Raw genomic sequence first — 57,671 nt, 5'->3', positions numbered from 1 at the left:
CAGTAAACGACCAACCACTTGCCCAAAACGGCCAAACCCAACCACTATCACCTGAGGCTCATCATCTTCGACATCAGATGCCTGCGTGGGTTCATCTGCGGGGTTATAGCGGCGAGCTAATATCTTATCAACCAACTGCATTAATATCGGCGTGGTCATCATAGAAATAGTCACAACTACCAATAGCATAGCTATCTGTTCTGAATCAAAAATATTCTGAGATTTTGCCGCAGCAAACAGCACAAAGGCAAATTCGCCCCCCTGACTGAGCACCGCAGAAAACTGTAATCGCTCTGAACGGTTAATTCGGAAAAAGCGAGCTAACCCGTATAACAGCACACTCTTAACCAGCAACAGAACGCATACGCCAACTAATACTTGCAAAATATGAGAGTAGAAAACCCCTAAATTAAGCACCATACCGACTGAAATGAAAAACAGCCCCAGCAATAAGCCCTTAAACGGTTCAATGGCGACTTCAAGTTCATGCTGATACTCACTTTCTGCCAGTAGTACGCCAGCCAGAAAAGTGCCTAACGCCATGGAAAAACCAATTTGCTGCATAAGTACCGCCGCGCCTAATACCACCAGCAGCGCTGTCGCCGTGAATACCTCCCGAACGCCGGAAGCAGCAACATAGCGAAAAATGGGGCGCAACAGATAACGACAACCTAACACCAGGATCGCCAATCCAACCACTTTACTGAGAACGGTAAACCAGTCTGCACCACTTCCACCGGTTCCCGCTAAAATCGGCACCAGCGCCAGCGCGGGAACAACCGCCATATCCTGGAATAGCAGCACCGCAAAGCCAGACTGACCGCCATCGCCGCGCATTCCCTTCTCTTTCATTAACTGCAATGCCATCGCGGTGGATGACATGGATAATCCAATAGCACCAATAATTGCCGCTGACAAGCCAAAACCGGCCCAATACAGCAGCCCGCAAAGAACGGCGCTGGTAATCAGTACCTGAGCGGTACCCAGCCCAAAAATGGGCTTTCTCATTTTCCACAGTTTGGCCGGATTCAATTCCAGACCAATCACAAACAGCAGCAAAACGACGCCCATTTCAGAAAAATGGAGAATCTCATCAACGTCATTAATCAACCGAAACCCCCAGGGGCCGATAGCAATACCCGCCACCAGATACCCCAGAACGGCACCAATACGCTTTGCCAGAGGCACAGCCAGGACGGCTACAGAAAGAAAAACTAAAACAGCGATAAGTTGGGGTGAAGTATCCATTATTCGCTATCCTCTTCTGCGGACACACTAAGCCATTCAGCATATTTCAGCGCATGTTGCTGTAATTCATCATCCTCCAGACGGCGAGCACGATAAATAATCATGGGATCAACCCACTGCATACCACAAGCCTTAGCCATTATCCGGAACGGCAACAGAATATCGTCAAAGGTATAACCCACGGATCCGCCGGGCTGATAGTTGCTCTCGGTCGCTCCCGCAGTAACCACCAGCCGAAAACGCTTACCAGAAAGCTCATTGGCGCCAATACTGCCCGCGAATTGCAGGTTTAATACCCGGTCAATCCACTCTTTCATCAGCGCAGGGCAGCTATAGGTATGGATGGGAAACTGAAAAACTATAACGTCGTGATCTCTTAATAGTTGATGTTCACGATGGGCATTAATAAAAAAATCGGGATAGTAAGCATACAAATCACGGACTGTGACGTTATCCAAATTGCGGATAACCTTTAATAACGCCTTATTGGCAACCGAGCGCTTGGGCTCCGGATGAGCAAACAAGACAAGGGCTTTTGGCAAGTGCGACATTTTCGCTTCCCCTAAACATCGTCATCAATGACATTTTCCGCTACCATGCATGGCTTATAAATTACTGGTGTGAATCAATGGTGGTTTTATACAACCGTCGCACTCTGTAAGTTTAGCCAGTAAATTGAAATATTGAACAATAATAATATTAATAAAGAGGCGGTTACGAATAACCCGACTCTCGCTTGTCAATATGGCTAAGTGCTTTACTTTTAAATAATAATATTAAAAATAGTGTGGCGGCTGCTGTTGTACTCCTCTCACTGTTTTCTATCAATAGTTTCATGCCGTACTTATTTTCAAAGTCAGCCATTCACTGTTGATGCCCCAGCGACTAATAACTTGATATGTGACCCTATGATTGTTTTTTCTTCATTACAGATTCGACGTGGCGTTAACGTTTTGCTTGATAACGCAACAGCAACCATCAACCCCGGACAAAAAGTGGGGCTGGTAGGTAAAAACGGCTGTGGAAAATCGACGCTGCTATCGCTATTAAAAGGTGAGCTATCGGCAGACGGCGGTAATGCCACTTTCCCTGCCAGTTGGGCTTTATCATGGGTCAATCAGGAAACACCGGCATTAGATATTCCCGCCGTTGAATATGTTATTGATGGCGACCGGGAGTACCGTCGGCTTGAACGTGCTTTAGCTGAAGCCAATGAGAAAAATGATGGTAACGAAATTGCTTCACTGCACGGGCAGTTGGATGCCATACAGGCATGGACCATCTATCCCCGCGCCTCAAGCCTGCTGCACGGTTTAGGCTTTTCTCAGGAGCAGCTACAACAGCCGGTCAGCGCGTTTTCCGGCGGCTGGCGTATGCGGCTGAATCTGGCCCAGGCTCTGCTTTGTCGTTCGGATTTATTGCTGCTTGATGAACCAACCAACCACCTCGATTTAGATGCGGTAATCTGGCTGGAAAAATGGCTGAAAAGCTACGAAGGTACGCTGATCCTGATTTCCCATGACCGGGACTTTCTTGATCCTATTGTGGATAAAATTTTGCATATCGAGCAGCAACAGCTGTTTGAATATACCGGTAACTACTCATCCTTTGAACGCCAGCGTGCCACTAAGCTGTCACAGCAACAGGCGCTGTATCAAAGCCAACAGGAGAAAGTTGCCCACCTACAAAGCTATATCGACCGATTTAAAGCTCAGGCAACCAAAGCCAAACAGGCACAAAGCCGAATTAAAATGTTAGAACGCATGGAGCTGATTGCCCCGGCTCACGTTGATAATCCTTTCAGCTTTAGTTTCCGCCAGCCGGAAAGCCTGCCTAATCCTCTGCTGAGAATGGAAAAAGTCAGCGCAGGCTATGGCGATAAGACCATTTTGCAATCCATTAAGCTAAATCTGGTACCCGGTTCCCGAATCGGTTTGCTTGGGCGTAACGGCGCGGGTAAATCGACACTAATCAAACTGTTAGCCGGGGAACTGGCACCTCAACAGGGAGAGATTGGTTTAGCTAAAGGGATTAAACTGGGTTACTTTGCCCAACATCAATTGGAAACCCTTCGCCCGGACGAATCGCCATTACAGCACCTCAGTCGTCTGGCACCGCAGGAATATGAGCAGCCGTTACGGGACTATCTGGGAGGCTTTGGCTTTCGCGGTGATAAGGTCAGCGAAAATACCGAACGCTTCTCCGGCGGAGAAAAAGCTCGTCTGGTACTGGCATTAATTGTCTGGCTACGCCCGAATCTGTTACTGCTTGATGAACCAACTAACCACCTCGATCTCGATATGCGTCAGGCGCTAACCGAAGCACTCATCGATTTTGACGGTGCACTGGTTGTCGTTTCCCACGATCGCCATTTACTGCGTTCCACTACTGATGAACTCTATTTAGTTCATGATAAAAAAGTAGAGCCGTTCGACGGTGATTTAGAAGATTACCAACAGTGGTTAGCCGAGTTGCAAAAGCAAGAGATGCAGCCGGAAGCGAATGATAAAGAACCAACCGCCAACAGCGCTCAGGCACGTAAAGATCAAAAACGCCGGGAAGCTGATTTTCGCACCCAAACTCAGCCAATTCGTAAAAAGCTCGATAAGCTGGATATTGAGCTCAATAAACTGGCAAAACAACTGAGTGATATTGAACTAGCCCTGTCGGATACCGCTATTTATGAGGCAGAGAAGAAGGCCGAACTCACTAAACTGCTGCAACAACAGGTTAGCGTAAAATCACTTCAGGAAGAGACAGAGATGAACTGGCTGGAATTACAGGAGCAGTTAGAAGAGATGACCGCCAGTTTTAATCAGGGGAATGATTGATACATAATAACAGAGGCGGTGTTTATCGCCGCCTCTACTGCTAATGTTCTGGTTTCACTACAACCAGATAAGCACCACACAGCCCGCCGTCAGAATACCCATGGTGATATTAAAAATTGCCCAGGATTTGCGGCTTTGCAGCAAACGACCAATGGCAGAACCGAAGCCCATCCAGATAAATCCAGCTACCAGATTGACCATAAACATAGCAATACTAATGGCGATTACCGATGCGCTGTACATATCCCCTGCCAGACTGTAACTGGCTATAGAACCAATCCCCATCAGCCAGGCTTTAGGATTCAAAGCCTGTAACAGTAATCCCTGATATAACCGCACCGGCTGCGCCGTTCCTTTTTCGGTCTCCAACTTTTCATAGCGGGAAGTGGCAATTTTCCACGCCAGCCAAATCAAATAGAGACTACCCGCAATTTTCAGCGCCAGGTGCAACGAAGGATAGGCGGTTACCAGTGTACCAACACCCATAGCCACTAACAGCAGTAGTAACTGCATGCCAATCATAATGCCAAACATCAATGGTAAAGAGCGGGTAAAACCAAAATTGGCCGTTGAAGAGGTAAGCAACATATTATTCGGACCCGGTGTAACGGCCGCTATCCATAAAAACATCGACATAGAAAGAAACCAACCTAACTCCATTCTGTATAACCCTTTACCAGTGAGATATGTTTAATCATTCCATTCAAGCTAGCAGTGTGATATTGATCGCACAAGTCCCCAAGAGTGAATTTAATTTTGTTATGGATGCACAATTTCGCCCCATTCCGGGCACTGCGAACCCGCATATACAAACACTGCTACCCAGGATTGTCCGCAGAAAGATTAGCCTGAAGCCGGTGTGGCAGCGTCTGGAGCTTCCGGACGGTGATTTTATTGATGTGGCCTGGAGCGAAGATCCTCATCAGGCCAAACATAAGCCTCGTTTGGTGTTATTTCACGGTTTAGAAGGCAATTTTTACAGCCCTTATGCCCATGGTTTACTGGCGGTTTGCCGTCAAAACGGCTGGCTGGGTGTTGTTATGCATTTTCGCGGCTGTAGCGGTGAACCTAACCGCAGCCCTCGCGCTTATCATTCTGGCGAAACCAGCGATACGCGCTTTTTTCTGAACTGGTTGCAGGATACGCAGGGAGAAGCCCCCACCGCGGCAGTAGGTTACTCGCTGGGTGGCAATATGCTAGGTTGCTATCTGGCCGAAGAAGGTGACAAAGTCCCTCTTAAAGCAGCAGTCATTGTCTCCGCTCCGCTGATGCTCGATCCCTGTTCTCGTCGTCTGGAACAAGGCCTGTCGAGAGTTTATCACCGCTATCTGCTTAGCTTGCTGAAGCAGAGTACCAAACGTAAACTTATCCGCTACCCCGGCATTATGCCGCTGCCCGGTTTATCGCTGAAAAACATTCGTTCTATCCGTGAGTTTGACGATGCCCTTACGGCTCCACTGCATGGATTTAAAGATTCCACCGATTATTATCAAAAGTGCAGCGCTCTACCGGTATTGCATCAGGTACAAATTCCTTTGCTGATTATTCACGCCAAAGACGATCCCTTTATGTCGCCGGATGTGATACCAAAGCAAAACAGCCTGCCGGAGAATATTGAATATCAGTTAACGGAACATGGTGGTCATGTTGGTTTTGTCAGTGGCACATGGAAAAAACCGCAGATGTGGCTGGAACATCGTATCCCTGAATGGTTAACCCGCTATCTGGAGAAAAACAAATGATGATCCCGTGGCAGCAAGTCGCCTCCGAGACATTGGACAGTATTATCGAATCCTTTGTTCTGCGTGAAGGTACCGACTATGGAGAGCATGAGAAATCATTGCAGCAGAAGGTAGACGACGTTAAACGTCAGCTAAAAAGCGGTCAGGTTATATTGGTATGGTCAGAGCTACATGAGACCATCAATATTATGCCCAAAGACAAATTCAGTGATGATATGGAAGAGCAGCCTTATCCTGAGTATTAATTCACCTGAATAAAATTTTGTGACAGCCCTGCACCAATCCGACTATGCTCTGGTAATAACAACGAAAACTAAGGAATCAGGTTAATGTCAGCAAAACATCCCATCATTGCAGTGACCGGTTCCAGTGGCGCCGGTACCACCACAACCAGTCTGGCCTTCAGGAAAATCTTTCAGCAGTTGAATTTAAGCGCCGCTCGCATTGATGGAGATGCTTACCATCGTTATACCCGCCCGGAAATGGATGCAGAAATCCGTAAAGCCAGAGAACAGGGACGTCATATTAGTTACTTTGGCCCCGAAGCTAACGACTTTGCACTGCTGGAAAACAGCTTTATTGAATATGGTAAAACCGGCAACGGACGTACACGTAAGTACTTGCATACTTATGATGAAGCCGTTCCTTATAACCAAACACCCGGTACTTTTACCCCCTGGCAACCGTTGCCTGAGACAACAGACCTGCTGTTTTATGAAGGGCTACACGGTGGCATCGTCACCGCTAAACACAATGTTGCCCAACATGTCGACCTGCTGGTTGGCGTTGTTCCTATCGTTAACCTGGAGTGGATACAAAAGCTAATCCGCGATACGGTGGAACGCGAACACTCCCGGGAAGCCGTGCTGGATTCCGTTGTTCGCTCCATGGATGACTATATCAATTACATCACGCCACAGTTCTCCCGAACCCATATCAACTTTCAACGGGTACCCACCGTTGATACCTCTGACCCATTTTCTGCGAAGAGTATTCCAACGATGGACGAAAGTCTGGTGGTTATTCACTTCAGGGGGCTGACAGGCATCGATTTTCCCTATTTACTGGTCATGTTACAGGGTTCGTTTATCTCCCAAACAAACACCTTAGTCATTCCGGGAGGCAAACTGGGGCTGGCAATGGAGTTGATTATCACACCATTAATACAACAATTATTAGAAGGCAGAATATTAGAATAGCAAAGTGAGGGTAAAACAGGCGAATAACCCGACCCAACGCGGCTTAACCCTCAATTTAGTAAGACAACACGAGACTCTTGGCTCAACCTGTGTTAAAACCATAGTGTGGGTATAATAGATAAATTAGAGTTCGCTCAGGCTGATGCAACACCAGCCCACAAACACCTCTATATTCTTTTTTACATCAGCTATAATAGCGCTCACCTGGCAAGTTATATGCTTCGGGGCGGGTAAGATTTTCGGCAAGCTTCTCGCTTTGCTGTGTTAGGCAGTGACTACAAAGAGGATAACAACAAATGGTTCTCGGCAAACCGCAGACAGACCCTACTCTCGAATGGTTTTTATCTCATTGTCATATTCATAAATATCCATCCAAGAGCACACTTATTCACCAAGGTGAAAAAGCAGAAACTCTTTACTATATTGTAAAGGGTGCCGTAGCCGTTCTGATTAAGGATGAAGAAGGTAAAGAGATGATTCTCTCCTATCTCAATCAGGGGGATTTCATCGGAGAACTTGGCCTGTTTGAAGAAGGTCAGGAACGCAGTGCCTGGGTCAGGGCAAAAACCGCATGTGAAGTTGCTGAAATTTCGTATAAAAAATTTCGCCAGCTTATCCAGGTTAACCCGGATATTTTAATGCGTTTATCCGCTCAGATGGCCAGTCGCTTACAGGTTACCTCTGAGAAAGTAGGAAGCCTTGCCTTCCTTGATGTTACGGGCCGTATCGCACAGACATTACTCAATCTGGCTAAACAGCCGGATGCAATGACCCATCCGGACGGTATGCAAATCAAGATCACCCGTCAGGAAATTGGTCAAATTGTTGGATGTTCCCGTGAAACGGTAGGGCGTATTTTAAAAATGCTGGAAGATCAAAACCTGATCTCCGCTCATGGAAAGACTATCGTTGTCTACGGGACTCGTTAAATAACAAAGTGAAACGGACATGTTTACGGCCTCCTGATGCCATGTCCGTTTCCCTTTCCCTGGGAGGCCTATGTGGCGGCGAGTCGTTTATCATCCGGAAGTCAATTATGCTCTTCGGCAAACTCTGGTTCTTTGTTTGCCGGTATTTCTGTTCTGGCTACTAGGGGATTTACCAACCGGTTTTTTACTTTCTCTTGTTCCTGCCTGCTGCAGCATTGGTGGTCTGGACACACCCCATAAGCACTTTTTCAAACGACTGGCTATCGGTGGCGCACTGTTTGTTACCAGTAGCGTGCTGTTGCAATTTCTTCTGTTGTGGTCTGTCCCGCTGCCGCTCTGCATGCTGATTCTGACGTTGCTATTTGGAGTAACGGCAGAAATCAGTCCGCTTTATGGTCGGTTAATGCCTGCCGCATTAGTCACCGCCATTTTTACACTCAGCATGGCGGGCAATTTACCCGTTTGGCGCGTAGCCATGCTATTTGTCATTGGCACGGTCTGGTATGGTTTGTTTATCCACCTGTGGTTTCGGCTTTGGCAAGAACAACCTATGCGGGAATCGCTTAGTTTGCTTTACCGGCAGTTGGCCTATTATTTTGACGAGAAGTACAGTTTACTCACTCAACATACCGACCCGGAGAAAGCGCTTCCCCCCCTGCTGTTACGCCAGCAAAAAGTGATGGATATCATCACTCAGCTCTATCAGCAAATCTATATGATTCCCAATCTGAAGCACCCTCGTCATCGTCGATTTATTCAGGCGTTTCAGGTAGCCCTTGATTTACAGGAGCATGTTACCGTCAGCTTGCATCTGCCAGATGAGGTACAAAAGCTGGTTGAGCAAAGCCAGGCTGAAGCTGTTATTCGCCATAATGCAAAAATGATAAGTCACCGCTTACAGGTTCTGGCTGATGATATTCTCTACCATCGTCGCCCCCAGCCTTTTAATATGGATAATGAGCTGTCAGCGCTGGAGAAAATCGCCCGGCAACATCCTGATAATCCGGTAGGCACTTTTTGCTATTACCATTTTTGTCGTATTTCCCGCCTGCTTCGCCGCCAAAAGCCGTTATATAACCGCACATTAATGCCGATACAAAGCCACCTTTCTTTTTTACAGGCGATAAAAAATTATTGCTCACTTAAGTCCGCCGCATTCAGGAATGCGGCTCGTCTTGGTATCACATTAGCCGCAGGCGCAGGAATTGGTCTGACGCTCAATTTGCCTAAGCCTTACTGGATACTGATGACCATCATGGTGGTCAGCCAGAACGGCTATAATGCCACCCGAATACGGATCCAGCATCGTTCGCTGGGGACTATGATTGGCATTCTCGCCGGAGCAGCAATCTTACATCTCTATTACTCTCAAAATCTGATGCTTACGATGATGTTGGTACTGACGTTTTGCTCCTATCTGATCGTGCGTAAAAATTACGGTATCGCGGTTATTGGGTTCACAATTACCGCCCTCTATACCTTACAGATTATCGCCAACAGCGGTATGAACTACCTGCTGCCGCGCCTGATCGATACGGTTATTGGCTGTATGCTGGCATTTGCCAGTAGCCTGTGGCTATGGCCTCAATGGCAAAGCGCACTGTTACGTAAGAATGCTCACAATGCACTGGAAACCTATCAACAGCATCTGCGGCAAATATTTAATATGACCAATGATGTAGCTGAACTTGCCTATACCCGAATGGAGGTTAATCAGGCACACAATACGCTGTTTACCGCATTGAATCAGGCCATGCAGGAGCCGGGTTTTAATACGCGATATCTAGCCGATATGCGTTTATGGGTGACCCATAGTCAGTTTTTAGTTGAACACCTGAATGCAATGACAACCATCGCCCGGGACCAGTATGTACTGGTGCCAGCACTGGCGCAGGAATATTTAAACGCCTGTGAGATTTTGATTCAAACCTGCCAGCAACGTCTTGAATATGATGGTCCCAGCGGCGATCCCGGCATTTTGCCCATTATGGAGTCAGAAGATCAGGATGAGCGGGAAGAGACCTCAATGGAAAAGCATATCGAGCGAATAATGGCGCATCTTACGACGATGCACACCATTTCTTCACTGGCATGGCCACAGCGACCACATCATGGGATGTGGTTAAAGCGGAGATTGAGAGAAGAGGGGTAATTACTGTTTCTTCTAAATTAGCTTAGGTGAATATTCCGACCGTAAATACAATATAGTACATATCACCTTTGTACTCGGTCGGAAGACCATCGTACTTAACTTTGGCGTGCTTCGGGCCTAGTCCGCTTAGAGGCAGTTATGAAATACCTTTCGGTATTTCACCCTGCGGGCCAGCGCAAGCGCTGTTCAAACAGGCTTTGCCTGTTTGTCCGGCAGCTAAAGCTGCTACGACCCCAACAGCGGCCTCTCCCTCAGTTTAACTTCGCTTATTCATATCCTTTGTCAATTTAAAAGCAATCAAATTACTTCACTTTCGCCTCAACTAGTTGTTTCACCGCTTGTTCAAAGCGCTCCATCCCCTGTTGCAAGTCTTTCTCGGGGATCACCAGCGAAGGTGCAAAACGGATTACATTAGGGCCGGCATTGAGCAGCATCAGGCCATTTTCTACTGCCGCAGCAAGAAACTCTCGAGCCATCCCCTGATAGCCGGGTTGTAGTTCGGCACCGATTAGCAGACCTAAGCCGCGAACATCAGTGAATACATGATAAAGCTGGTTAATTTCTTCCAGACGGGTGACGATATACTCATAACGTACCTGTACGCCTGACAGCACTTCTGGCGTATTAATCACATCAAACGCCGCTTCTGCTACCGCACAGGCCAGAGGATTTCCGCCATAGGTGGTGCCATGAACACCGGGCTCCATCACTTGCGCCACCTCATTAGTAGTTAGCATGGCACTAATCGGGAAACCGCCGCCCAGCGCTTTAGCCGAGGTTAAAATATCCGGAACAATACCGTATTGCATATAAGTAAACAGAGAACCGGTTCTGCCCATACCGGATTGTACTTCATCAAATACCAATAGCGCTTTGTATTGGTCGCACAGCTCTCTGACCCCGCGCAAGAATTCTGCATCAACCGGGGTGATTCCCCCCTCCCCCTGAACCGGTTCCAGCACAACTGCGCAGGTGTGGTCGTCAATAACAGCTTTAACCGCATCCAGATCGTTAAAAGGAATATGCACAATATCCGCCGGTTTTGGGCCAAAGCCGTCGGAGTATTTTGGTTGTCCGCCAACGGAAACGGTAAACAGCGTGCGGCCATGAAAGGCATTATTAAACGCAATGATTTTGGTCTTATAAGGGCTATGACGAGTAATGGCATAACGACGCGCCAGCTTAAAGGCGGCCTCATTAGCTTCAGCGCCGGAATTGGCAAAAAATACCCGCTCAGCAAAGGTTGAATCAATCAATTTTTGGGCCAATCGTAAGGCAGGTTCGTTGGTGAACAGATTACTGGTATGCCAAATCATCTCCCCTTGGGTATTCAATGCTTTAACCAAAGCGGGATGGCAATGTCCCAGCGCGGTAACGGCAATACCGCTGGAAAAGTCGATATACTCATTCCCCTGCCGATCCCAAACCCGACTACCCTTACCTTTTACCGGTACAAAGGTTGCTGGCGCGTACACGGGTAACATAACGTGATCAAAAGTATTGCGATTAACTGATGTATTACTGTCCATAAAACTGCCCTATTGATTTCACCGCGAATTACTCCACACTACCAAAACTGAATATAAAATCAATTTGTATAAATAAGAATACACATAAAAATCCTGCACACCTCAATAATTAAATACTTATTAAAAAACACCGCATAAATAAAAATTCATAATTATTCAATAATTACTCATGACACTCTGTGAATCTTACGGTGATTCTGGTCACAGTTTTAAATTTTCCTTTTATAAACATTCTAGACATACTTGTATGGTAGTTAATCCAAAAGTATCTTGTGTTCACTTTCTATACCAAATTAGTTCTATTTTTCCGTCAGGATGGATGCATTATGAAAATCGTAAAGGCTGAAGTTTTTGTTACCTGCCCCGGTCGTAACTTCGTTACCGTCAAGATCACTACCGATGAAGGTATTTATGGTGTTGGTGACGCCACCCTCAATGGACGAGAGCTCTCCGTTGCCTCCTACCTTAAGGATCATCTTTGCCCACAGTTGATTGGTCGTGATGCCCATCAAATCGAAGATATCTGGCAATTTTTCTATAAAGGCGCTTACTGGCGCCGCGGCCCGGTCACCATGTCCGCTATTTCAGCCATTGATATGGCCCTGTGGGATATCAAAGGTAAAGCAGCAAATATGCCGGTTTATCAGCTGCTCGGTGGCGCATCCCGCACCGGAGTTATGGTGTATTGTCATACCACTGGCCGCACTATTGATGAAGTGCTGGAAGACTACGCTAAACATAAAGAGATGGGCTTTAAAGCTATTCGCGTTCAGTGCGGCGTGCCGGGAATGAAAACGACCTATGGCTTAAGCAAAGGTAAAAATCTGGCTTATGAACCAGCCACCAAAGGCCACTACCCGGAAGAACAACTGTGGTCCACTGAGAAATATCTGGATTTCACACCAAAACTGTTTGACGCGATGCGCAATAAGTTTGGTTTTGATGAGCACCTGCTACATGACATGCACCATCGTCTGACACCAATTGAAGCCGCTCGTTTTGGTAAAAGCATTGAAGACTACCGTATGTTCTGGATGGAAGATCCAACGCCAGCGGAAAATCAGGAATGCTTCCGCCTGATCCGCCAGCATACCGTTACCCCGATTGCCGTGGGTGAAGTCTTCAACAGCATTTGGGACTGCAAGCAGCTGATTGAAGAGCAGCTAATCGACTATATCCGTACCACGATCACCCATGCCGGTGGCATTACCCATATGCGCCGCATTGCTGACTTTGCCGCCGTGTATCAGGTTCGCACCGGTTCTCATGGTCCATCCGATCTTTCACCAATTTGCCACGCGGCAGCGCTGCATTTTGACCTGTGGGTACCAAACTTTGGCGTGCAGGAATATATGGGTTATTCCGAGCAGATGCTGGAGGTCTTCCCGCACAACTGGACCTTTGATGATGGCTACATGCACCCAAGCGACAAGCCAGGTCTGGGCATCGATTTTGATGAAAAACTGGCTGCCAAATACCCCTATGAAGCCGCCTGCTTGCCTGTTGCTCGTTTAACTGACGGTACGCTGTGGAACTGGTGATTAAGGAAAACAATATGAAAAGCGTAGTCATTCAACAACCCGAAGTTTTAGTAATAGAGGATCGCCCGGTACCGCAACCACAGGCTGGTGAAGTACGTTTGCGGGTAGAAAGCGCCGGTATCTGTGGTTCAGATGTACATATCTACCGTGGTCATAACCCTTTTGCGAAATATCCGCGCGTCATTGGCCATGAGTTCTTTGGTCGTATTGATGCGGTTGGCGAAGGTGTTGATACATCCCACGTTGGTCAACGTGTAGTTGGCGATCCGGTGGTCAGTTGTGGTCACTGCTACCCTTGCTCTGTAGGCCGTCCGAATGTTTGTACCGCTTTACAAGTGATCGGTGTACATCGGGATGGTGGATTTAGTGAATACATCACCCTACCGGCAAAGAATGCCCATATCATTCCTGACAGCATCCCGGATCGGGAAGCGACGATGATTGAGCCTTTCACCATCGCCGCCAATATCTGTAGTCAGATGCACCCCGGCCCACTGGATATTGCTCTGGTATATGGCGCAGGCCCGATGGGTTTGACCTCTATCCAGGCACTGCGTGGTGTGTACGGCGTTAAACAGATTATTGTTGCGGACCGTATTGATGAACGTTTAGCCATGGCTAAAGAGAATGGTGCCGACCTCGTCATCAACAATACCGATATTGATCTCACCGCAGAGCTGGCAGAGCTGGGTATCCGCCCAACTTTGATTATTGATGCTGCATGCCACCCGTCAATTTTGCCGGAAGCGATTGGTTTAGCATCGCCAGCGGCCCGCATCGGCATTATGGGTTTCTCTTCCGATCCTTGTGTCATTAATCAGCAGGGCATCACCAGCAAAGAACTGACTATTTATAGCTCACGCCTCAATAGTAATCGTTTCCCAATGGTTATTGACTGGATGAACAGCAAAAAAATCCATCCGGAAAAACTGATTACCCATCAGTTTGATTACACACAAGTCGTTGAAGCAATGGAGATATTTGAAAAAGATCCGAAGTTCTGTTGCAAAGTTTTATTAAAGTTTTAACAGAAAACCTCTGTACCCATACCTTTTCTGTATATATAACAACAACCGTAGAGAGCAGAAATATGACTAAAAGCACGGAATCAACAAATAATAAACCGGAAAGAAGTACTTCTGATCTGGTTAAGGCCGCGGTCTCCGGCTGGCTGGGAACCGCTCTCGAATTTATGGATTTTCAACTGTACTCATTGGGCGCAGCGCTGGTTTTCCATGAGATTTTTTTCCCTGAACAATCGGCAGCAATGGCGCTGATTCTGGCAATGGGAACCTACGGTGCCGGATATATCGCACGTATCGTTGGTGCCTTTATCTTTGGCAGAATGGGCGACACCATTGGCAGAAAGAAAGTTCTGTTTATCACCATCACCATGATGGGTATCTGTACCACACTGATTGGCGTATTACCAACCTACGCTCAAATCGGTATCTTTGCACCACTACTACTGATTACCTTACGTATCATTCAGGGGCTGGGCGCGGGTGCTGAAATCTCCGGTGCGGGCACCATGCTGGCAGAATATGCGCCTAAAGGTAAACGCGGCATTATCTCTTCACTGGTTGCGATGGGAACCAACTGTGGAACATTGAGCGCCACGGCGATTTGGGCGGTAATGTTTGTTCTACTGGACAGAGAACAGCTGCTTGACTGGGGATGGCGTATTCCGTTCCTGTCCAGTGTGGTAGTAATGATCTTCGCCGTTTGGTTACGAATGAACCTGAAAGAGAGTCCGGTGTTTGAACAAGCCAGCGAAACCGCAGCAGCAAAAACAGTAACTGCGAAAAAAGTCGCCGCGGAAGAGAGCTCGATTCTTTCTATGTTCACCAGTAAATCATTCTGGCTGGCAACCGGACTGCGTTTTGGACAGGCGGGTAACTCAGGTCTGATTCAAACCTTCCTGGCCGGTTATTTAGTACAAACCCTGCTATTTGAAAAGCGCATTCCAACCGATGCGTTAATGATCAGTTCAATCTTTGGCTTCCTGACTATTCCACTGTTGGGCTGGTTGTCTGACAAAATTGGTCGTCGTCTGCCTTATATCGTTCTGAGTATCAGCGCCATCATCTTAGCCTATCCAATGCTATCAATGATTATTGATAAGGCCGGTGAGGTTAACGTGATTATGGCCTGCATCATCATTATCCATAACATTGCGGTATTAGGTCTGTTTGCCCTTGAAAACATCACCATGGCCGAAATGTTTGGCTCACGTAATCGCTTTACCCGGATGGCCATTTCTAAAGAGACCGGTGGTCTGGTTGCGGTAGGTTTTGGTCCGGTACTGGCAGGTATCTTCTGTAATATGACCGATTCCTGGTGGCCAATCGTGGCGATGATTATCGTCTATTCATCTATCGGTTTAATTTCGGCTATTTGCATGCCTGAAGTGAAAGATCGTGACCTGAGCGATCCAAGAGATGCGGCGGAAGTTCCTGTTCATGAAACATTAAGCGTTGATGTTCGTCGTAGCGCAACTGAAGTTTAATTGCAGTAGCGCTTATTTATAACTTAACGGGTTAACCGACGATATGAATTTATCAAACAAAGTATTAAGTCATCTGCCGAATAATATCATCGTGCCTGACTACGACAGAAGCAGCCTCCGGACTCGGATTGTGCATTTAGGTTTCGGCGCATTTCACCGCGCTCATCAGGCAGTTTACGCCGACATTCTGGCATCAGAATACGGCAGCAACTGGGGATATTGTGAAGTTAACCTGATTGGCGGTGAGCAGCAGATTAGCGATCTGAACTCACAGGATCTGTTGTACTCTGTGGCGGAAATGGCTTCGGAAAGCTGGTCTGGTCGTGTCGTGGGTGTGGTTCGCCGCGCTATTCATGGTGAAGTTGATGGTATCAATGGCGTGCTGGAAGCGATGGCACAACCGGAAATCGCCATCGTTTCTATTACTATTACTGAAAAAGGCTATTGCTATCAGCCTGCTACCGGCATGCTAATCGAAGGTCATCCACTGATTCAGCATGATATTGCTAACCCGTTAACGCCAAAATCAGCACCCGGTACAATTGTTCAGGCCTTACGACTGCGCCGCGATCGCAACCTCCCCGCTTTTAGCGTGATGTCATGCGATAACATGCCGGAAAATGGTCATGTGACCCGCAATGTCGTTCTGGCGTTAGCCCGTATTCAGGATGCACAACTGGCAGACTGGATTGAAGCTAATGTCAGCTTCCCGTCCACTATGGTAGACCGCATTGTGCCAGCCGTTACCCCGGAAACGCTGGATAAAATCACACAGCAACTGGGTGGAATTAACGACCCGGCAGGCGTAGCCTGTGAACCATTCCACCAGTGGGTGATTGAAGATAACTTTGTTAACGGTCGTCCTGAATGGGAAAAAGCCGGGGCAGAGCTGGTACAAGATGTGCTGCCATTTGAAGAGATGAAACTGCGTATGTTAAACGGCAGTCATTCATTTCTGGCCTACCTTGGTTATCTGGCAGGTTATCAGCATATTAACGACTGTATGCAGGACGGCAACTATGCCACTGCCGCTCGCCATCTGATGTTAAGCGAACAGGCTCCAACGTTGCGTACTCAGGGAGTTGATCTGGAGGCCTATGCCAACTCGCTGCTTAACCGCTATCGCAATACCGCTCTAAAACACCGCACCTGGCAAATTGCCATGGATGGAACGCAGAAGCTACCACAGCGTATGCTGGATTCAGTGCGCTACCATCTTGCCCATAACAGCCGCTTTGACTGTCTGGCGCTGGGTATTGCAGCCTGGATGCGTTACGTTGGGGGTATTGATGAGCAAGGGCAACCGATTGAAGTCAGCGATCCACTGCAGGAACAGTTAAAAGCGCTGGTTGCTACCAGTGAAGAAGGTACCAAACGCGTAAAAGCATTACTGTCGCTGGAAGTGGTGTTTGGTAAAGAACTACCGCAAAATGCCCGCTTTGTGGCGGCCGTGACAGAAGCTTATCTACAGTTGTTGCAGTTCGGTGCAAAACAGAGCGTAGCGCTGCTGGTTAAGCAATTCTGATAAACCCTCCGGTTTATTGGTCCGTAAACAGCCACCCACCCGGGTGGCTGTTTTTATCGGCTTGCGTTAAACCGACGGAAAACTCATCACAAATCGACTGCCGTGGCCCACTTCACTTTCCACCCAAATGGTGTCGTTATGCAGCGCTACAATAGATTTCACCGGCGCCAGCCCTAAACCAGTACTCTCATTAGAACTTCTTGCACTATCCACCCGATAAACATGTACCTGAATGACAAACCGCTAATGCTCAGATTACATTTTTGTCATTTTTTCCCATGCAAACACAGATATGACACGTCAATGAATTGCTGAATTACACGCCAAAGATCAATTTAAATGTGAATTAATCATGATAGGTTAATTTATGTGCGGGATAATTTGTGGGCGAAAAACCTGTTTAATGGTTAAAACCAACCCGTTTTCTGCTAAATACCTTTGTTCTGATTTGCTGGCTAATTTACTCCAGTGAAAATATTCATTCACGACTTAATTAAATTTGTTAAAAAATGACGATTTTCCATAAGAATTTTGGCGAATTATCTACAAAGCCTCGCTATAATGCGGAAAGTTGATAACTACAGTAAGAGCTCTATTGACATCAATGACCATTGCTTACCCATTCGCTACCAGTGAACCCGTCAATCAGCAAATCTACCGCCTGTTAAGGCAAGAGATCGTTGATTGCACGATTCGTCCGGGTACTTTACTGTCAGAAAAAGAGATCTCAACTCGCTTCAATGTTTCCCGACAGCCTGTCAGAGAAGCTTTTATCAAGCTGTCAGAAACCGGGTTAGTCCAGATTCTGCCACAGCGCGGCACCTTCGTAATGAAGATCTCCGCCAAGCGCGTATCCGATGGGCGTTTTATCCGCGAAGCCGTCGAAATAGCGATTATTCGCCGGGCTGCGTTAGCGGTCACGCCGGAGCATTTGATGCAGCTTAAACACAATCTCCATCGTCAGGAGCTTGCCGCCAGCAATAAGCGTATTAAAGAGTTTTTAGAGCTGGATGATGAGTTCCATCGCACTTTTACCCAAATTGTCGATTGCCCAATGGCATGGGAAACCGTCGAAACCATTAAGGCCACTATGGACCGGGTGCGATTTATGAGCCTTGCGGATGTTTCTCCACCGGAAAGTCTGATTGAACAACACTACAAAATCTATGACGGACTGGAAAAACGCGACCCCGATGCGGCAGAAACCGCCATGAAGCAGCACCTTGGTGAGATGATCTCCACGGTGACCACCATTTCCCAACGCAATACCGACTGGTTTGAAGCTGACGAATAGCGATTCGCTTTAGCTGACAGGTGTAATCAACAACAAAAATAGCGGCATTAAACCGCTATTTTTGATATTGAACGTTAGATATTTGTGTTTAAAAACAGCCAAACGGAGGGAGAGGGTGCCGTGGGGGTCGACTTGGCGCAAGCGCTGGCCCGAAGGGTGAAACACCGCAAGGTGTTTCATAACTGCCCGTAGGCAGCCTGGGCCCGGCGCACGCAAATGTGGAGTACAAATGCCCTTCCGGCCGAGCACAAAGGCTATATGGGCACTTTGTTATTACGGCCGGAGATAATATCTTAAATATCCTCTGAAGCTCTCTCTGTTTCAGTGTGATGATAGCTTGTCATCACATTGTTTAAGATACAAATATCCACTGACCCTAATTCATTCTGCTCACAACTTCAGTTATCTACGTTTACCACCCAAAATGCTACCTAAAATACCCCGCACTATCTGGTTACCCAACTGGCGAGTCATTGATTTAGCCGCAGTCTGTACTAAGCCATCTTTCTTACCGCCACGTGGGCCTGTGGTGCCAAACAGAATATCATTGAGGCTGCCCAGTAAGCCGCCATCCTCATCTTCTTTCTGTTGGTTTTCTGCCTGTTTCGCAGGGACATCTTTCGCAGTCGGTGTTGCCACACCAGCACCCGCAGTTAGTTTTTCATAGGCAGACTCGCGGTCGATCACCTCTTCATAACGACCATACAGCGGAGAACGGTTAATCAAACCATTACGTTCATCATCACTCAGTGCGCCCATACGTGAACAAGGTGCAATGACAAAACCACGCTCAACGATATTTGGGCGCCCTTTCTCATCCAAAAATGAAATCAGTGCTTCACCAACGCCCAACTCGGTAATGGCTTGTTCTGCATTAAATGCCGGATTTGCCCGCATGGTTTCTGCCGCTGCTCTGACCGCTTTTTGATCCCGAGGGGTAAAAGCACGCAGTGCATGTTGTACCCGGTTACCTAATTGTCCCAATACGCTGTCCGGAATATCCAGTGGGTTTTGAGTCACAAAATAGATACCGACGCCTTTAGAACGAATCAGACGGACCACTTGCTCAATTTTTTCCAGCAGTGCGGTTGGAGCATCATTAAACAGCAAATGAGCTTCATCAAAGAAGAACACCATCTTCGGTTTGTCCATATCGCCCACTTCAGGCAAATGTTCAAACAACTCAGACAACAACCACAGCAGGAAGATGGCATATAGTTTTGGTTGGTTATACAGCTTATCCGCCGCCAGAATATTGACGATGCCCTGACCTGAAGCATTGGTTTTAATCAGGTCAAAAATATCTAACATTGGCTCGCCAAAGAAGCTCTCCTCTCCCTGCTGTTCCAGCGTTAGCAAACCACGCTGAATTGCACCAATGGAAGCGCTGGAAATATTGCCGTACTGAGTCTGAAACTGCTTGGCATTATCGCCAACAAACTGCACCATTGAGCGCAGATCTTTCATATCCAACAGTAACAAACCATTGTCATCGGCAATTTTAAACACTAATTGCAGCACACCGGACTGAACATCATTCAGATTCAGTAAACGGGAAAGTAAAACCGGCCCCATATCAGAAACCGTTGCGCGCACCGGATGGCCTTTCTCACCAAAAACATCCCAGAATACGGTAGGACAAGCTGCCGGATCCCAGTCGGTTACTTTCAACGCCTCAAGACGAGACTGAAGTTTTGGGTTCATTACTCCTTCGGCAGCAATACCCGACAGGTCGCCTTTTACATCAGCCATAAATACCGGCACACCAATTCGCGAAAAATTCTCTGCCATTTTCTGCAGCGAGACGGTTTTTCCTGTTCCGGTTGCCCCGGTAATCAATCCATGACGGTTAGCCAGCGCAGGCAAAATCGCCAGCTCTAACTCATTGCTTTTGGCAATAACAAGAGGTTCTAACATCAGAGTTCATCCTATATATAACGACTCCACTGAGTCGAAAGTGCACCTGTCAGAGGTTTTATTCAAAAAGGCCACGGCATGTCACTATGCACAATGGCCTGTACTGACACAGTATAAATGACTAAATCAAGGATCCTTAATAAAAACTCCGTTTATCTCAGCCCGCAGCACATTGGCTAAAATAATGAAGGGCCCATTCACCTGACAACGCGATGGAAACACATTTGTAATATGAATCGATTCAATAGCGATTAAAGATAGAGTGTGATCACAATAATTTCGTGATTTTACTATTATAATCAATAACAAAGAAACGCATTTATTGCGCAAAAAGTAAAGGATATATAAATGAAAGTATCTTACCAACCTTTTTATCGTGAGCTTTGTCATGTTATCGCTAAAGAATCTATTTATACCGATCCATCAAGAACCATGGCTTATGGTACTGATGCCAGCTGCTATCGCTTAATCCCTCAAATTGTTGTACGGGTTAACAGCGAACGGGAAGTACAGCAAACGCTGGTACTGGCGCGGAAGCACAAGCTTCCGGTTACTTTTCGGGCGGCGGGAACCAGCCTGTCCGGTCAGGCGATTACTGACTCTATTCTGATTATTTTGGGTGACAGCTGGCGCCAGTATAAGATATTTGGTGATGCAGGATATATTTCCCTAAAGCCGGGAGTGATTGGTGCTGATGCCAACCGCTATCTGGCACCTTTTGGTCGTAAAATTGGCCCGGACCCGGCCTCCATTGATGCCTGTAAAATTGGCGGCATCGCGGCCAATAACGCCAGCGGCATGTGCTGTGGTACCGCTCAAAACTCTTACCAAACGCTACAGGCAATGCGCCTGATTCTGGCGGATGGCACGCTAATTGATACCGCCGACAGCGAATCCGTCGCCTCCTTCAATAAAACCCACGGGAAAATGCTGGAACAGCTCGGGTTACTGGCTCAACAAACCAAAGCAAATAACCATCTGGCAGAGTTGATTCACCATAAGTACCGGCTAAAAAACACCACCGGATACAGCCTGAACGCACTGGTTGATTTTGACCATCCGCTGGATATTCTGACCCACCTGATGATTGGTTCTGAAGGCACATTAGGTTTTATTGCAGAAATTACCTACCGCACGGTGGAGGAGCATCCGTTTAAAGCCTCTGCCCTGTTTGTATTCAACGATATCGAAGCCGCCTGTGAGGCAACGCGTATTCTGAAACAACAGCCGGTTTCTGCCGTAGAGTTGATGGACCGTGGCGCACTGGCTTCAGTAGAAAATGAAGATGGTCTGCCTGACTTTATGCCTCATCTTAGTGAAGATGCCACAGCGCTGTTAGTGGAAGTCCGTGCCGCCGATGCCGATACGCTGAAGGACAAGATGGCACAAATTATGTCATCCATTACCAGTTTCACGCTGGAACAGCAGGTTCCCTTCACTGATAAACCCGAAGAGTTTGGTCGCCTGTGGGCAATTCGCAAAGGTATTTTCCCGGCAATTGGCGCCGTTCGTCCGGTAGGTTCAACGGTCATTATTGAAGATGTGGCCTTCCCCATTGAACAACTGGCCGCCGGTGTGCGCGACCTGCGTAAACTGTTTATCAAACATGACTACAACGCGGTTATTTACGGTCATGCACTTGATGGCAATATGCACTTTGTCTTCCAGCAGTCTTTTGACTCTCCGGCGGAAGTTTCCCGTTATCAACTATTTATGGAAGATATTGCTCAGTTGGTTGCCGTTGAATATAAAGGTTCACTTAAAGCAGAACATGGTACCGGCCGTAATATGGCCTCGTTTGTGGAACTGGAGTGGGGCAGTGAAGCCTACGAACTCATGTGGCAGTTGAAAAACCTGTTCGATCCAAATCATCTGTTGAGCCCCGGCGTACTACTTAACCGCGACCATCAGGCTCATTTGCAAAACTTAAAACTGTTGCCTGCCGCCGATAAGCGCGTGGATAGCTGTATTGAGTGTGGATTCTGTGAACCGGTTTGCCCTTCTACCAGTCTCTCTTTTACACCTCGTCAACGTATCGTTATGTGGCGTGAAATTAACCGCCTGCGTCGCAGCGGAGATGATAACAAGCGGCTGAAAAAGCTGGAGAAAGATTTCCTTTATCTGGGAGACGCTACCTGCGCCGCCACCGGCCTGTGTGCCCGCCGTTGCCCGGTAGGAATTAACACCGGTGAGCTGATTCGCGATATTCGTACCCAGCGCAATATGCGCTATGAACGTATCGCTCGCTGGACCGCCGATCACTTCACTACCATTACCGGGGGCGCCCGTCTGGCATTAAATACCGTTGCCGCTACCGGTAAGGTTATTGGTCAGCCGCGCTTTGGCAAAATCACTAAAGCACTGAATGTCGCCAGCGCCGGATATATTCCTCTGTTAACGCCCTCTTTCCCGCGTGGCGCTACTTCACCAAAAGCACCGAAGTTGGTCACTGGCGATTTGAAGGTCGTCTATTTACCAAGCTGTGCATCACGCACCATGGGAGCATCCGCCAATGATACGGACCAACGCCCTCTGACCGACATCGTAGAAAGCCTGTTAAACAAAGCGGGCTTCTCGGTAATTTATCCACAAAAACTGGATAGACTGTGCTGCGGAATGCCTTATAACAGCAAAGGTATCACCTTGGTTGCCTCAGAAAGACTGGCCGATATGGAGCAAGCGCTTTGGGAAGCCAGCGAGCAGGGGAAATACCCGGTACTGATTGATACCAGTCCTTGTGCCCTGCGCGCCGTGGAAGGTTTCACTAAACCCATGGCGCTGTTTGAACCCGTTGGGTTTGTGAATCACTATCTACTGGATAAGTTAGCGTTCACTCCGGAAGATAACCCTATCATGCTGCATGTTACCTGCTCCAGTGTGAAAATGGGTCTGTCGGCACCAATGAAAAACCTGCTTGATCGCTGCTGTAATCAGGTAATTATTCCTGATGGTATCCACTGCTGTGGCTTTGCCGGAGACAAAGGGATAAAAACCCCGGAACTGAATGCCAGCGCACTGCGTCTGTTAAGTCAGCAAGTGCCGGCTAACTGTGTGGAAGGGGTATCCAACAGCCGGACCTGTGAAATTGGTTTAACCGAACATTCCGGTGTGCCTTATCGCTCTATTCTGTATGTGGTGGACAGAGTGACTAAGCCACTAAGTTAGTCAGTGCTTACATAAAGCATATGGTTTTATCCTGCTTTGAGTAGCACGATCAGGGCAAAGAATGGGCTTTCAATAGCCCTCGCCACCCGAAACTTTCGGGCCGATCCCGCGTAGCTGTTTAACCAAACCAGCCGTTCAAAACTAAAAAAGGCGCTTATGCGCCTTTTTTAGTTTTCCAGATTCTATCAATCTTTCCATCGTCAAAAGCGATATTACGGCATTACCTTCGCCGACTTAATCACAATTGGTGTAACCGGAACATCCTGATGTTGACCAGAGAATTGAGTTTTCTCTTTCATCATTTGATCTACAACGTCCATTCCTTTCACCACTTTACCAAATACCGCATAACCAAAGTTACCTGCAGACTGGTCAAGGAAATCGTTATCAACCACGTTAATAAAGAACTGACTGGTCGCACTATCAACCGCATTAGTACGCGCCATTGCAATGGTTCCTCTCACGTTTTTCAAACCGTTAGCCGCTTCGTTTTTAATTGGAGCATTAGGCTTCTTCTGATTCATATCAGTCGTGAAACCTCCGCCCTGCGCCATAAAACCAGGGATTACGCGGTGAAAAACCGTTCCGTCATAGAAACCATCTTTAACGTAAGCAATAAAGTTTTTGGTAGAGATTGGTGCCTTGTCCTGATCCAACTCAATTTCGATATTACCCAGTGAGGTAGTCAGCATAACATGAGGATTAGCGGCCAGTGCAGCAGGTACCAATAAGACCAGAGAAAACAGCGCCGTTAGGGTGATACAAATACGCTTCAACATAAGAAAATACCTTCTTGTTAAGTAGCAATAAATTCAAGCCTTCCCGATTCTAGTGATTTTCCCTCTCAGCGGCTACTGATTTAGCGGACAAAAAAGGGGCGGATAAGCTATCCGACCCTTCATATTTTCAGCATAAATGAATTAACGCTTAAAGCTGACGTTTTCTGGCTGGTTTAAATACAGGGTCGTTTGGCTTGGAACCGTTTCGGCAATCACTTTACCCCGACGTACAGAATAGCGCACAGGCGTCTGACGACGCACCGCATCAAAACCATTTTCGGCCGGTAAAATCACCAAATTACCTGAACGTCCGGTTTCAATACCGTAATCCTGTAGGTTCAACGTTTTAGCACTATGGGTTGTTATCAGGTTTAAACCATCATTAATCTGACCATAACCCATCAATTGGCAAACGTGCAACCCCATATGCAACACCTGTAGCATATTTGCCGTTCCCAGTGGATACCAGGGGTCATACACATCATCATGACCAAAACAGACATTGATTCCCGCTTCCAGCATCTCTTTCACCCGCGTAATACCACGACGTTTTGGATAGGTATCAAAGCGCCCCTGTAAGTGAATATTCACCAGCGGATTGGCAACAAAGTTAATACCGGACATTTTCAATAAACGGAACAGGCGGGAAGTATAAGCCCCGTTATAAGAGTGCATTGCGGTAGTATGGCTGGCGGTAACACGCGCACCGGTACCATCGCGATGGGCCAGCGCAGCTACCGTCTCAACAAAACGCGACTGCTCATCATCAATTTCATCACAATGCACATCAATTAAGCGATCGTACTTCTGCGCCAGTGCAAAGGTCTTATGTAGTGACTCCACGCCATATTCACGGGTGAACTCAAAATGAGGAATGGCACCAATAACGTCAGCCCCGAGGCGTACTGCCTCTTCCATCAACGCTTCACCATTTGGATAGGAGAGAATACCCTCCTGCGGGAAAGCAACAATCTGCAAATCAACCCAGGGAGCCACGTCTTGCTTCACTTCCAGCATGGCTTTCAGCGCGGTCAGGGTTGGATCGGATACATCAACATGAGTACGAACATGTTGAATGCCGTTGGCCATTTGCCATTTCAGGGTCTGCATAGCGCGCTGTTTCACATCGTCATGAGTCAGCATAGCTTTACGCTCGGCCCAACGCTCAATACCTTCAAACAGGGTGCCGGACTGGTTCCAGTTTGGCTCACCGGCGGTCTGCGTCGTATCCAGATGGATATGCGGCTCAACAAATGGAGGAATGGCTAAACCACCTTCAGCATCAATAGTCTGCCCGGTCACCGGAGCCGCAGCATCTTGTGGCTCAATACGGCTAAAAACACCATTTTCAATAGAAAGCTGCCAAAGACCATTGCGCCCCTGTAAACGGGCATTGGTAATGACAACGGAATTATTCTGCATGACCTACCTCTGACAGTTTTACAAATTTACGGTTAACTAGCGGATTAAACAGCATATAGCTGACAACACCACCTAATACCGCATTAACCGGCACGATACCCGGTAAGTAGTTACCTGCTGCGATACCAATAGCAACAGCCAGAATCGCTACCCAGTTTACCGGCAGGAAATGCACCTTATTAAAATCAACGGCATAGCGGCGGCGATTCATCAGGTAGTCAGCAATAATCACACCACCAATTGGTGGGATCGCCGCGGACAGAAAGGTCAGCCAGCCGACAAAGTTATTATACAGCCACAGCGCGGTGAGCGTACCGATGATACCGTTAACCACTGACAGAGTACGGCTGGAAAGGCCGGTAATATTGGCAAAGCCTAAGCCGGAAGCGTACAGCGCGTTATCATTGGTGGTCCAGATATTCAAACCCAGTACCACAATTGCAGGAATCAGTAGCCCCTGAGCAATCATTACATCAGAGATATCCGCCTGCCCTACCGCAGCGGCACCCGCCGCGCCAAAGATAAACATCAGTGAGTTACCGAGGAAGAAGGCAATCATTGCTACCAGCACTGCACCTTTAGCACTGCGGCCAAAGCGCACGAAATCAGCGGTTAACGTACCGGCACTGATAAACGAACCAACCACCAGCGCCAGCGCGGTAGAAAAGTTAAGCGGCGTTTCCGGTACGATAGCGCGTAAATGATCCAATCCACCAACATCATTTACCGCTAACCAAACCGAATAGCTACCCAGAACCGCAATTGCCGGTACCGCAATCGCCGACAAAACGGTTAGCGCTGAGATACCAAAAAAGATGGTGACCGTCATCAGCAGGCCGGAGACTATAATCAGCATATTAGTATCCAGCCCCGTGGCTTTACTCACCGGAATGGCAAACATCGCTACCCCTACGCCAAACCAACCAACCTGAGTAGCGCCTAACAGGAATGAAGGGAGCCATGAGCCTTTAATACCAAACGAGTAACGAGCCAGGAGGTGGGTAGAGAGTCCAGTTTTAGAACCGATATAACCAAGAAATGCTGTATAGATACCGAGGAGAAGATTACCGAAGAGAACTGCTAAAAAGAAATCATTATAGGAAAGACCGGTACCGAGAGTGCCTCCGGTCCACATACTGGCTGAAAAAAACGTTAATCCCAACATGACAAATGTCAATGAAATCACGCCTTTCCGCGCAGCCAGGGGGACAGGCCCCTGACTATAATTGTTATCTTGCGACACAATATCTCCTTAAATCCGGGCCAAAAAATTCGCGGTATGATATATGCATCTCACAATAAAGCAATCGTTTCCGTTTAATTTTTTTCTTAAACCGTCCCATATAAATGAATTATAAAGTAATTTTTTGCTCCAAAATTAGTGAGAGTAACGTTAAATCGAGCGAATGATGTCGTCAGGTAATAGAACAAGAAAAATGTTAGAAAAATGGCTATGATGCAACGCTGGAATGATTAAGCTCGAAAGAGCTATGGCATATTTACCATCAAATGGATTATTCATGAACATTTTCAGCAAAATAGGTGTTATTGGTTCAGCCCTGCTGGTTTTATCTTCTGCTTCTGCCATCGCCACAATGCCGGTTGAAACCGATGCACATACGCCGGCCGCTAAAGTGAGCGACACCACGCTGGATAATTTTTATCAGGTGGATAAAAATCTCTACCGTTCCGGTCAGCCGGGGGCAGAACAGATGCAGGAACTGGAACGCCGGGGAGTTAAATCCATTCTTAACCTGCGTAACTTCCATACCGATAACAGCGCGGCCCAGGGCACATCGCTGAAACTTTACCATGTCCCTATGGAAGCCGGTCGCTTCACCGAACAGCAAGTGATTCAGGCGTTAAAGCAGCTCTACCATGCGCCAAAACCGGTGCTGATCCACTGTTGGCATGGTAGTGACCGTACCGGATTGATGGTAGCAATGTACCGTCTGGTATTTCTTGGATGGTCAAAACAGGATGCCATTGAAGAACTTAAAAAGCCCGAGTTTGGCTATCATCAATGGGCTTACTACAACATTATTCAATATCTGGAAAAAGTAGACGTAGAGAGTATACGCAAGCAGGTAACTGAAACAGCGGAATAGAACAACAGCAATAAAAACGCTTATATATCAGCATTCCATCTTACTAATGGAATGCTGATATAACGCAAAGTGAGTTACGGCATCGCCACAAATCCAACGGCCTGATTCACTTTTTCCATTGTCTCTTTGGCTCGCGCGCTGGCTTTAGCTGCACCTTCACGCATTACCTGTTGCAGGAAGGCCTCATCGTTACGGAAGCGATAATAACGCTCCTGAAGTTCAGTCAGCATATTACCTACGGCATCAGCCACTTCAGTTTTCAGATGGCCATACATCTTGCCTTCAAACTCTTGCTCCAGCGTAGCAATAGATTTGCCGGTTACGCCGGATAAAATATCTAACAGGTTAGAAACCCCGGCTTTATTCTCAATATCATAACGAACCACCGGCGGTTCATCGGAGTCGGTTACCGCACGCTTCAGCTTTTTCATCACTGATTTTGGATCTTCCAACAGGCCAATCACGTTATTGCGGTTCTCATCAGATTTAGACATCTTCTTGGTAGGTTCCAGCAGTGACATCACCCGGGCACCCGATTTAGGAATAAATGGCTGTGGAATTTTAAACACATCGCCATACAGTGCATTAAAACGCTGTGCGACATCACGACTCAACTCCAGATGCTGTTTCTGGTCTTCGCCAACCGGAACCTGATTCGTTTGATATAACAGGATGTCTGCCGCCATTAACACCGGATAGTCAAACAGACCTGCGTTAATGTTTTCCGCATAACGGCTGGATTTATCTTTAAACTGAGTCATACGGCTCAGTTCACCAAAATAGGTGTAACAGTTCAGAACCCAGCTTAGTTGCACATGTTCAGGAACATGGGACTGAATAAAGATGGTGCTCTTCTTCGGGTCGATACCACAGGCCAGATACAGCGCCAGCGTATCCAGCGTTGCCTTACGCAATTTTTCCGGATCCTGACGGACGGTGATCGCATGTAAATCAACGATGCAGTATATGCAGTCATACTCATCCTGCATCTGAACCCATTGACGCAGCGCTCCCATATAGTTACCAATGGTCAATTCACCTGATGGCTGTGCGCCACTAAATACAATGGGTTTACTCATGATTTCGTCCTAATTAATCTTTGATGTAAGTTGCCCGATAGCGGGCAGGAGATCGGCGAATGAAGCTAATACAAGGTCGGGATGACTCAGTGCTATCGATTCGCCATAGTTATATCCGTAGGAAAATCCTATCGTAGGGCAACCCGCTGCCTGACCGGCCTGAATATCGTTACGGGAGTCACCAACAAAAACCAGTTCATCCGTTCGCAGTCCTAGCTGACCTAAAACCAGATAGAGCGGTGCCGGATGCGGTTTCTTTTCAATCACATCATCTCCGCCGATAATCACGCTAAAATAGTCTAAAATACCCAATGAACACAATAAAGGTCGGACAAATGGCGTCGGTTTATTGGTTACCAGTGCCATTTTCATACCGCTACGAGCCAGTGCTCTCAGGGTTGGTTCCACATGTGGGTAGAGCTGGGTTCCCGATTCGACAAATTCACTATAGTAACGATCAAACAGAGTACGGGCACTGTCCTGATACTCTTTTGACGATTCACCGCCAGCCCAGCTTAATGCACGCATAATCAATACATTAGCGCCATTGCCAATCCAATGGGATACCCGCTCTTCACCGGCAACAGGTAAGCCTAAAGATTTCAATGTGGCATCAATAGCCGCAGCCAACCCCGGTAAGCTGTTGACCAGCGTACCATCGAGATCGAAACCTATTCCTTTAATGCCGGTAAACATACTCATTGAGTGGCCTTCGCCAGTTCCTGTCTCATTTGGTCAATAACCACTTTATAGTCCGGCTGATTGAAAATAGCTGAACCGGCAACAAACATATCTGCACCTGCCGCGGCAATCTGCCCAATGTTATCGACCTTAACGCCGCCATCCACTTCCAGACGAATATCACAGCCGCTGTCATCAATCATCTTACGAACCTGACGCAATTTATCGTAAGTGGATGGTATAAACGACTGACCACCAAAACCAGGGTTAACCGACATCAGCAGAATCATGTCCAGCTTATCCATAACATAATCAAGATAGCTTAACGGCGTGGCCGGATTAAAGACTAAGCCCGCTTTACAACCGTGCTCTTTAATCAGTTGAATGGTGCGATCCACATGTTCCGACGCTTCCGGATGGAAAGAGATATAGGATGCCCCGGCCCTGGCAAAATCAGGCACGATCCTATCAACCGGTTTTACCATCAAATGTACATCAATAGGCGCAGTAATACCGTAGTCACGCAGTGCCTGACACACCATCGGTCCGATGGTTAAATTCGGTACATAATGGTTATCCATAACGTCAAAATGCACTACATCAGCGCCGGCTGCCAATACTTTCGCTGTATCATCCCCCAAACGGGCAAAGTCAGCAGAAAGAATAGAAGGAGCTATCAGAAATTTATTCATGCACATATCCACTGGTTATCGAAAACATTGTTTAAAAACAAACCGTCCGGTTTAAGAATATTCAAATGCCTGCACCCAGAGTATTTAATCAACGCGGGCGATACAAGGCCAATAGTTCATCCACTTTTGTTCTACCCGTCACATTACGGCTAATCGTTCTGCGCCCTCTGACCACCACCAGCTTAGCCTCTTTATACCATTCACGGGTTAATTCGGTGGCATGGTTAGAGATAAGCACCGGAACACCTAAATTACCAGCCACATTCTGCGCCAGTGAGGCTAAATGTTGCTGATCTTTAAGGTTAAAATTATTGGTGTGGTAGGCCGTAAAATTGGCAGTTGCTGATAGAGGAGCATAAGGCGGGTCACAATAAACCACGGCACCTGATGAAGCCTTCATCATCGTCTGCTCATAATTCTCACAAAAGAACGTGGCTCTTTTGGCTTTTTCAGCAAAAAAATAGATCTCAGGTTCCGGGAAATAGGGTCGTTTATAGCGCCCAAAAGGCACATTAAACTCGCCACTCAGGTTATAACGACATAGTCCGTTATAACAGTGGCGATTCAGATAGAGAAACAACAGCGCCCGACGATAACGATCGTGGCTTTGGTTAAACTCTTTACGTAACTCGTAATAAACCGCTTCCTGATTATTTTCATCATTAAACAGTTCTCTGGAATCTTTTACTACTTGCCCGGCACACTCTTTAACAATCTCATACAAATTAATCAGGTCGCTATTGATATCCGCCAGAATATATTCATCATAATCGGTATTAAGGAATACTGAGCCTGCACCAACAAAAGGTTCGATTAGACGATTCCCTCTGGGCAAATGCTCCCGAATTTCATCGACCAGAGGATATTTTCCCCCGGCCCATTTTAAAAAAGAACGATTTTTTTTCATGCTGCGAGTCAGCTACTTATACATTTCACAACGGCGTTCTGCACTCTGTTTCAAGCAGCACATTTGCTCATTTTATGGTTATTTTTGTTTGAGATCCTGATGCACTTGTTGCATAGATCTTACCCATGGCTTGTTCGCCTGAACTTCTTTCGACATGCCTGATAATGCAGAACGGGCTTCCGTGGCTGAAGCATAATTACCGGTGACCAAAACAAACCACGGCTTGCCATCACGGCGGGTTGAATACACCCAGTAGTCCGTCATATTGTTCTTTTTCGCGAAAGCTAACAACGTATCAGAGCGGGAAGCGCTGCTAACCTGTAATGTCACACGATTTGAAGGAATTGCAGACAGCCCGGCAGCGCTGCCTGGCGTTGTAGAACCTTTAGCAACAGGCGCAGCCGGAGCTTCAGTCGCCTTTGGTGCCGTTGTTTTTGGTGCCGTTGCTGGCTGGCTTACCGGTTTAGGCTGAGTTGCTGGCCGTGAAGAGGTTGCCGCAGGTTGAGAATTTTGAGCCGGTGTTTTTACCGGAGTCGTACTCGCAGGCTGCCGCCCTTGACTTGTAACCGGGGTACCTGAGCCTGGCATTTCTGTCTCTTTCAAACGGTTCAACTGCTCTTGTTGTGCCGTCAGCGCATCCGTTATCTCCCCCGGAATTTCAACGCGCTGTTGATTTGGAGTACCCGGTAGTGGTTGAGACTCTGTAGGCGTACCGGAAATCGGCGGTGGAGTAATTTCTTGTGGTGGCGAATTAGTCGCTGGAGTATTCGTTGTTTGCTGTGGCGTACCAGAAGCTGAGTTGGTACCCAGATTAACTTCCCGTGGCCCATTATTTTGTGGTGCCGGACTCTTTAAGGCTGAACTTACCAAAAAAATCAGAAGCAGCAGCACCAGAATACCAATACCAATCTTTATATGCTGACGAGATACCGATGCGCTCTTTTGTGGTTTGCTACGCTCACGGCGAGCTACCCGATCGTCAACATCCAGTTTCATTTCATCAGATTCAAAGTCGTCTTGATTTTCTACTCGCACTTTACCACCCCTTCAGATAAATAATATACCGCGACAACAACACTTCTATGAATAATAACTACCGCGGGCGCTGGAATTATATCAGGCAATTTCCTATGGCTGACAACACCACCTGATGTTCAACACCACTCTTCACTTCAGACTGGCCGATGGCCGTTGGTAATACCAAACGTAATTTACCTGCCAGCGTCTTTTTATCGCGCAGCATGTGAGGAATATAAGTTTCGGGTTTCATACTATCTGGCCCGTAAATCGGAAGATCTGCACGTAATAACAAACGCTTAATTCGGTCAATATCCTGCTGGCTAAAAGTACCCAGCAATTTAGCCGTTTCAGCGGCCATAACCATACCCGCAGATACCGCTTCGCCATGCAACCAGTTACCGTAGCCCATTTCCGCTTCAATCGCATGACCAAAGGTATGACCAAGATTTAACAGTGCTCTGACACCGTTTTCCCGTTCATCCGCAGCCACCACTCGTGCTTTAATCTCGCAACAGCGGCGGATGCAGTACCCCATAGTTTGCTCATCCAGTGCCATCAACCGATCGATATTTTGTTCAAGCCAGTCGAACAAGTCTGCATCTAAAATGATGCCATACTTAATCACTTCAGCCATGCCCGATGAAAGCTCACGCTTAGGCAAGGTTTTCAAACAGTTAAGATCGATAACCACTGATGCGGGCTGATAAAACGCCCCAATCATATTTTTACCCAGTGGATGGTTAACCGCCGTCTTACCACCGACAGATGAGTCAACCTGAGACAAGAGTGTGGTTGGCACCTGAATAAAACGCACGCCCCGCTGATAGCATGCCGCAGCAAAGCCAGTCAGATCGCCAATCACACCACCGCCTAACGCAATTAGTGTGGTATCACGACCATGATTATTTTCCAGCAGGCGAGTGAAAACCTGATCCATCACCAACAGCGTCTTATACTTCTCACCATCAGGCAATATTACGGAATCGACAATCACACCTAAGGTTTCCAGGCTCTTGCTTACCGTTTCCAGATAGAGCGGAGCAATAGACTCATTGGTAACAATTAGTGCTTTGTCTCCAGACCGGAGAGGAAGAAAAGAATCCGGGTGGCTAAACAGACCAGCCTCAATCGTAATAGGATAGCTACGCTCTCCTAAAGTAACACTTACCCTCTCCATAGCATGCCTTTTTAATCTTATTCTTAGATTTAATGCAGAACGTGCACATTAAAAATTAGCGGTTTTCGATTAACTGAATAATTTGGTTTGCAACAACTTTGGCGCTTTGATCGTCGGTCTGAATGGTGACATCAGCAATCTCTTCATACAAAGGATTACGTTCCAACGCTAAAGCTTCTAACACTTCACGCGGTGTATCAACCTGCAACAGAGGACGTTTCTTATCGCGCTGAGTACGAGCCAGTTGCTTTTCGATTGTAGTTTCTAAATACACCACAATACCGCGTGCGGATAAACGATTACGGGTTTCTTTTGATTTTACAGAACCGCCGCCAGTAGCCAGGACAATGCCTTGCTTTTCCGTCAGTTCATTAATAACCTTTTCTTCACGATCGCGAAAACCCTCTTCGCCTTCTACGTCGAATACCCAGGCTATATCAGCTCCAGTACGGCGTTCAATCTCGTGATCGGAGTCTACAAACTCCATATTAAGCTGTTGAGCCAACTGACGACCTATTGTGCTTTTACCTGCACCCATAGGACCGATCAGAAAGATATTGCGTTTCTCTGCCATATTTTATTGGTATTACTAAGATAATTCGTTAATGACAACCCGCCCCGTAAGGTAAATACATAAACGGGAGTTCACCTGAAACCTCATATGCATGATGTGTGAGATCAGACTGGAAATTATCTCAACACTATAGGTGGTTTGGCAACCTAATAAATTTTAACACCTCAATTTCTCGGTGGCAGAGCACAATAAATCCATTAAATTTTAGGCTCAAACCTCATATCAGACCGGTTTCAGATAGACACTTGTAAGCTAAATCCGCCTACGCGTCAAATTTGGATGCTATTTGAAAAATAACTATCTGATAATTTATGCCCTGTTGAATGGGTGTCATCATGAAAAATATATTTTCCCGAAAGCTATTCGTTTAACCATTTAATGATTTTCCCGTTGATACTATTGCCGGGGTGGTAATGATGGTTGGCGTAATAAATATCACCAGTTCCCTTTTACTCTGTTTTTGTGAATTACGCTGAAACAGAGCACCCAAAACTGGAATGTCACCTAATAGCGGAACCCGCTCTTTTCCTGATAGCCTGTTTTGCTGAAAAATACCGCCCAGTACGATGGTTTCGCCATCGACCACAGAAACCTGAGTTTTGATTTCCTGTGTATCTATAGTCAAAATTTCACTTCCATCTCCTTTTTTCAACCCTTTCCCCGGCATGTTCTGACTAATTTGCAGTGCCAGTTCCAGTTGTCCCCCCGGAAAGATCTGCGGAGTCACCTCAAGCCCCAGCACTGCCTGCTTAAATTCAATGGATGTTGCACCGCTGGCACCACTGGAAACCTCATAAGGGATCTCCGTTCCCTGTTTGATACTGGCAGTCTGCCGGTTTACTGTCATAAGCCGGGGGCTGGCGATAATATCCACACTGCTCTCTGCTTCCATCGCCGATAGCTCTAACCCCAGCAAACGCCCGTTGATACGCGCAAGCTGAAACCCGATTTGCCCGGCAGGTGAACCTGCGGCTAACCCCACATTAAACTGACTATTGATACTCATACCTTCTGATAGCGATTCTCCGCCCCATCCCCATCTGACTCCCAGCTCCTGCAAATTTTCCTGACTGATAGTCACAATATGCGCCGTTAGCAATACCTGTGGTTGCGGGCTATCTATCTCTTGTAAAAAAGCCTTTATTGCCGGTATCGCGGAAGCAATATCCCTGACGATAATAATGTTGGTTCTTACATCTGCGACTATGTTTCCTCTGTCAGTTAAGAAATGGCCTTTCTGACCATTAAGCAACTTAGCCAATTCGTTAACATCCGCATAGTGAACCCGATATTTAAAGGTGGTTAACGGTAGATCCTCCGTCTGCTGTTCCTGAAGCTGTTTATCACGCTGGCTTTGAGCCTCTTTCTCCTGACGAGGAATAACCACCATCACATTACCATCAAGTTCTGCATCCAACTGGCCTGCTTTTAAAATCGCAGACAGCGCCTGTTGCCAGGAAACCTGATTAAGGCGAATGCTCAATTTCCCTTTTACACTATCCATAACCACTAAATTCAACTGCTGATAATCTGCCAGCGCCTGCAATATCACACTTATTGGCGCATCCTGAAAATCCAGCGAAATCGGGGTTTCTGTCACTTGTTCTACAGGGTCCGGTTCAATATCAGCCGTGTACGCAAATAATGGCAGGCATAAGACACCACACAATATGATAAAGCGAATCCGTACAAGAAAACCCATGACTTACTTCCTTAATTTAAGCTCAATAATATTTTGGCTACGACAGGCGTGACTTCCCACTGATTTATCGGAAAATTGAGCACTGCCATAACGCAAATTGTCCAGTTGCCAGTAAAACAGGGGCAATGGCTTGTGCCGGGCAACCCGTATCCAATTCCCGTTCTGAGCCTGTATCCATCCATACCAGTTTTCATTACGGCCAATCACCCCACGCAGTATCCAGCCCAATAACTGTTGCTCTTCTGCAAGAATGGCCGCCGGGCACTGCGTTATTTCGCCGGGTATAAAGGGATTACGTCGCGGGGGCTCTTGTGTTAAAACCTCAGCAGAAAAAAGCAGCGACACCAGCAGCAAATACAGTCTCATATTGGATCCTGATTTAACTGGTATAAACGAACCGTCATATTGATGGTTAAGCGCGAGCCACCTTCCATCGTCAGACGGTTAATGGCTATCAGACGCGTTTCACTATTAATTAATCTGATTAATTCAATCAGTTGAAAATAGTCAGCACTTACCTTTAATTGCCAGTCATATAAAGTCAGTCTCTCCTGTTCAGATACAGAGGGAGTACCGATATCAATTAACTGGCAGCCCGATGCGGCAAGAAAATCCGTGATAAGGTGAAGAAACCCGGCGCTATTGGCAAATTGATATGGTTTAAGCTCACCCTTAATCTGCTGAATTTGTGCCTTCAGTTGGTCTATCGCGGGCAATGAGTGCCATTGCTGTTGGTAAATTGATGTCAGCTGCTCTGCTGTTACTAACTGAGTTTGAAGCTGCTGATTAATGTCTGTTACAGGAATAACTATTGAATACCAACTAAAAATTCCCGGCAGCATACAAACAGAAGCGATAATGGAATGACGTAACCATAGCGGTGCAAATATCACATATCGCCAGTCAATTTGCGTTCTCCCAATCAAGGTTCAACTCCTGTCCGGTTGGCCGTAAAGATGAAAGAGAACAAAGAAAACTCGGTATCTACAGCCATCATTTTCCCTAGTTGAAGCCCGGAGATTAATGATGAGCGATCTAATTTTCTCTGGAAATCCATAACGTTCAGGTAGCTATGTCCCTGACCTTCAATCACTAATTTCAGTTCCTGAAATGTAATTTTTTTCAACCAAAGCGACTCCGGCAAAGCCAATTCAATATCGGCAAATAATGTCTGCAATAAGAGTGACTGCTGCCTGATTTGCTGAGTTTGACTTTGCAACAGAGCCAGATTCGACGCGGCCTGTTGAATGTCCTTAATTTGTTTAATGTCATTCAGCATTGCTGTGTTAGATGCCGTCATATCAGCCAGTCGTACAGAAAGCTTTTCCCGCTGGTCAGTCGCAATCAGATACAGTGAACTTATGCAGAAGAAGGTGGCTACTGCATAGCAAAGCGCCATGATAACAAACTGCCTAATCGCCTTTTTTTGCCGTTGGGCACGCCACGGCAGAAAGTTCACCAGAAGCATCAGCAATCCTCTGAACGCAGCGCTAACCCACACGCCAGAACAAACTGTTGAGGCGCTTCGGGCAATGGCGGTTGCATTTGTTGTAGTGCTACCAGTGGCGACCAACATTGGATGTAAGAGGGAAAGATTTCCGCTGTTGGTAAACCGCTATAGTTAACCTGATGAACGGCATAACCACTGATTTGTTGATAGGCCTAGCTGGCCTGCCCGATTCGTTCTGAAACCGTCATCGGATTATCGGGAATAACCTGATAATAGAAAGGATGTTCAAGGGGTGAAACCAACAGGTGCTTTCCATATAGCTGATGAATCAGTAATGAATTGGTTGGTACACCGCCAAGCTGTGCCATATAACGTAGTACGCAGGGGGCCGTATCAATAATATCGGGAAAGATATCAATACCAGCCAGCTCAGATTCCCAGTATTCAATAACCGATCGCCGGGTTGCACTAACCACTATTTCCCCACCTACAGATCGGTCTGAATTAATCGGGGATAAAAGACGATAATCGACTGCCAGTTCACGGGCAGCTAACGGGAATAACTTACTGACAGAGGATTCCACTAGCCATTCCTGTTCCTGAGGCGGAAGCGATGGTTCCGGTAATTTTATCGACTGCTGTAAAATAACTTCAGCGGGTAGCGCAATGCGTATCGAAACACGCCTTGGCAAATTGCGTCGCCATTCACTCAACGCCTCCAGGATTTCTGATGATAATCTTAGTGCATTATCACCAATAGCCGGGGATGAAACGGGCTGATAATGCCAGTGACGCAATTGCCAACCATATCGCCGAGGCTGTACAGCCAATGCCCGGAAGCCATCCTCTTGAATATCTAAGCCAACCTGCCAAATGTGCATATTCCAGAAATCTCCTTTTCCTTTGTTTTCTCTTACCCATCGATAAAAGAACGTATCCACAATGTCGTGTTGCCTTTATACTATTGGTTGACTGTTTATAAACCACTCAATGTCCATCGCATGGGAATTATCAGGTGAAGTTCGTAAAGTATTTGTTCATCATTGCAATTTGTTGCTTTTTTTTGGGAATTGGCGTGATTTTTGGCCTCTATAAATACCTTGAACCGGAGCTACCAGACGTTTCAACGTTAAAAGAGGTCAAACTACAAATGCCTATGCAGGTATTTAGCGCAGAGGGAGAGCTTATTGCTCAATTTGGTGAAATGCGCCGCATTCCAGTGACGCTGAAACAAATGCCGCCTCAGTTAATTCATGCATTTCTGGCAACAGAAGATAGCCGTTTCTATGAGCACCACGGTCTCGACCCTATCGGTATTGCCCGTGCGTTAATCGTCACCGTTGGCGCGGGTTCTGCCCAGCAAGGGGCCAGTACCATTACTCAACAGCTGGCGAGAAACTTCTTCCTTAGTCCTGAAAAGACAATTGTTCGTAAAGCAAAAGAAGCATTTCTGGCCATTCGCATTGAAAGATCGTTGACCAAAGATGAGATTCTTGAGCTTTATCTGAACAAGATTTATCTGGGCTCACGAGCCTATGGTATCGGTGCTGCCGCACACGTCTATTTTGGTAAAGATGTAAGCCAACTGACGTTAAGCGAAATGGCAATGATCGCCGGTTTACCGAAGGCACCCTCCAGCTATAACCCGATCAATTATCCGGACCGCGCTCTGGTACGCCGTAATACCGTGCTTTACCGTATGCTGGAAGAGAAATACATTACTCAACAAGAGTATATGGAGGCTAAAAACTCACCGCTGGTTGCTAACTACCATGAACCAGAAGTCGCTTTTACCGCATCCTATCTGGCTGAGATGGTTCGCCAGGAAATGATTGATAAGTATGGTGATAATGCTTATACCGATGGTTATAAGGTTTACACCACTATCACTAAATCTTTGCAAACCGCAGCAACTGACGCAGTACGTAACAACATCATTGATTACGATATGCGCCACGGCTACCGCGGCCCGGAACACATCTTGTGGAAAGGAGCAGAAGCTCCGTGGGAAAAACAAAAGATCGTTGAATTCCTGAAAGGTGTATCCAGCTATGGCCCGCTGATTCCTGTGGTTGTAACCAAAGCAGATGGTCAACAGGCGACCGTCATGTTTAATGATGGCGAAACACTGGCTTTATCTTTCTCAGCAATGCGCTGGGCCAGACCCTTTATTAACGATCGGGCAATGGGCGCCAGCCCAAGAAAAGTAACCGATGTTATTAAAGCTGGCCAACAGGTTTGGATCCGTAAAAGCGGTGAAAACTGGATGCTGTCGCAGATCCCTGGTGTAAACTCTGCGTTAATCTCATTAGATCCACATGATGGTGCCATAAAAGCATTAGTGGGCGGCTTTGATTTTAACCAAAGTAAATTTAACCGGGTAACTCAGTCTGTGCGTCAGGCGGGGTCTAACATTAAACCCTTTGTTTATGCCGCAGCATTAGATAAAGGATTGACCCTTTCCACACTGTTAACTGACCTGCCTATTACGCTAAACGTTGGCGGAGGTAAAACCTGGTCACCTAAAAACTCACCGCCGACTTATGCTGGCCCTCTGCGTTTACGGGTTGGTTTAGGTTTATCTAAAAACGTTATGATTGTTCGTGCAATGCGTGTCATTGGTGTGGATTATGCGGCTGACTATCTACAACGCTTTGGCTTCCCGGAACAAAACATTTCACGGACTGAATCATTAGCACTGGGTGCTGCGTCATTTACCCCACTGCAATTGGCTCGTGGTTATGCGGTATTCGCCAATGGCGGCTATTTGATTGACCCTTATTTTATTACCAAAATTGAAGATGATACCGGTACGATTATCTTTGCCGCTAAACCAAAAGTAGCCTGTGGCTTTACCTGTGATATTCCTGTGGTTTATGGTCAAACGGCAAAACCTCAGGCGCTGGTCAGTAACACCGTTGATCTGCACAGTCAGGAAGATGCGACGGCTGCGGCTGCGGCTGCGGCAACAGCCGATTCACAACCGGCCGATCCTGCCGATGACAGTTCTGATGATGTCGATCCATTAACGGAAAATGCCGTTAACGATATTACACCGGTCCCTAATCTACCGAAGATTGATCCATCCAAGATGCCACCGGCAGATCCTTATGCCCCTCACGTTATCAGCTCTGAATTAGCCTTCCTGATGCAGGATGCACTGAAAAGTGATATCTCCGGCGAACCGGGCGGTGGCTGGAACGGTACTGGCTGGCGTGCCGCAAGGGATCTGAAACGTAATGATATTGGTGGTAAAACCGGTACCACTAACAGTTCAAAAGATGCCTGGTTCTCTGGCTTTGGTCCATCGACCGTGACGTCAGTCTGGATTGGCTTTGACGATCACCGTCGCGGCTTGGGTCGTGGAGAAGCCGGTGCACAAAGTGCCCAGCCAGCCTGGATTGATTATATGAAGGTCGCGCTGAATGGCTTACCGATACAAACCACGCCACAGCCGAAAGGTATTATCAGCGTGACTATCGATATGTCTACAGGGCAGCTTCCAGGCGGTGGCCGTAGCCGTTCAGAATACTTTATAAAAGGTACTGAACCGACTGCCCGCGCTTACTCTGAAGTTGGTACTACCGTGACTGACGGCGGCGGTAACACATATGAACTGTTCTGATAAATTTTAGAACTAACGTAAAAAGGCCGTTCACTGAACGGCCTTTTTATTATCTGATTAATACTATAATTCAACCCGCTGCCGCAAATATTCCCGTGCTAAAAACAGTGCGCTAACATTACGCGCTTCATTAAAATCCGCCTCACTAAGCAGATCGAGCATAGTTTCCTGCGGCCAGGTCACCAGCGTTAACGGTTCCGGCTCATCCCCTTCCAGCTTCTGGAGGTAAAGATCTTCGGCCAATACGATAGTCATAGTACTGGCAAAATAGGTCGGAGCCAGAGTCAGCTTCGATAATACGGTGAGTTTTTTGGCACCATAACCAATCTCTTCCATTAACTCACGGTTAGCAGCCACCAGTATATCTTCATTCGGCTCTACCAGGCCTTTAGGAAAACCCAACTCATAGTCTTCAATGGCCACAGCATATTCGCGAATCAATAAAATATTGTCATCACTTACAGGCACAATCATTACCGCCTGACGGCCTTCTGGCAGCAAACGTTCGTAAACCCGCTTTTCTCCGTTGCTGAAAGCTAAATCAACCGACTGAATACGAAACATGCGAGAACGGGCAATGGTCTCAACATTTAGGATCCGGGGTTTTTGCTGCACTATACTCATTCATGAAACCTCAGGGATAAATCCTTTCATACAATAATAATTGTTATCTGGCTTATACTTATTATTACTGACAATATGAAGTATTAATATGGCAATATTTTGGAAGTAGCCCGCAATTCATCTTACTGGCTTTGTATTCTGGCTGATAGCACTTTACTATAAGCAAATGTTTACATCTGCTTTTTGATACCATCGCCAACTAACTATAAGATAATAACTATAAGATAGTACGGATAAACAAAAGTGATGCGCTAAAATGTGCAAATAAGAGAGTTTTTGATAATTGCTCTCCGAATAAAAAATCGACCCCCTATTTATTCATTAAGATATGACAGAACGGCAGGCCAACAAGTGAGAGTTATCCATGTACCCCAGTAATGATATAAGCATATTCGCTATACTACTGCTTATCATTTTTGTTGCGCTGTCTGGCGTAGGGCTCTACCAATATGTTATCCACTGGAGAGCAAAAAAAAACCAGTCTCAAACCAGCTCCCTGCCTTTTGTTCATAACAGCACCCGTAAACTATCAACAGATGAAACGATGGCCATCAGCGAATATCTGGAATATCTGGAATATCTGGAATATCTGGAAAAAGTGCGTAAAGAGGGGAATAAATCGGGCTCCTTCCAGAAATCCGCGCTGATGCCCTATAGCGATAACGTTTACTCTTCTAACTCACCAATTATGTCGTTACCGTCTCCTGACGATAAAGAGAATATAAAACGCTATTACATTGATGGTATTGAAGTTTATTTAGAACCTGAGTGGATTGATTATATTGAAAACATTAATCAGGTTGATATCATCAAAACACAAACTATCCCATTAGTTATCTCGTTAAACGGCCATAAGCTAACCGATTTTATACAGTCTAAACATCCAAGTGATGTAACCACGACACCTCAGCTTAAGCACCCGGCACCAAAGGATAAAGAGAACAGTGATAACGTTGAATTGATTCGCCTGCGTAAAGAGACTATGGCTGAATACAATTTAAAGCCAAAAAAGAAGGTGTATGAATCTCTTATTATCTCCCTCTCCTATATTATCCTTTTCTTCAGCCTGATCACTTCCACTGAAATTTTACCCTGGCTAATTGCTCTGGCGGTACTGTTGCTGGGTATCGGCATATGGCGGATGTTTCGCAGTGAGCTAAAACAAACCCAATATAATATTCACTGTTTGCGCGGTATTCCCAAACGTTGGGGGTTATTTGGTGAGTCAGATAACGGGCAATTAACCAATATTTCTATTGGGGCTATCGACCTGATTTATCCGCCACACTGGCAACCTTATGTGGGTTACGATCTCGATCATAAAACCAATATTGATATTTATCTGAATCGTTATGTGGTGAAACAAGGGAAGTTTCTCTCCCTGCACAATGAGTCGGTTAATTTTCCGCTGCTTCACTGGGGAAAAAATCTGGTGCTGGCGCTCTCTTCGCTGTTGGTTATCATATTATTGCTGACTTCAATTCCCATGAAACGCCCACTGGAGCTCAGTCTGGCCCTGCTGGATGGTTCAACAAACATTAGCGTCACCTCGCCAGAGCAACTTAAAGCTTCACAGGTTGAAATTGGCGATCACTTAACCGTTCAGGGTTCCGGCATGTGCAGTATTCCAGCCATTTACCGTAGCGACATTATTTATCCCTTTATGCCTTTTGACTGTACGGAGATGTATTGGGGGGCGGATAATTTACCTTCCCTCCCTTCATCAGAAGTCATTGATAATGCCATCGCGCTGCTGGATAGCATAAACTATCAGCTTAATCCGCTAAATAATCAGGCGATAAAAAACAATCCCGACCTGGCCAGAACGGCTGAACGCGCCGGAATGACCGTAGTGCCCGATTTTTCAGACATCGTGCTAAAAACCGAGAATTTATGTAAGGATTCTGGTGACTGCCGTCGGCTTAAGGGGTCATTGCTGATTCTGAGCAATAAAAAAGATTGGGATGAGCTGGTAGAAAAATCACAGGTTCATTCATTAAAAGATACGGATGTTTTCCTGCGCCCGGTGGCAGCAGATACACTTCGCTCACAGGTTAACTCCATTGTCTCATCATTCTTCTACAGCCAAACCCATCAGGCGGCACAGGCGCTATACAATAAGCCAAAAGGCGGGTTTTATATTCGTAATGATGATGATGAAAAACAGATGGTAGACGGCGACGAAATTAAAGAGCTGACCCATCCAAGCATCCCATTGGATACCCTGTATGATAATACCGCAATTAAACAATGGATTGAGTTACAGCGCTTATCAAACAAGCTCTTAAATACTCACTTCAGCGCCAGCGGTATTGTGATTGAGATTCAGCCCATCGAAAATGGCACTATTAAGATCTCATTACACAGTGAGTCGAGTCTGGTGTCATTCTGGCGTTATGTAGGTTCCACCCTGCTGTTTATCATTATGTCCCTTAGCCTGATTTATAACATTGCCCTCCTTATTATTCGGTTACGTAAAAACTCCCGCCGGACGGAAAAAATTCAGGGTTATTACAATCGCTGTTTTGCCAAGGATTTCAGACACAGCGTTCAACAAAACTAATAACTGCTTCTCACTCTCAGGGCGAGATACCTTGATTTATTGTATTTCGCCCATATGTTGAAGTATCGGCAATTTTCATCCCCGTTTCATGTTTCCGGTAATCGCAATAGCGCAGTTCGCTACTCCATCTATTACCGGAGTCACCCAGGAGAATCCGTAATGACAAACCCACCCGAAGAGCAAGGTATTCGACTGGATAAATGGCTTTGGGCTGCACGTTTTTATAAAACGAGGGCCATAGCCAGAGAAATGGTTGATGGTGGCAAGGTTCATTACAACGGTCAGCGATCCAAACCCAGTAAACTGGTTGAGGTGGGTGCCGAAATTCGCCTGAGGCAGGGAAACGATGAAAGAACCATTATCGTTAACGCCTTGAGTATGCAGCGCCGGGGGGCCAGCGAAGCACAACAGCTGTACCATGAAACCCCGGAGAGCGTGACCAAAAGGGAGAACATATCCCAGGCACGTAAGCTAAACGCATTAACCATGCCTCATCCGGATCGTCGCCCGGATAAGAAAGAGCGCCGTAATCTGATAAAATTTAAATATGGTGATGATGAATAATCTCCCGCTGTTTTGAGAATAGCCATCGCCCTAACGAGAGAAAACACATGCAAAATGCAGATCTGTTACACCGCTATTTATTTGAAAAACATGATGTCAGAGGTGAGCTGATCTCGCTCAGTGATACCTATTGTCAGATTCTTGAAAACCATGATTATCCGGTTGCAGTACAGCGCCTGCTGGGAGAAATGTTAGTTGCCACCAGTTTACTTACCGCTACGCTAAAATTTGATGGTGATATCACCGTTCAACTACAGGGTGATGGCCCGGTTAGGCTGGCGGTTATAAACGGTAATAATCTGCAAGAGATGCGCGGCGTGGCTCGCCTTCAGGGAGAGGTAGACGATAACTTCACGCTGAAGCAAATGATCGGCAATGGTTACCTGGTTATTACCATTATTCCTAAAGAGGGTGAGCGCTATCAGGGCGTAGTTGGTCTGGAAGGTGAAACCGTTGCTGAATGTATTGAAGCCTATTTCCTTCAGTCAGAGCAGCTTCCTACCCGTCTGTTTATCAGAACAGGCGCTTATCAGGGGCAGGCAGCTGCTGCGGGTATGTTATTACAGGTTTTGCCTGCTCATAAAGGCAATGACAGCGAATTCGAGCATCTGGCAACGCTGACAGAAACCATTAAAGCTGAAGAGCTCTTCTCCCTGAATGTTGAAGAAGTTCTGCGTCGTTTATACCATGAAGAGGATGTCACCCTGTTCGACGGGCAAAAAGTGAGCTTCCATTGCACCTGTTCCAGAGAGCGTAGTGCGCAAGCTTTAATGACGCTTCCACAGGATGAAGTCGATTCGCTGATTGCGGAAGAAGGCCATATTGATATTCATTGTGACTATTGTGGCAATCACTACCTGTTTGAAAAAATGGACATTGATGCTTTACGGTTAAATGGTAGCACTACGTTAGAAAACGAGACTCGCCATTAATACACAGATTGCCGGGAATGAAATATCGTTATTTCCGGCATTTTAATCTTTATTCCCTGCTCATATCCCTTCATTAATCGTTTCACTTCTCAATTACAGAGATGTGGATCGCATCTTCTATCAAAATTTAGAACAATATGCCGATCCTTGATAGTTATCTCAGTCACCGTCAGGAAAGCCTTTACAATAAACATCAGTATTCATCTTTTTAAGGAAAAATTATGAGCACAAGACGTATCACTCGCCAAGTTTTGACTACCTACGGTATCCAAGACGCCACTGAGATAGTGTACAACCCAAGCTATGATTGCCTGTATAAAGAAGAAACCCGTCCTGATTTACAAGGATATGAGAAGGGAACAGTAACAACCTTAGGCGCGGTTGCCGTAGATACCGGTATTTTCACCGGTCGCTCACCAAAGGATAAGTATATCGTTCGTGATGACACCAGCCGCGATACGGTTTGGTGGGCCGATCAGGGGAAAGGTAAAAACGATAATAAACCTATCACTCCTGCTGTCTGGGCTGAATTGAAAAAACTGGTTGCTAACCAGCTATCTGGTAAGCGTTTGTTTGTGGTCGATGCTTATTGCGGGGCTAATCCTGACACGCGTTTAAAAGTACGTTTTATTACTGAAGTAGCATGGCAGGCTCACTTCGTAAAAAACATGTTCATCCGCCCAACGGATGAAGAACTGCAAAATTTTGAGCCAGACTTTATCGTAATGAATGGTGCAAAGTGCACTAACCCTAACTGGAAAGCGCAGGGGCTAAACTCAGAAAACTTTGTTGCCTTTAACCTGACAGAACGCATCCAGCTAATCGGCGGTACTTGGTACGGTGGCGAAATGAAGAAAGGTATGTTCTCCATCATGAACTATCTTCTGCCGTTAAAAGGCATTGCTTCTATGCACTGCTCTGCCAACGTGGGTGATAAAGGTGATGTGGCAATCTTCTTTGGTCTGTCCGGCACCGGTAAAACAACGCTGTCCACCGATCCAAAACGTCAGTTGATTGGTGATGATGAGCACGGTTGGGACGACGACGGCGTATTCAACTTTGAAGGCGGCTGTTACGCGAAAACCATTAAACTGTCTAAAGAAGCTGAACCGGATATCTATAACGCTATCAGACGCGATGCCCTGTTGGAAAACGTAACGGTACGTGCCGATGGCAGCGTAGACTTTGATGATGGTTCAAAAACTGAGAACACGCGCGTTTCCTATCCAATTTATCATATTGAAAATATCGTTAAGCCAGTTTCTAAAGCAGGGCATGCGAAAAAGGTTATCTTTTTAACCGCAGATGCATTTGGCGTTCTGCCTCCGGTATCTAAGCTAACGCCTGATCAAACCCAGTATCACTTCCTGTCTGGTTTTACTGCCAAGCTGGCAGGTACTGAACGCGGAATTACTGAACCAACACCAACCTTCTCGGCCTGCTTTGGTGCGGCATTCCTTTCATTGCACCCAACCCAGTATGCTGAAGTATTGGTGAAGAGAATGAAAGCGTCTGGTGCGCAGGCTTATCTGGTTAACACCGGCTGGAACGGTACCGGCAAACGTATATCTATTAAAGATACCCGCGCCATTATCGACTCCATTCTGAACGGTGAAATCGAAAAGGCAGACACTATCCAACTGCCAATCTTCGATCTGGCGGTGCCAACCTCTCTGCCGGGTGTAAACCCTGCGATTCTGGATCCGCGTGATACTTACGCCAGTGAAGCAGAATGGAAAGAGAAAGCAGAAAAACTGGCAGACCTGTTTGTCACTAACTTTGACAAATATACCGATACTCCGGCAGGTGCGGCACTGGTTGCGGTTGGTCCAAAAGCGAAGTAATGCTGATTAGCAAGAGTGATTTTTAACTCTCGACTGTATTTAGACATAAAAAGACCCCCAATAATTGATTGTCCAACTATTGGGGGTCACTTCACTTTGGCGCATTTTCCTTTATCAGAACCTGTATTACTGACAAAGATGATTACTCTTCAGGTTTACTCTCCGTCAGATAAATCTTCACGCTCAATCCACCTCGTTCACTGGTTCCCATCATGATCTCACCATCATGACCATCAATGATACGGCGTAAAATCGATAGCCCCAGACCCGTACCACTGATACTACGGGCACTATCACCACGAACAAAGGGCTGAAATAACATTTCTAACTGATCTTCAGGAATACCAGGGCCATCATCATCTACCTGAAACCACACCCTGCCCTCTTCCTTGCCGCTGCTTACCTTTATCCAGCCATTGCCATAACGTGAAGCATTAACAATCAGATTAACAATAGCGCGCTTAATCGAAAGTGGATGAATACTTGCAATCAACTCACCATGATATAAATCAGTAGCAATATCCTGATCTAATCCACTGGCAGACACGACTTCAGCCAAAATAATATTAATATCCCCCGGCTCAGTATGTTGCTCTCTGCCGGTACTCAGGTAATCAATAAACTGCTCAATAATGGAATTGCACTCTTCGATATCTTTATTAATCGACTCGGCCAGATAGTCCTCTTTTGACCCCATCATTTCAGTTGCCAGACGAATTCGGGTCAAGGGTGTTCTCAGGTCGTGGCTAACGCCAGCCATTAGTAATGTTCGGTCGTTATCCAACTGTTTAACACCGGACGTCATACGGTTGAATGCCCGCGTCACAGAGCGGACTTCAGATGCACCATACTCTCTCAATGGTGGCGGAGTCATACCCATCCCTACCTGTTGAGCCGCATGTTCAAGATCGGCCAGCGGTCGGTTCTGAATACGTATAAATAACCAGGCTCCCCCAATAACCATCAGAATGATAGCCAGGGTATAGCGAAATAGTGGAGCAAACTCCCCCTGACGTATCTCGGTCAGAGGAACTCTTACCCAAACCTTGGGAGAAAGCTCGGTTTTCAGCCACACCACCGGGGAATGATTCCCCAGTTGAATGCGAACCTCTGTTGGCCCACCGAGCTGTTGCTCCATCTGCTTACTGAGAAAGTCATAACGCTGTGACCAGCGTAATCCACTCTCTTCGGCAGATGCATCAGTATGTAATGAAATCCCCAATTCCCGATACATCTCTTGCTGGAATTGGGGAGGAATGATCAGATAAGTTCCATCCTCAAGTTTTAAACGGTCGGTCATTAACATCCGCACTTCATAGGCCAGTACTTTATTAAACTGCTGAATACTTGGCAAAATAGCAAAGTTCAACACTACAAAGTAGGTTGTCACCAGGCTGATAAACAGCAAAGAAACAATCAGTAATAGAGTACGTGCAACCGCACTGCGGGGAGGAAACCGCCAAAAAGTCATGCAGCGCTACCGTCCGGCACAAAAACGTAACCTAATCCCCATACGGTTTGAATGTAACGCGGATGTGCCGCATCTTCTTCCACCATACGGCGCAGGCGAGAAATTTGAACATCAATAGAACGCTCCATCGCACTATACTCACGACCACGAGCCAGATTCATCAGCTTATCTCGCGATAATGGCTCTCTCGGATGGCTGACCAATGCTTTAAGCACCGCAAATTCACCGCTGGTTAACGGCATTGGCTCATCGTCTTTAAACATTTCACGGGTACCCAGGTTCAGCTTGAATTTACCGAATACGATAACCGCTTCTTCCTGAGATGGAGCACCGGGAAGTTCATTGGCCTGACGACGTAACACTGCACGAATTCGGGCCAACAGCTCTCTTGGATTAAATGGCTTAGGAATATAATCATCCGCGCCAATTTCAAGACCGACAATACGGTCAACCTCTTCACCCTTGGCGGTAACCATAATGATAGGTATCGGATTACTCTGGCTACGCAGACGGCGGCAAATGGATAACCCGTCCTCACCAGGGAGCATCAAATCGAGTACCATCAGGTGGAAAGATTCTCTGGTTAATAACCGATCCATCTGTTCGGCATTTGCAACGCCACGTACCTGAAAGCCCTGCTCGGTCAGATAACGTTCTAATAAACTACGCAGACGCATATCGTCATCAACGACCAGAATCTTATGGTTCTCTTGCATGATTTCGCTCCAAAGGTTTCCTGTGAACAGCTAAACTCAAATCTCAAAATAGGTTTAGCTGAGACAACACAATTTGCATAACTGACACGGGAAAATTGTTACAAGGATTAATCACTGTAAACTTGTGTCTGGTCAGCGCTATAACGCCCATCAATTAACCCACTGTTACCAGCATCGTTAACCGATTTAAAAAAGCTCTACTCTTCAAAAGGTTGATAGCGAATCTCTAACACCCAATAGCTAACCCGACCATTCGGTGTCTCAACACTCACTTCATCATCCACTTTTTTACCAATCAGTGCCCTGGCCACCGGCGAATCGATAGAGATCCACTTTTTCGCCGGATTAAACTCATCAGGCCCCACCAGCCGGAAAACGTTGATCTCTCCCTCTTCGTTCTCCACCTGAACCCAGGCACCAAAAAACACTTTGCCTTCCTGTTGCGGGTTTGGGTCAACAATCTTTAAGACTTCCAGACGCTTAGTCAGAAAGCGAACCCGGCGGTCAATTTCACGCAACCGTTTCTTACCGTAGATGTATTCAGCATTTTCAGAGCGGTCTCCCATGGCGGCAGCTTCAGATACCGCCTGAGTCACCACCGGGCGCTCTTCACGCCATAAATACTTGAGTTCCTTGTCCAGCGCTTCCCAGCCCTGACGGGTGATGTAATTGCTTTTTGCCATTAGATTCTCTGCACTTCAAACTATTTCAAATTGTAGCTTAATCAGAATATTTTCACCTTAGTTTATAGTGATTCAGCAGGTCTTGCGTTGGTTTCTTCTGGCATTTTTATTCAGTAATCCGTATAACGACTCTAATTTTTCACTCAGACAGATATAGGGTTTATGAATAATCTATTAAGTCGCACTATTGCCAATGAGCTACAGGTAAGACCTGAACAGGTTCTGTCCACCATTAACTTATTAGATGAGGGCAACACCGTTCCCTTTATTGCCCGTTACCGTAAAGAGGTCACCGGCGGGCTGGATGATACTCAACTCAGACAGTTGGAAACCCGACTGGTCTATCTGCGCGAACTGGAAGACCGTCGCCAGACTATTCTGAAATCCATTGACGAACAGGGCAAGCTATCAGACGAGCTGGCTTCCGCCATTAATGGCACTATGAGTAAAACCGAGCTGGAAGACCTCTATCTGCCTTATAAACCTAAACGCCGTACCCGTGGGCAGATCGCCATTGAAGCCGGTTTGGAGCCATTGGCGGACCTGTTATGGCAAGATCCACAGCAGGAACCCGAGCAAGCCGCACTGCCTTATGTCGACAATGATAAGGGTGTGGCAGATACCAAAGCCGCGCTGGACGGTGCCCGCTACATTTTGATGGAGCGCTTTTCAGAAGACGCTGCGCTACTTGGCAAAATACGTGAGTACCTGTGGAAAAATGCGTATCTGACCTCCCGCGTACTGGAAGGTAAAGAGCAGGAAGGGGCAAAATTCCGCGATTACTTCGCCCATCAGGAGCCAATTTCAGGCACCCCGTCTCACCGTGCACTGGCTATGTTCCGCGGCCGCAATGAAGGCATTTTAAGCCTGTCTTTAAACGCCGATCCGCAACATGATGAACCACCGCGTGAAAGCTATTGCGAGCAAATTATTGCCGACCATCTGAATTTACGTCTGAACAATGCTCCGGCGGATAGCTGGCGTAAAGCGGTGGTTAACTGGACGTGGCGTATCAAAATTTTGATGCATATGGAAACCGAACTGATGGGCAGCCTGAGAGAGCGGGCTGAAGATGAAGCTATCAACGTTTTTGCCCGCAATATGCATGATTTATTGATGGCGGCTCCGGCGGGAATGCGCGCTACTATGGGTCTGGATCCTGGCCTGCGTACCGGTGTAAAAGTCGCAGTGGTTGATGCTACCGGTAAGCTGGTAGCCACAGATACCATTTATCCACATACCGGTCAGGCAGCCAAAGCGGCGGCGATTGTTGCGGCGCTTTGTATTAAACATAACGTAGAGCTGGTCGCCATTGGTAATGGCACGGCGTCAAGGGAGACGGAGCGATTCTACCTGGAGCTACAGCGTCAGTACCCGGAAGTAAAAGGTCAGAAAGTTATCGTCAGTGAAGCAGGAGCTTCGGTCTATTCTGCGTCTGAACTGGCTGCACTGGAATTCCCCGATCTGGACGTGTCTTTGCGTGGTGCCGTGTCTATTGCCCGTCGCCTGCAAGACCCACTGGCAGAGTTGGTCAAAATTGAACCAAAATCCATTGGCGTTGGTCAGTATCAGCATGACGTTAGCCAAACTTTACTGGCCCGTCGTCTGGATGCAGTCGTTGAGGATTGCGTAAACGCCGTTGGCGTCGATCTGAATACCGCCTCGGTGCCTTTATTAACCCGCGTTGCCGGTTTAAGCCGGGTGATTGCGCAGAATATTGTTGACTGGCGCGATACCCATGGCCGTTTTAATAACCGCAGCCAGTTAATGGATGTGAGCCGCCTTGGTCCGAAAGCATTTGAGCAGTGCGCAGGCTTCCTGCGTATTAATCAGGGTGATAACCCGCTGGATGCCTCAACGGTTCACCCGGAAACCTATCCGGTAGTTGAACGCATATTGCAGGCAACCCATAAAACCCTGCATGACCTGATGGGTAGCCCTGATGCTCTGCGCGGTATCAAAGCCTCTGACTTTACCGATGAACGCTTTGGTGTACCTACCGTGACCGATATTTTAAAAGAGCTGGAAAAACCAGGGCGCGACCCTCGCCCTGAGTTTAAAACCGCTAATTTTGCGGAAGGGGTGGAAACCCTGAACGATCTTAATATTGGTATGATTCTGGAAGGCACCGTGACTAACGTGACTAATTTTGGTGCATTTGTGGATATCGGTGTACATCAGGATGGTCTGGTGCACATCTCTTCGCTGGCCGATAAATTTGTCGAAGACCCTCATACCGTGGTCAAAGCGGGTGATATCGTTAAGGTTAAGGTAATGGAAGTCGATCTGGACCGTAAACGTATTGCCTTATCCATGCGGTTAGATGAACAGCCAGGAGAAGGTAATAGCCGGAAATCGGCATCGGCCGACAACGACAGCAAACCACAGCGTCGTTCTGCACCACCAAAAGCGAAACCTGCTTCCGGTGGTAATAATAGCGCCATGGGCGATGCACTGGCTGCCGCGTTACATAAAATGAAACGCTGACAGATATGTAATGAATTATCACGGCTGTCGATGAAAAATATTATCTGACCGCAGCCGTGATGATTATTCAGTTTGATTTAAATCAAAAAAAAGACATTAACTTATTTAACCAGGATATCATTAACCTTTCGGATAAATAGAAATAACAAATTTCGCCTAATCGCCTATAAAATAAGCCTAATTTATTTATTCGCTTGTTAAATAATAAAAAATCCACCGGTATCATTTTCTGAGACACCACAACACGCATTAAATAAATCACAACACAGTCAATGCGTTAAAAATCATCCGGTTAAATTTGCCCTTCGGTTTTTCAAGATCCCTCTATCTGTTTCAGCTTATATTGGTAGACAAAGGCAGTAATAATTATTTACGCTTGGTGAGTCTCTTGACATTGTGTACGATAATCATTCTTAATAACATTACCATTATGGGCATAAGGCATTGCATAAATGGCGGGATGATACAGTTTATCGCAGGAAGCAGAATTCAAAATACTATTTACTGCTCAAGACCATTTTCAGACAAATCTTATGCTGTTATAAACATGAGTTAAGGTTAACCAGAACATTATGACTCCTCTACAACCTCAGTGCTCATACAAAATTACCGGGTTTACTCCTGAGATCAATCCTGCATATCGTCAAAAATTGCTGTCTTTGGGGCTGTTACCCGGTTCAGTATTTCGCGTTATTCGCGTGGCACCATTAGGCGATCCGATTCAAATTGAAACTCCTCGGGTGTGTTTAGTTCTACGCAAGAAAGACCTGAATTTTATTAAACTCGCACTGGTCGAATAAATTAAAACCGGTTCGATACACAGAAGCATTATTCACTTTTATCTTTTTTGGCTAAAAAATGAAACAACTTACTATCGGGTTAATCGGTAACCCAAACTCAGGTAAAACCACGCTGTTTAATCAGCTCACCGGCTCGCGCCAACGCGTAGGGAATTGGGCTGGGGTTACCGTTGAGCGTAAGGAAGGCCATTTCAAAACCGATAACAGTCAGGTTACGCTGGTAGATTTGCCGGGAACCTACTCACTCACGACCATCTCTGAACACACATCCCTTGATGAGCAGATTGCCTGTCATTATATCCTGAGCGGTGAAGCTGACCTGCTGCTCAACGTAATGGATGCCTCCAATCTGGAGCGTAGCCTCTATTTAACACTGCAATTATTAGAGTTAGGTATCCCCTGCATTATCGCTCTCAATATGTTGGATATTGCCCATGACCAGCATATTGAAATTGATATTGAAGCATTATCTAAAAAGCTGGGTTGCCCGATTATTCCTCTGGTTTCAACCCGAGGGAAAGGCCTGAAAGGGCTAAAGTCTGCTATTGATAAGCTACAGCCTAACCAGCATCAATCGTTAATCACTTATCCGGATATCGTTGAAGAGCAGGCCGCGAAACTGGCCAGTCTGATGCCATCCCAACTGCCGGACCAGCAAACCCGCTGGCTGGGTCTGCAAATGTTAGAAGGCGATATTTATAGCCGGTCGCTATCCGGCGCCGCAGAAGTTCAGTTATCCCAGGCACGTTCTGTGCTGCAAGAGCATTATCAGGAAGATCCGGGGCTCATTATTGCTGATGCCCGTTATCAAACCATTGCTACCATTTGCCACGATGTCCATAACCTGAGTCAGGCACAGCCGAGTAAACTGACCCTAGCTTTAGATAAAATCGTGATTAATCGCTGGCTTGGGTTACCTATTTTCCTGTTTGTGATGTATCTGATGTTTGTATTAGCCATCAATATCGGTGGTGCACTGCAACCGCTGTTTGACGTTGGCTCTGCGGCCATTTTTATCTCAGGTATTCAATGGGTTGGTCATACGCTAAACTTCCCTGAATGGTTGACGATTTTTCTGGCACAGGGTATTGGCGGCGGTATTAACACGGTATTACCTCTGGTACCGCAAATTGGCCTGATGTATCTGTTCCTCGCATTTCTGGAAGACTCCGGCTATATGGCCCGCGCTGCTTTCGTTATGGACAAGCTGATGTATGCGCTGGGATTGCCCGGAAAATCGTTTGTTCCACTGATCGTCGGCTTTGGCTGTAACGTTCCTTCCATTATGGGCACCCGTACTCTGGATGCGCCGCGCGAACGTTTAATCACCATACTGATGGCTCCGTTTATGTCCTGCGGTGCCCGGCTGGCAATCTTTGCGGTGTTCTCCGCTGCCTTTTTTGGTAAAGATGGCGCACTGGTGGTCTTCTCGTTGTACCTGCTGGGTATTGTGGTCGCCATTCTTACCGGCCTGATGCTGAAATACACCATTATGCGCGGTGAATCGACGCCCTTTATTATGGAGCTGCCGGTTTATCACGTTCCCCACGTTAAAAGTCTGCTGTTGCAAACCTGGCAGCGTCTGAAAGGCTTCGTGTTGCGTGCCGGTACCGTTATCGTTATTGCCAGCATATTAATTGGTGGTCTTAACAGCTTTTCATTTTCCGGCAAGCCGGTGAATAACATGAATGATTCGGCACTGGCTTCTACCAGTAAGGTACTAACACCGCTGCTTCATCCAATTGGCGTTACTCAGGATAACTGGCAGGCGACCGTTGGTTTAATTACCGGTGCCATGGCGAAAGAAGTAGTGGTAGGTACGCTAAATACCCTATACACCGCAGAGCAGATTACCAACGCGCCATTTGACTATGAAAACTTCAATCTGTTGACGGAACTGGAAGGTGCGGTAACAGAAACCTGGGACAGCCTGAAAGGCACCTTTACTCTCCGCGCATTAAGTAATCCAATTGAAGCCAGTAAAGGCGACGGAGAAATGAACGGCACTTCTATGGGCGTGATGAGCAGTAAGTTTGGCAGTATTTCTGCCGCTTATAGTTATCTGATCTTTGTGCTGCTTTATGTTCCTTGCGTTTCGGTTATGGGAGCCATTGCCCGTGAGAGCAGCAAGGGCTGGATGATGTTCTCTATCTTCTGGGGGTTAGATATTGCCTACAGTCTGTCGGCGACGTTTTATCAAATCGCCAATTTTTCGGCTCATCCGCAGCAGAGCACCGTGATTATTGCAGCCATTATGATATTTAACCTGCTTCTGATGTATGCTCTGTATCACTTGCGCGACAGGGTGATCACCAGAATGCCAAAAGCGGATGCGGATACTTGTTGTAAAAATAAAGCGGGACATTGCCACTAAAATGGTCAGCTTAATAACTATCCGCGATGCCATAGCCTTACAGGGCATCGCGGAACTAAACCAACTCAGCCGTCAGTTTGACCAACCGCCTGCATTAATGCAGGCCATGCTAAAACAGCTGGAAGCAATGGGAAAAATTGAACGAGTAGAAGCAGACAGCAGTTGTCTGATCGGCAACTGTAAGGACTGCCCTGACGGTAAAAAGTGCCTGACCGAAGCCTACCGCATCAAAAAGCATATCTCCGTCTGAATCAGGCGGTGCTTACGAGAGCTCCCGGAAAAAACTCACTATCTGATGACAAAACTCATCGGGATGAGAGATAAACGGCGCATGGGCCGCGTGGTTAATAAGAATCGAACGGGATTGCGGCCATAGCGCATCCAGCCGGGGGATAATCCGCCTTGGTACCAGCCCATCAAGGGAGCCATAAATTCGCAACATAGGTACAGGCAGGTTAACCAATGCCTGACGTAAATCATTCTCTGCCAGCAAGTGCAATCCACCGTGTAATACGCTGACCTCCGGCATTGGGCAATTCAGCACCACTTGATTTAGCTTTTTAGCATCATTGCGGGCATCGGGAGCCCCCAGAGTTTGTAGCGCCATAAACTGAGCGACGGTCTGTTCGAAGTTGCGACTCAGTAGCGCTTCAAAACCGCGTAACACATCAGCACGAATACCCGGCCACTGCTCTTCATCTCTGGCACAAAAACAAGGGGAAGAAGCCACGCTAATCAGCGCCTGAACTCGCTCTGGCGCGATTAATGCAATTTTACTGGCTACCAGCCCTCCCATTGACCATCCGAGCCATAGCGCCTGCTGAGGCGCTTTTTCCAGCACGACCCCGGCCATCTCATTCAGGTCAAGAACACCAAATCCCTGACTGCGGCCATAACCGGGTAAATCTACCAGATGAAGTCGAAAATGCGGCGTAAGTCTGTCTGTAATGCAACCCCAGACCTCGGCATTCAGCCCCCATCCGTGCAACAGCACAAGATCGATATGACCTTCGCCAAAAGTCCGCCAGTAAAGAGATGTCATGAAGTAAAGTCCACTCAGCAAGTCCGTCAGGAAAAAACCATCAAAGGAAGATAACCTACTATGCCTCTTATCGATAGCTTATGCTGGCTCTGTCAGCGCCCGCTGGCAATCGCTCAACACGGCATTTGCAGTATTTGTTTAAGCCTGTTGCCCGCATTACCTGACTGTTGCTATCGCTGTGGTTTGCCAGCGGAGCAACGATTATCGCCCTGCAATGAATGCCAGCAAAAGCCCCCAGCCTGGTCACAGCTTATTGCCGTCAGTGATTATTGTTATCCGGTGAAATACTTTATCACCCGACTGAAGTTTTATGGAGAGGATAAATACGCCCCTCTGCTTTCACGATTGCTGCTTTTAAGCTGGCTTGATGCGCGACGCCACCGACAGCTCAAACGCCCACAGCTATTGCTGAGTGTGCCACTACACCATACCCGCCACTGGAAACGAGGATTTAATCAGACCGCGCTAATTGCCCGTCGGATGGCTCATTGGCTCAAGGTTCCTTATCGTGAAGATATTCTTATTCGTCACCGTGCCACACCACCGCAGCAAAGTCTGAAAGCCGAAATGCGTCAGCATAATCTAACCAACGCATTTTCTTGCACCGGGGACATACGCGGTCTGCATATCGCCTTACTGGACGACATTGGGTCGTGACGCATATTTAGTGTTGTGGTATTCTTCGCCCTTTGGATGATTGATGGCAAAGATTGATGTAGTTTGTCCCCGCTGTTCTGAAACGAGTGATGTGATCCGAAACGGTCATTCCACCTC

At 46.8% G+C, this 57,671-nt stretch carries 50 protein-coding genes (1 of these 50 running past the window's edge); 24 read left to right on the top strand and 26 right to left on the bottom strand.

Annotated elements, in window-relative coordinates; translation table 11 throughout:
• On the bottom strand, positions 1-1,248 hold the 5' portion of the coding sequence (gene kefB / locus LPW36_RS09065; RefSeq protein ID WP_230609363.1) for a glutathione-regulated potassium-efflux system protein KefB. It extends 585 nt beyond the left edge of the window; 1,248 of the gene's 1,833 nt are visible here — the first part of the coding sequence; the start codon lies at positions 1,246-1,248; the stop codon falls past the left edge of the window.
• Positions 1,248-1,799 (bottom strand): glutathione-regulated potassium-efflux system ancillary protein KefG, encoded by a 552-nt coding sequence (kefG, locus tag LPW36_RS09060; protein ID WP_230609362.1) that lies wholly within the window; start codon positions 1,797-1,799, stop codon positions 1,248-1,250. Before kefG ends, kefB begins: the two co-directional genes overlap by 1 nt.
• Positions 1,800-2,156: 357 nt before the next feature.
• On the opposite strand from kefG, the gene LPW36_RS09055 reads away from it, so the two are divergent.
• A complete protein-coding gene (locus tag LPW36_RS09055) occupies positions 2,157-4,079 on the top strand; it encodes an ABC transporter ATP-binding protein (RefSeq protein WP_230609361.1) in 1,923 nt (640 codons plus the stop codon).
• A 57-nt stretch (positions 4,080-4,136) separates the two neighbouring features.
• Here LPW36_RS09055 and LPW36_RS09050 read toward each other — a convergent pair whose 3' ends face one another.
• Positions 4,137-4,739 carry a LysE family translocator gene (locus tag LPW36_RS09050; protein ID WP_230609360.1) on the bottom strand — a complete coding sequence of 201 codons (603 nt, stop codon included), beginning with the start codon at positions 4,737-4,739 and terminating at the stop codon, positions 4,137-4,139.
• A gap of 101 nt (positions 4,740-4,840) precedes the next feature.
• Between LPW36_RS09050 and LPW36_RS09045 the strand changes: the two genes are divergently transcribed.
• The 5 genes from LPW36_RS09045 to LPW36_RS09025 all read left to right on the top strand — a co-directional run bounded on the left by LPW36_RS09045 (position 4,841) and on the right by LPW36_RS09025 (position 10,101).
• Entirely contained in the window at positions 4,841-5,821 is a 981-nt protein-coding gene (locus LPW36_RS09045; RefSeq protein WP_230609359.1) for a hydrolase, read from the top strand.
• Positions 5,818-6,066 (top strand): YheU family protein, encoded by a 249-nt coding sequence (locus tag LPW36_RS09040; RefSeq protein WP_230609358.1) that lies wholly within the window; start codon positions 5,818-5,820, stop codon positions 6,064-6,066. Before LPW36_RS09045 ends, LPW36_RS09040 begins: the two co-directional genes overlap by 4 nt.
• An 84-nt stretch (positions 6,067-6,150) precedes the next feature.
• Entirely contained in the window at positions 6,151-7,020 is an 870-nt protein-coding gene (locus LPW36_RS09035; RefSeq protein ID WP_140918857.1) for a phosphoribulokinase, read from the top strand.
• Between the two features lie 296 nt (positions 7,021-7,316).
• Positions 7,317-7,949 (top strand): cAMP-activated global transcriptional regulator CRP, encoded by a 633-nt coding sequence (gene crp / locus LPW36_RS09030; RefSeq protein WP_027273485.1) that lies wholly within the window; start codon positions 7,317-7,319, stop codon positions 7,947-7,949.
• A 70-nt stretch (positions 7,950-8,019) separates the two neighbouring features.
• Positions 8,020-10,101: a YccS/YhfK family putative transporter gene (locus LPW36_RS09025; protein ID WP_230609357.1), complete on the top strand. Its 2,082-nt coding sequence runs from the start codon at positions 8,020-8,022 to the stop codon at positions 10,099-10,101.
• Between the two features lie 302 nt (positions 10,102-10,403).
• Here LPW36_RS09025 and argD read toward each other — a convergent pair whose 3' ends face one another.
• Positions 10,404-11,630, bottom strand: coding sequence for a bifunctional acetylornithine/succinyldiaminopimelate transaminase (gene argD / locus LPW36_RS09020; protein WP_230609356.1), 1,227 nt, complete (start codon positions 11,628-11,630; stop codon positions 10,404-10,406).
• 326 nt (positions 11,631-11,956) lie between these two features.
• Here argD and manD point away from each other — a divergent pair, with 326 nt between their 5' ends.
• The 4 genes from manD (at position 11,957) to LPW36_RS09000 (ending at position 17,205) form a co-directional block, all read left to right on the top strand.
• Positions 11,957-13,171: a D-mannonate dehydratase ManD gene (gene manD, locus LPW36_RS09015; protein WP_230609355.1), complete on the top strand. Its 1,215-nt coding sequence runs from the start codon at positions 11,957-11,959 to the stop codon at positions 13,169-13,171.
• 14 nt (positions 13,172-13,185) lie between these two features.
• Complete coding sequence (locus tag LPW36_RS09010; RefSeq protein ID WP_230609354.1) at positions 13,186-14,199, top strand: Zn-dependent oxidoreductase; 1,014 nt, start codon at positions 13,186-13,188, stop codon at positions 14,197-14,199.
• A gap of 62 nt (positions 14,200-14,261) precedes the next feature.
• Complete coding sequence (locus tag LPW36_RS09005) at positions 14,262-15,680, top strand: MFS transporter (RefSeq protein WP_230609353.1); 1,419 nt, start codon at positions 14,262-14,264, stop codon at positions 15,678-15,680.
• Between the two features lie 43 nt (positions 15,681-15,723).
• Positions 15,724-17,205, top strand: coding sequence for a mannitol dehydrogenase family protein (locus LPW36_RS09000; RefSeq protein WP_230609352.1), 1,482 nt, complete (start codon positions 15,724-15,726; stop codon positions 17,203-17,205).
• A gap of 66 nt (positions 17,206-17,271) precedes the next feature.
• On the opposite strand, the gene LPW36_RS08995 is transcribed toward LPW36_RS09000, so the two are convergent.
• Positions 17,272-17,418, bottom strand: a complete 147-nt coding sequence (locus tag LPW36_RS08995) for an ATP-binding protein (protein ID WP_230609351.1) — start codon at positions 17,416-17,418, stop codon at positions 17,272-17,274.
• Positions 17,419-17,809: 391 nt separating this feature from the next.
• On the opposite strand from LPW36_RS08995, the gene LPW36_RS08990 reads away from it, so the two are divergent.
• On the top strand, positions 17,810-18,499 hold the full coding sequence (locus tag LPW36_RS08990) for a GntR family transcriptional regulator (RefSeq protein ID WP_230609372.1): 690 nt from the start codon (positions 17,810-17,812) through the stop codon (positions 18,497-18,499).
• 402 nt (positions 18,500-18,901) lie between these two features.
• Here the strand turns inward: LPW36_RS08990 and LPW36_RS08985 are convergent, their stop codons facing one another.
• Positions 18,902-20,416 carry a helicase HerA-like C-terminal domain-containing protein gene (locus tag LPW36_RS08985; protein ID WP_230609350.1) on the bottom strand — a complete coding sequence of 505 codons (1,515 nt, stop codon included), beginning with the start codon at positions 20,414-20,416 and terminating at the stop codon, positions 18,902-18,904.
• Between the two features lie 348 nt (positions 20,417-20,764).
• On the opposite strand from LPW36_RS08985, the gene LPW36_RS08980 reads away from it, so the two are divergent.
• Entirely contained in the window at positions 20,765-23,581 is a 2,817-nt protein-coding gene (locus LPW36_RS08980) for an FAD-binding and (Fe-S)-binding domain-containing protein (protein WP_230609349.1), read from the top strand.
• A gap of 212 nt (positions 23,582-23,793) precedes the next feature.
• Here the strand turns inward: LPW36_RS08980 and LPW36_RS08975 are convergent, their stop codons facing one another.
• From LPW36_RS08975 to codB, 3 genes are all read right to left on the bottom strand, one after another.
• Positions 23,794-24,360 (bottom strand): peptidylprolyl isomerase, encoded by a 567-nt coding sequence (locus LPW36_RS08975; RefSeq protein ID WP_230609348.1) that lies wholly within the window; start codon positions 24,358-24,360, stop codon positions 23,794-23,796.
• A 141-nt stretch (positions 24,361-24,501) separates the two neighbouring features.
• Positions 24,502-25,782 (bottom strand): cytosine/isoguanine deaminase, encoded by a 1,281-nt coding sequence (gene codA, locus LPW36_RS08970; protein WP_230609347.1) that lies wholly within the window; start codon positions 25,780-25,782, stop codon positions 24,502-24,504.
• Positions 25,772-27,025 carry a cytosine permease gene (codB, locus tag LPW36_RS08965; protein WP_230609346.1) on the bottom strand — a complete coding sequence of 418 codons (1,254 nt, stop codon included), beginning with the start codon at positions 27,023-27,025 and terminating at the stop codon, positions 25,772-25,774. Before codB ends, codA begins: the two co-directional genes overlap by 11 nt.
• A 277-nt stretch (positions 27,026-27,302) precedes the next feature.
• Here codB and LPW36_RS08960 point away from each other — a divergent pair, with 277 nt between their 5' ends.
• Positions 27,303-27,890 carry a dual specificity protein phosphatase family protein gene (locus LPW36_RS08960; RefSeq protein ID WP_230609345.1) on the top strand — a complete coding sequence of 196 codons (588 nt, stop codon included), beginning with the start codon at positions 27,303-27,305 and terminating at the stop codon, positions 27,888-27,890.
• Positions 27,891-27,964: 74 nt separating this feature from the next.
• Here the strand turns inward: LPW36_RS08960 and trpS are convergent, their stop codons facing one another.
• From trpS to pilM, 12 genes are all read right to left on the bottom strand, one after another.
• A complete protein-coding gene (gene trpS / locus LPW36_RS08955) occupies positions 27,965-28,969 on the bottom strand; it encodes a tryptophan--tRNA ligase (RefSeq protein WP_230609344.1) in 1,005 nt (334 codons plus the stop codon).
• A 9-nt stretch (positions 28,970-28,978) separates the two neighbouring features.
• Positions 28,979-29,671: a phosphoglycolate phosphatase gene (locus tag LPW36_RS08950; RefSeq protein ID WP_230609343.1), complete on the bottom strand. Its 693-nt coding sequence runs from the start codon at positions 29,669-29,671 to the stop codon at positions 28,979-28,981.
• A complete protein-coding gene (gene rpe / locus LPW36_RS08945) occupies positions 29,668-30,342 on the bottom strand; it encodes a ribulose-phosphate 3-epimerase (protein WP_230609342.1) in 675 nt (224 codons plus the stop codon). The genes LPW36_RS08950 and rpe overlap by 4 nt, the downstream gene beginning before the upstream one ends.
• Before the next feature lie 88 nt (positions 30,343-30,430).
• Positions 30,431-31,249: an adenine-specific DNA-methyltransferase gene (gene dam / locus LPW36_RS08940; RefSeq protein ID WP_230609341.1), complete on the bottom strand. Its 819-nt coding sequence runs from the start codon at positions 31,247-31,249 to the stop codon at positions 30,431-30,433.
• A gap of 78 nt (positions 31,250-31,327) precedes the next feature.
• The gene (locus LPW36_RS17850) at positions 31,328-32,284 is read right to left on the bottom strand and encodes an SPOR domain-containing protein (protein WP_230609340.1); all 957 of its coding nucleotides are present in this window, start codon (positions 32,282-32,284) and stop codon (positions 31,328-31,330) included.
• 76 nt (positions 32,285-32,360) lie between these two features.
• Positions 32,361-33,446: a 3-dehydroquinate synthase gene (gene aroB / locus LPW36_RS08930; protein ID WP_230609339.1), complete on the bottom strand. Its 1,086-nt coding sequence runs from the start codon at positions 33,444-33,446 to the stop codon at positions 32,361-32,363.
• A 55-nt stretch (positions 33,447-33,501) separates the two neighbouring features.
• A complete protein-coding gene (gene aroK, locus LPW36_RS08925; protein WP_108900624.1) occupies positions 33,502-34,020 on the bottom strand; it encodes a shikimate kinase AroK in 519 nt (172 codons plus the stop codon).
• 367 nt (positions 34,021-34,387) lie between these two features.
• The gene (gene hofQ / locus LPW36_RS08920) at positions 34,388-35,722 is read right to left on the bottom strand and encodes a DNA uptake porin HofQ (RefSeq protein ID WP_230609338.1); all 1,335 of its coding nucleotides are present in this window, start codon (positions 35,720-35,722) and stop codon (positions 34,388-34,390) included.
• A gap of 3 nt (positions 35,723-35,725) precedes the next feature.
• Complete coding sequence (locus tag LPW36_RS08915; RefSeq protein WP_230609337.1) at positions 35,726-36,088, bottom strand: hypothetical protein; 363 nt, start codon at positions 36,086-36,088, stop codon at positions 35,726-35,728.
• Positions 36,085-36,648, bottom strand: coding sequence for a hypothetical protein (locus LPW36_RS08910; protein ID WP_230609336.1), 564 nt, complete (start codon positions 36,646-36,648; stop codon positions 36,085-36,087). The genes LPW36_RS08915 and LPW36_RS08910 overlap by 4 nt, the downstream gene beginning before the upstream one ends.
• On the bottom strand, positions 36,645-37,190 hold the full coding sequence (locus LPW36_RS08905) for a PilN domain-containing protein (RefSeq protein ID WP_230609335.1): 546 nt from the start codon (positions 37,188-37,190) through the stop codon (positions 36,645-36,647). Before LPW36_RS08905 ends, LPW36_RS08910 begins: the two co-directional genes overlap by 4 nt.
• Positions 37,191-37,384: 194 nt before the next feature.
• Positions 37,385-38,053 carry a pilus assembly protein PilM gene (gene pilM / locus LPW36_RS08900; protein WP_230609334.1) on the bottom strand — a complete coding sequence of 223 codons (669 nt, stop codon included), beginning with the start codon at positions 38,051-38,053 and terminating at the stop codon, positions 37,385-37,387.
• A gap of 134 nt (positions 38,054-38,187) precedes the next feature.
• On the opposite strand from pilM, the gene LPW36_RS08895 reads away from it, so the two are divergent.
• On the top strand, positions 38,188-40,797 hold the full coding sequence (locus LPW36_RS08895) for a PBP1A family penicillin-binding protein (protein ID WP_230609333.1): 2,610 nt from the start codon (positions 38,188-38,190) through the stop codon (positions 40,795-40,797).
• 63 nt (positions 40,798-40,860) lie between these two features.
• Here LPW36_RS08895 and nudE read toward each other — a convergent pair whose 3' ends face one another.
• A complete protein-coding gene (gene nudE / locus LPW36_RS08890; RefSeq protein WP_230609332.1) occupies positions 40,861-41,421 on the bottom strand; it encodes an ADP compounds hydrolase NudE in 561 nt (186 codons plus the stop codon).
• Between the two features lie 364 nt (positions 41,422-41,785).
• Between nudE and LPW36_RS08885 the strand changes: the two genes are divergently transcribed.
• From LPW36_RS08885 to pckA, 4 genes are all read left to right on the top strand, one after another.
• Positions 41,786-43,984 carry an IgaA/UmoB family intracellular growth attenuator gene (locus tag LPW36_RS08885; RefSeq protein WP_230609331.1) on the top strand — a complete coding sequence of 733 codons (2,199 nt, stop codon included), beginning with the start codon at positions 41,786-41,788 and terminating at the stop codon, positions 43,982-43,984.
• 159 nt (positions 43,985-44,143) lie between these two features.
• The gene (gene hslR / locus LPW36_RS08880) at positions 44,144-44,548 is read left to right on the top strand and encodes a ribosome-associated heat shock protein Hsp15 (RefSeq protein ID WP_230609330.1); all 405 of its coding nucleotides are present in this window, start codon (positions 44,144-44,146) and stop codon (positions 44,546-44,548) included.
• Between the two features lie 47 nt (positions 44,549-44,595).
• Entirely contained in the window at positions 44,596-45,480 is an 885-nt protein-coding gene (gene hslO / locus LPW36_RS08875; protein ID WP_230609329.1) for an Hsp33 family molecular chaperone HslO, read from the top strand.
• Positions 45,481-45,701: 221 nt separating this feature from the next.
• Complete coding sequence (gene pckA, locus LPW36_RS08870; RefSeq protein WP_230609328.1) at positions 45,702-47,324, top strand: phosphoenolpyruvate carboxykinase (ATP); 1,623 nt, start codon at positions 45,702-45,704, stop codon at positions 47,322-47,324.
• A gap of 142 nt (positions 47,325-47,466) precedes the next feature.
• On the opposite strand, the gene envZ is transcribed toward pckA, so the two are convergent.
• The 3 genes from envZ to greB all read right to left on the bottom strand — a co-directional run bounded on the left by envZ (position 47,467) and on the right by greB (position 50,194).
• The gene (gene envZ / locus LPW36_RS08865) at positions 47,467-48,795 is read right to left on the bottom strand and encodes a two-component system sensor histidine kinase EnvZ (RefSeq protein ID WP_230609327.1); all 1,329 of its coding nucleotides are present in this window, start codon (positions 48,793-48,795) and stop codon (positions 47,467-47,469) included.
• Positions 48,792-49,511: an osmolarity response regulator transcription factor OmpR gene (gene ompR, locus LPW36_RS08860; RefSeq protein ID WP_130593198.1), complete on the bottom strand. Its 720-nt coding sequence runs from the start codon at positions 49,509-49,511 to the stop codon at positions 48,792-48,794. The genes envZ and ompR overlap by 4 nt, the downstream gene beginning before the upstream one ends.
• 197 nt (positions 49,512-49,708) lie before the next feature.
• On the bottom strand, positions 49,709-50,194 hold the full coding sequence (greB, locus tag LPW36_RS08855) for a transcription elongation factor GreB (RefSeq protein ID WP_230609326.1): 486 nt from the start codon (positions 50,192-50,194) through the stop codon (positions 49,709-49,711).
• A 162-nt stretch (positions 50,195-50,356) separates the two neighbouring features.
• Between greB and LPW36_RS08850 the strand changes: the two genes are divergently transcribed.
• From LPW36_RS08850 to LPW36_RS08835, 4 genes are all read left to right on the top strand, one after another.
• Positions 50,357-52,681, top strand: coding sequence for a Tex family protein (locus LPW36_RS08850; RefSeq protein ID WP_230609325.1), 2,325 nt, complete (start codon positions 50,357-50,359; stop codon positions 52,679-52,681).
• Between the two features lie 572 nt (positions 52,682-53,253).
• Positions 53,254-53,481: a ferrous iron transporter A gene (gene feoA, locus LPW36_RS08845; protein ID WP_218466705.1), complete on the top strand. Its 228-nt coding sequence runs from the start codon at positions 53,254-53,256 to the stop codon at positions 53,479-53,481.
• A 58-nt stretch (positions 53,482-53,539) separates the two neighbouring features.
• A complete protein-coding gene (gene feoB / locus LPW36_RS08840) occupies positions 53,540-55,855 on the top strand; it encodes a Fe(2+) transporter permease subunit FeoB (protein WP_230609324.1) in 2,316 nt (771 codons plus the stop codon).
• 1 nt (position 55,856) lies between these two features.
• Positions 55,857-56,105, top strand: a complete 249-nt coding sequence (locus tag LPW36_RS08835; protein WP_230609323.1) for a FeoC-like transcriptional regulator — start codon at positions 55,857-55,859, stop codon at positions 56,103-56,105.
• Between the two features lie 12 nt (positions 56,106-56,117).
• On the opposite strand, the gene bioH is transcribed toward LPW36_RS08835, so the two are convergent.
• Positions 56,118-56,897, bottom strand: a complete 780-nt coding sequence (gene bioH, locus LPW36_RS08830; protein ID WP_230609322.1) for a pimeloyl-ACP methyl ester esterase BioH — start codon at positions 56,895-56,897, stop codon at positions 56,118-56,120.
• A gap of 60 nt (positions 56,898-56,957) precedes the next feature.
• Here bioH and LPW36_RS08825 point away from each other — a divergent pair, with 60 nt between their 5' ends.
• Together LPW36_RS08825 and LPW36_RS08820 are read left to right on the top strand one after the other, a co-directional pair.
• Positions 56,958-57,554, top strand: coding sequence for a hypothetical protein (locus LPW36_RS08825; protein WP_230609321.1), 597 nt, complete (start codon positions 56,958-56,960; stop codon positions 57,552-57,554).
• Positions 57,555-57,597: 43 nt separating this feature from the next.
• On the top strand, positions 57,598-57,671 hold a 74-nt coding region (locus LPW36_RS08820; protein ID WP_338085967.1), incomplete at its 3' end, for an IS1 family transposase.

This window comes from Limnobaculum eriocheiris (assembly GCF_021010575.1).
Lineage (GTDB): Bacteria > Pseudomonadota > Gammaproteobacteria > Enterobacterales > Enterobacteriaceae > Limnobaculum > Limnobaculum eriocheiris.
The sequence above is the reverse complement of the archived record's forward strand: the minus strand, read 5'-3'. Positions and strand labels throughout refer to the sequence as shown.

Bases quoted from the DNA above. Each gene is read 5' to 3' on its own strand.
- kefG (WP_230609362.1), bottom strand. From the start codon at position 1,799: ATGTCGCACTTGCCAAAAGCCCTTGTCTTGTTTGCTCATCCGGAGCCC.
- LPW36_RS09055 (WP_230609361.1), top strand. From the start codon at position 2,157: ATGATTGTTTTTTCTTCATTACAGATTCGACGTGGCGTTAACGTTTTG.
- LPW36_RS09050 (WP_230609360.1), bottom strand. From the start codon at position 4,739: ATGGAGTTAGGTTGGTTTCTTTCTATGTCGATGTTTTTATGGATAGCG.
- LPW36_RS09045 (WP_230609359.1), top strand. From the start codon at position 4,841: ATGGATGCACAATTTCGCCCCATTCCGGGCACTGCGAACCCGCATATA.
- LPW36_RS09040 (WP_230609358.1), top strand. From the start codon at position 5,818: ATGATGATCCCGTGGCAGCAAGTCGCCTCCGAGACATTGGACAGTATT.
- LPW36_RS09035 (WP_140918857.1), top strand. From the start codon at position 6,151: ATGTCAGCAAAACATCCCATCATTGCAGTGACCGGTTCCAGTGGCGCC.
- crp (WP_027273485.1), top strand. From the start codon at position 7,317: ATGGTTCTCGGCAAACCGCAGACAGACCCTACTCTCGAATGGTTTTTA.
- LPW36_RS09025 (WP_230609357.1), top strand. From the start codon at position 8,020: ATGTGGCGGCGAGTCGTTTATCATCCGGAAGTCAATTATGCTCTTCGG.
- argD (WP_230609356.1), bottom strand. From the start codon at position 11,630: ATGGACAGTAATACATCAGTTAATCGCAATACTTTTGATCACGTTATG.
- manD (WP_230609355.1), top strand. From the start codon at position 11,957: ATGAAAATCGTAAAGGCTGAAGTTTTTGTTACCTGCCCCGGTCGTAAC.
- LPW36_RS09010 (WP_230609354.1), top strand. From the start codon at position 13,186: ATGAAAAGCGTAGTCATTCAACAACCCGAAGTTTTAGTAATAGAGGAT.
- LPW36_RS09005 (WP_230609353.1), top strand. From the start codon at position 14,262: ATGACTAAAAGCACGGAATCAACAAATAATAAACCGGAAAGAAGTACT.
- LPW36_RS09000 (WP_230609352.1), top strand. From the start codon at position 15,724: ATGAATTTATCAAACAAAGTATTAAGTCATCTGCCGAATAATATCATC.
- LPW36_RS08990 (WP_230609372.1), top strand. From the start codon at position 17,810: ATGACCATTGCTTACCCATTCGCTACCAGTGAACCCGTCAATCAGCAA.
- LPW36_RS08985 (WP_230609350.1), bottom strand. From the start codon at position 20,416: ATGTTAGAACCTCTTGTTATTGCCAAAAGCAATGAGTTAGAGCTGGCG.
- LPW36_RS08980 (WP_230609349.1), top strand. From the start codon at position 20,765: ATGAAAGTATCTTACCAACCTTTTTATCGTGAGCTTTGTCATGTTATC.
- LPW36_RS08975 (WP_230609348.1), bottom strand. From the start codon at position 24,360: ATGTTGAAGCGTATTTGTATCACCCTAACGGCGCTGTTTTCTCTGGTC.
- codA (WP_230609347.1), bottom strand. From the start codon at position 25,782: ATGCAGAATAATTCCGTTGTCATTACCAATGCCCGTTTACAGGGGCGC.
- LPW36_RS08960 (WP_230609345.1), top strand. From the start codon at position 27,303: ATGAACATTTTCAGCAAAATAGGTGTTATTGGTTCAGCCCTGCTGGTT.
- trpS (WP_230609344.1), bottom strand. From the start codon at position 28,969: ATGAGTAAACCCATTGTATTTAGTGGCGCACAGCCATCAGGTGAATTG.
- LPW36_RS08950 (WP_230609343.1), bottom strand. From the start codon at position 29,671: ATGAGTATGTTTACCGGCATTAAAGGAATAGGTTTCGATCTCGATGGT.
- rpe (WP_230609342.1), bottom strand. From the start codon at position 30,342: ATGAATAAATTTCTGATAGCTCCTTCTATTCTTTCTGCTGACTTTGCC.
- dam (WP_230609341.1), bottom strand. From the start codon at position 31,249: ATGAAAAAAAATCGTTCTTTTTTAAAATGGGCCGGGGGAAAATATCCT.
- aroB (WP_230609339.1), bottom strand. From the start codon at position 33,446: ATGGAGAGGGTAAGTGTTACTTTAGGAGAGCGTAGCTATCCTATTACG.
- aroK (WP_108900624.1), bottom strand. From the start codon at position 34,020: ATGGCAGAGAAACGCAATATCTTTCTGATCGGTCCTATGGGTGCAGGT.
- hofQ (WP_230609338.1), bottom strand. From the start codon at position 35,722: ATGGGTTTTCTTGTACGGATTCGCTTTATCATATTGTGTGGTGTCTTA.
- LPW36_RS08915 (WP_230609337.1), bottom strand. From the start codon at position 36,088: ATGAGACTGTATTTGCTGCTGGTGTCGCTGCTTTTTTCTGCTGAGGTT.
- LPW36_RS08905 (WP_230609335.1), bottom strand. From the start codon at position 37,190: ATGCTTCTGGTGAACTTTCTGCCGTGGCGTGCCCAACGGCAAAAAAAG.
- pilM (WP_230609334.1), bottom strand. From the start codon at position 38,053: ATGCACATTTGGCAGGTTGGCTTAGATATTCAAGAGGATGGCTTCCGG.
- nudE (WP_230609332.1), bottom strand. From the start codon at position 41,421: ATGAGTATAGTGCAGCAAAAACCCCGGATCCTAAATGTTGAGACCATT.
- LPW36_RS08885 (WP_230609331.1), top strand. From the start codon at position 41,786: ATGTACCCCAGTAATGATATAAGCATATTCGCTATACTACTGCTTATC.
- hslR (WP_230609330.1), top strand. From the start codon at position 44,144: ATGACAAACCCACCCGAAGAGCAAGGTATTCGACTGGATAAATGGCTT.
- hslO (WP_230609329.1), top strand. From the start codon at position 44,596: ATGCAAAATGCAGATCTGTTACACCGCTATTTATTTGAAAAACATGAT.
- pckA (WP_230609328.1), top strand. From the start codon at position 45,702: ATGAGCACAAGACGTATCACTCGCCAAGTTTTGACTACCTACGGTATC.
- envZ (WP_230609327.1), bottom strand. From the start codon at position 48,795: ATGACTTTTTGGCGGTTTCCTCCCCGCAGTGCGGTTGCACGTACTCTA.
- ompR (WP_130593198.1), bottom strand. From the start codon at position 49,511: ATGCAAGAGAACCATAAGATTCTGGTCGTTGATGACGATATGCGTCTG.
- greB (WP_230609326.1), bottom strand. From the start codon at position 50,194: ATGGCAAAAAGCAATTACATCACCCGTCAGGGCTGGGAAGCGCTGGAC.
- LPW36_RS08850 (WP_230609325.1), top strand. From the start codon at position 50,357: ATGAATAATCTATTAAGTCGCACTATTGCCAATGAGCTACAGGTAAGA.
- feoA (WP_218466705.1), top strand. From the start codon at position 53,254: ATGACTCCTCTACAACCTCAGTGCTCATACAAAATTACCGGGTTTACT.
- feoB (WP_230609324.1), top strand. From the start codon at position 53,540: ATGAAACAACTTACTATCGGGTTAATCGGTAACCCAAACTCAGGTAAA.
- LPW36_RS08835 (WP_230609323.1), top strand. From the start codon at position 55,857: ATGGTCAGCTTAATAACTATCCGCGATGCCATAGCCTTACAGGGCATC.
- bioH (WP_230609322.1), bottom strand. From the start codon at position 56,897: ATGACATCTCTTTACTGGCGGACTTTTGGCGAAGGTCATATCGATCTT.
- LPW36_RS08825 (WP_230609321.1), top strand. From the start codon at position 56,958: ATGCCTCTTATCGATAGCTTATGCTGGCTCTGTCAGCGCCCGCTGGCA.